This window comes from Streptomyces sp. NBC_01433 (assembly GCF_026340105.1).
GTDB lineage: Bacteria > Actinomycetota > Actinomycetes > Streptomycetales > Streptomycetaceae > Streptomyces.
This window is the reverse complement of record NZ_JAPEPM010000005.1, coordinates 282,748-323,302: the sequence shown is the minus strand read 5'-3', so window position 1 is coordinate 323,302 and position 40,555 is coordinate 282,748. Positions and strand designations below refer to the sequence as shown.

Annotated in this window: 33 protein-coding genes and 4 pseudogenes; 17 read left to right on the top strand and 20 right to left on the bottom strand. The window is 67.6% G+C overall.

The annotated features are described in order from the left end of the window. Nucleotides 1–539 precede the first annotated feature (539 nt). Both OG413_RS43480 and OG413_RS43475 read left to right on the top strand, forming a co-directional pair. Nucleotides 540–2,275: pseudogene (locus tag OG413_RS43480) on the top strand (Helicase associated domain protein); the annotation flags it as partial. Between the two features lie 251 nt (nt 2,276–2,526). Then, nucleotides 2,527–3,315, top strand: a complete 789-nt coding sequence (locus tag OG413_RS43475) for a class I SAM-dependent methyltransferase (protein WP_266815536.1) — start codon at nt 2,527–2,529, stop codon at nt 3,313–3,315. 310 nt (nt 3,316–3,625) lie between these two features. Here the strand turns inward: OG413_RS43475 and OG413_RS43465 are convergent, their stop codons facing one another. From OG413_RS43465 to OG413_RS43445, 5 genes are all read right to left on the bottom strand, one after another. Next, nucleotides 3,626–3,880 (bottom strand): hypothetical protein, encoded by a 255-nt coding sequence (locus tag OG413_RS43465; protein ID WP_266815540.1) that lies wholly within the window; start codon nt 3,878–3,880, stop codon nt 3,626–3,628. Between the two features lie 98 nt (nt 3,881–3,978). Continuing rightward, complete coding sequence (locus tag OG413_RS43460) at nt 3,979–4,950, bottom strand: cytochrome P450 (protein ID WP_266815494.1); 972 nt, start codon at nt 4,948–4,950, stop codon at nt 3,979–3,981. A gap of 403 nt (nt 4,951–5,353) precedes the next feature. Then, a complete protein-coding gene (locus OG413_RS43455) occupies nt 5,354–5,602 on the bottom strand; it encodes a hypothetical protein (protein WP_266815492.1) in 249 nt (82 codons plus the stop codon). Nucleotides 5,603–5,853: 251 nt separating this feature from the next. Then, nucleotides 5,854–6,261, bottom strand: a complete 408-nt coding sequence (locus OG413_RS43450) for a hypothetical protein (RefSeq protein WP_266815490.1) — start codon at nt 6,259–6,261, stop codon at nt 5,854–5,856. A gap of 997 nt (nt 6,262–7,258) precedes the next feature. Beyond that, the gene (locus OG413_RS43445) at nt 7,259–7,840 is read right to left on the bottom strand and encodes a hypothetical protein (RefSeq protein WP_266815488.1); all 582 of its coding nucleotides are present in this window, start codon (nt 7,838–7,840) and stop codon (nt 7,259–7,261) included. A gap of 1,186 nt (nt 7,841–9,026) precedes the next feature. On the opposite strand from OG413_RS43445, the gene OG413_RS43440 reads away from it, so the two are divergent. The 3 genes from OG413_RS43440 to OG413_RS43430 all read left to right on the top strand — a co-directional run bounded on the left by OG413_RS43440 (nt 9,027) and on the right by OG413_RS43430 (nt 12,123). After that, entirely contained in the window at nt 9,027–10,550 is a 1,524-nt protein-coding gene (locus OG413_RS43440) for a chitinase (RefSeq protein ID WP_266815486.1), read from the top strand. Nucleotides 10,551–10,574: 24 nt separating this feature from the next. After that, nucleotides 10,575–10,700, top strand: a complete 126-nt coding sequence (locus OG413_RS43435; RefSeq protein WP_266815484.1) for a hypothetical protein — start codon at nt 10,575–10,577, stop codon at nt 10,698–10,700. A 754-nt stretch (nt 10,701–11,454) separates the two neighbouring features. Continuing rightward, on the top strand, nt 11,455–12,123 hold the full coding sequence (locus OG413_RS43430; RefSeq protein ID WP_266815482.1) for a hypothetical protein: 669 nt from the start codon (nt 11,455–11,457) through the stop codon (nt 12,121–12,123). A gap of 358 nt (nt 12,124–12,481) precedes the next feature. On the opposite strand, the gene OG413_RS43425 is transcribed toward OG413_RS43430, so the two are convergent. Together OG413_RS43425 and OG413_RS43420 are read right to left on the bottom strand one after the other, a co-directional pair. Continuing rightward, nucleotides 12,482–13,156, bottom strand: coding sequence for a DUF402 domain-containing protein (locus tag OG413_RS43425; RefSeq protein WP_266815480.1), 675 nt, complete (start codon nt 13,154–13,156; stop codon nt 12,482–12,484). Nucleotides 13,157–13,604: 448 nt separating this feature from the next. Then, nucleotides 13,605–13,925: a MerR family transcriptional regulator gene (locus OG413_RS43420; protein ID WP_266814172.1), complete on the bottom strand. Its 321-nt coding sequence runs from the start codon at nt 13,923–13,925 to the stop codon at nt 13,605–13,607. Between the two features lie 899 nt (nt 13,926–14,824). On the opposite strand from OG413_RS43420, the gene OG413_RS43415 reads away from it, so the two are divergent. Further along, nucleotides 14,825–15,214, top strand: coding sequence for an ATP-binding protein (locus tag OG413_RS43415; RefSeq protein WP_266815478.1), 390 nt, complete (start codon nt 14,825–14,827; stop codon nt 15,212–15,214). Between the two features lie 220 nt (nt 15,215–15,434). On the opposite strand, the gene OG413_RS43410 is transcribed toward OG413_RS43415, so the two are convergent. The 7 genes from OG413_RS43410 to OG413_RS43380 form a co-directional block, all read right to left on the bottom strand. Beyond that, complete coding sequence (locus OG413_RS43410; protein ID WP_266815476.1) at nt 15,435–15,770, bottom strand: SCO5918 family protein; 336 nt, start codon at nt 15,768–15,770, stop codon at nt 15,435–15,437. A 48-nt stretch (nt 15,771–15,818) separates the two neighbouring features. Further along, a complete protein-coding gene (locus tag OG413_RS43405) occupies nt 15,819–16,223 on the bottom strand; it encodes a CBS domain-containing protein (protein WP_266815474.1) in 405 nt (134 codons plus the stop codon). A 46-nt stretch (nt 16,224–16,269) separates the two neighbouring features. Continuing rightward, entirely contained in the window at nt 16,270–17,790 is a 1,521-nt protein-coding gene (locus tag OG413_RS43400; protein ID WP_266815472.1) for a DEAD/DEAH box helicase, read from the bottom strand. Nucleotides 17,791–18,116: 326 nt separating this feature from the next. Then, nucleotides 18,117–18,320, bottom strand: coding sequence for a cold-shock protein (locus OG413_RS43395; RefSeq protein ID WP_073722997.1), 204 nt, complete (start codon nt 18,318–18,320; stop codon nt 18,117–18,119). Nucleotides 18,321–19,025: 705 nt separating this feature from the next. Further along, nucleotides 19,026–19,562, bottom strand: coding sequence for a hypothetical protein (locus OG413_RS43390; RefSeq protein ID WP_266815468.1), 537 nt, complete (start codon nt 19,560–19,562; stop codon nt 19,026–19,028). Between the two features lie 511 nt (nt 19,563–20,073). Then, nucleotides 20,074–20,472 (bottom strand): RidA family protein, encoded by a 399-nt coding sequence (locus tag OG413_RS43385; RefSeq protein ID WP_266815535.1) that lies wholly within the window; start codon nt 20,470–20,472, stop codon nt 20,074–20,076. Nucleotides 20,473–20,813: 341 nt separating this feature from the next. Then, nucleotides 20,814–21,449: a TetR family transcriptional regulator gene (locus OG413_RS43380; protein ID WP_266815466.1), complete on the bottom strand. Its 636-nt coding sequence runs from the start codon at nt 21,447–21,449 to the stop codon at nt 20,814–20,816. Nucleotides 21,450–21,588: 139 nt separating this feature from the next. On the opposite strand from OG413_RS43380, the gene OG413_RS43375 reads away from it, so the two are divergent. From OG413_RS43375 to OG413_RS43365, 3 genes are all read left to right on the top strand, one after another. Beyond that, nucleotides 21,589–23,328 carry a CocE/NonD family hydrolase gene (locus OG413_RS43375; protein WP_266815464.1) on the top strand — a complete coding sequence of 580 codons (1,740 nt, stop codon included), beginning with the start codon at nt 21,589–21,591 and terminating at the stop codon, nt 23,326–23,328. 156 nt (nt 23,329–23,484) lie between these two features. Then, a complete protein-coding gene (locus OG413_RS43370) occupies nt 23,485–25,710 on the top strand; it encodes a CocE/NonD family hydrolase (protein ID WP_266815462.1) in 2,226 nt (741 codons plus the stop codon). Nucleotides 25,711–26,324: 614 nt separating this feature from the next. After that, on the top strand, nt 26,325–27,470 hold the full coding sequence (locus tag OG413_RS43365; protein ID WP_266815460.1) for an RICIN domain-containing protein: 1,146 nt from the start codon (nt 26,325–26,327) through the stop codon (nt 27,468–27,470). Nucleotides 27,471–28,069: 599 nt separating this feature from the next. Here the strand turns inward: OG413_RS43365 and OG413_RS43360 are convergent. Further along, on the bottom strand, nt 28,070–28,453 hold the full coding sequence (locus OG413_RS43360; RefSeq protein ID WP_266815458.1) for a helix-turn-helix domain-containing protein: 384 nt from the start codon (nt 28,451–28,453) through the stop codon (nt 28,070–28,072). Nucleotides 28,454–28,574: 121 nt separating this feature from the next. Here OG413_RS43360 and OG413_RS43355 point away from each other — a divergent pair, with 121 nt between their 5' ends. Together OG413_RS43355 and OG413_RS43350 are read left to right on the top strand one after the other, a co-directional pair. After that, nucleotides 28,575–29,408 carry an enoyl-CoA hydratase/isomerase family protein gene (locus OG413_RS43355; RefSeq protein WP_266815456.1) on the top strand — a complete coding sequence of 278 codons (834 nt, stop codon included), beginning with the start codon at nt 28,575–28,577 and terminating at the stop codon, nt 29,406–29,408. A gap of 857 nt (nt 29,409–30,265) precedes the next feature. Beyond that, nucleotides 30,266–30,436: a hypothetical protein gene (locus OG413_RS43350; protein WP_266815454.1), complete on the top strand. Its 171-nt coding sequence runs from the start codon at nt 30,266–30,268 to the stop codon at nt 30,434–30,436. 595 nt (nt 30,437–31,031) lie between these two features. Here the strand turns inward: OG413_RS43350 and OG413_RS43345 are convergent. The 3 genes from OG413_RS43345 to OG413_RS43335 all read right to left on the bottom strand — a co-directional run bounded on the left by OG413_RS43345 (nt 31,032) and on the right by OG413_RS43335 (nt 32,988). Then, on the bottom strand, nt 31,032–31,829 hold the full coding sequence (locus tag OG413_RS43345) for an IS3 family transposase (RefSeq protein ID WP_266815534.1): 798 nt from the start codon (nt 31,827–31,829) through the stop codon (nt 31,032–31,034). Next, the gene (locus tag OG413_RS43340; RefSeq protein ID WP_266815452.1) at nt 31,808–32,251 is read right to left on the bottom strand and encodes a transposase; all 444 of its coding nucleotides are present in this window, start codon (nt 32,249–32,251) and stop codon (nt 31,808–31,810) included. Before OG413_RS43340 ends, OG413_RS43345 begins: the two co-directional genes overlap by 22 nt. A gap of 134 nt (nt 32,252–32,385) precedes the next feature. After that, on the bottom strand, nt 32,386–32,988 hold the full coding sequence (locus OG413_RS43335; protein WP_266815533.1) for a GNAT family N-acetyltransferase: 603 nt from the start codon (nt 32,986–32,988) through the stop codon (nt 32,386–32,388). A gap of 172 nt (nt 32,989–33,160) precedes the next feature. On the opposite strand from OG413_RS43335, the gene OG413_RS43330 reads away from it, so the two are divergent. From OG413_RS43330 to OG413_RS43315, 4 genes and pseudogenes are all read left to right on the top strand, one after another. Next, on the top strand, nt 33,161–33,577 hold the full coding sequence (locus OG413_RS43330) for a hypothetical protein (protein WP_266815450.1): 417 nt from the start codon (nt 33,161–33,163) through the stop codon (nt 33,575–33,577). Further along, a complete protein-coding gene (locus OG413_RS43325; protein WP_266815448.1) occupies nt 33,574–36,087 on the top strand; it encodes a tetratricopeptide repeat protein in 2,514 nt (837 codons plus the stop codon). Before OG413_RS43330 ends, OG413_RS43325 begins: the two co-directional genes overlap by 4 nt. 158 nt (nt 36,088–36,245) lie before the next feature. Beyond that, nucleotides 36,246–36,545, top strand: a pseudogene (locus tag OG413_RS43320) (DUF1524 domain-containing protein); the annotation flags it as partial. Further along, nucleotides 36,545–36,838: a hypothetical protein gene (locus tag OG413_RS43315; RefSeq protein ID WP_266815446.1), complete on the top strand. Its 294-nt coding sequence runs from the start codon at nt 36,545–36,547 to the stop codon at nt 36,836–36,838. The pseudogene OG413_RS43320 and the gene OG413_RS43315, both read left to right, overlap by 1 nt. Before the next feature lie 331 nt (nt 36,839–37,169). Here the strand turns inward: OG413_RS43315 and OG413_RS43310 are convergent, their stop codons facing one another. Next, nucleotides 37,170–38,024: a methyltransferase domain-containing protein gene (locus tag OG413_RS43310; protein WP_266815444.1), complete on the bottom strand. Its 855-nt coding sequence runs from the start codon at nt 38,022–38,024 to the stop codon at nt 37,170–37,172. A 213-nt stretch (nt 38,025–38,237) separates the two neighbouring features. Here OG413_RS43310 and OG413_RS43305 point away from each other — a divergent pair. Beyond that, nucleotides 38,238–38,755 (top strand): annotated as a pseudogene (locus OG413_RS43305) (transposase); the annotation flags it as partial. 95 nt (nt 38,756–38,850) lie between these two features. Then, the gene (locus OG413_RS43300; protein ID WP_266815442.1) at nt 38,851–39,258 is read left to right on the top strand and encodes a hypothetical protein; all 408 of its coding nucleotides are present in this window, start codon (nt 38,851–38,853) and stop codon (nt 39,256–39,258) included. 56 nt (nt 39,259–39,314) lie between these two features. Here OG413_RS43300 and OG413_RS43295 read toward each other — a convergent pair. After that, nucleotides 39,315–40,207 (bottom strand): annotated as a pseudogene (locus OG413_RS43295) (IS5 family transposase). Between the last annotated feature and the right edge of the window lie 348 nt (nt 40,208–40,555).

Genomic DNA, 40,555 nt, shown 5'->3' with positions numbered 1-40,555 from the left:
CCGCAGACACGACGCGCCGTCGCTACGCGACGGGAGGGCCAGCCGCGCTCCGCGCGGCTGGCCGGCCAACTCCGTTGGCCGCAGGCCTGATCGCTCCGCGATCTGACCTGACGGAATCCGCTCCGCGGATTCCTGAATTCGGCGGCTGGGCGGGGTGGTTGGACGGGCTGCTGTCGGGTTCTGTTTCTCGGGATGCTTACGTCATCTGGTCGGCGAAGGGGGTGTCCCCGGCCGTCGTCCACTGGAAGGCCGGGGCTTCTGCCCTGCCGGCTTCGGGTTGAACTGTGCGCCCTATGGAAGCAAAAAACTATGGAATCTCCGAGACTTGGCCGGGCTCCTCTGTGGAGAGTTCGCGGTCTGTCGTAATCCAATCGTCCTTGACGATACTCATCATCAACTGGCTCCTTTCCTCGGTCAGTTGATGCAGATTTTGCTTGGTGCGCACCTTTCGGAGCCATGGGCCGATCAGCTGTGTGGGAGGGGGTGGCGGTCGGTGGGCCGGTGACGGGGTGTATATCGATCTGAGGTCGAAGCCGTCCATGGACTGCCCGAACAACCGCTCCCCATCCCTGGCTGTGGTGGACGAGGCGCATGGTACGGCTGGTGATCTTGGCCGTCCGTGGGCGGCGATCCACGGCAACGCCCGCATCCCCGCGGACTTCCGTCTCTACCTCACGGCAACGCCCCGGATCCTGGCGGCGCCGCGGCCTCAGAAGGGCAAGGACGGGCAGGAGCTGGAGATCGCGAGCATGGCCTCCGATCCGGCAGGCCCCTACGGCGAGTGGGTCTTCGAGCTGGGGCTCTCGGAGAGCATCGAGCGGGGCGTCCTCGCGGGCTTCGAGATCGACGTGATCGAGATCCGCGACCCCGAGCCGGTTCTCGTTGTGTCCGAGGAAGCGCTGCGCGGCCGGCGCCTCGCACTGCTCCAAGCCGCGCTGCTGGAGCACGCCGCGGCACACAACCTCCGCACTGTCCTGACGTTCCACCAGCGGGTCGAGGAGGCCCGAGCCTTCGCCGAGAAGCTCCCCGAGACCGCCGCCGAGCTCTACGCCACCGAAGCATCCGACCGGTTCCTCAAACGACGCCGCCAAACTGCCGGCATCCTCGATCAAGGCAAAGCGCTACGAACCGGATCCCTACCGGCACGTCCCACCCGACCGCGTCTGGTCGAACTGGCTCTACGGCGACCACCTCGTCTCCGAGCGACGCGAAGTCCTCCGCCAGTTCGCCAACGGCATCGACGCCGATGACCGCCGGGTGCACCGGGCATTCCTCGCCTCCGTACGCATCCTGGGGGAAGGCATCGACATCATCGGCGAACGCGGCATCGAGGCCGTCTGCTTCGCCTACACTCGCGGGTCGAGATCGTCCAGAACATCGGACGTGCGTTCCGGCCCATCAGGACGGGACGACGAAGGTCGCCAGGATCATCGTGCCAGTGTTCCTGGAGCCTGGTAAGGACCCCACTGATATGGTCGCCTCCGCCTCGTTTGCACCCCTCGTAGCCCTGTTCCAGGGGCTCCGCGCTCACGACGAGCGCCTGGTCGAGCAGCTCGCCTCCCGCGCCCTGACACGGAGCAGCAGGGAACGGCCCGTACATGTGAAGCGGGACGCGGACGGGCGGATCATCCGGGCCGAGGGTGAGGGTGAGGACGTCGAGCAGGAGGACGGGACCGAGGCCGTGGTCGAGTCCGCGCTACTGCACTTCTCCACGCTGCGTGAGGCGGCGACGATCGCGGCGTTCCTGCGGATGCGGGTGTTCCGGCCGGAGAGTTTGGTATGGCTGGACGGGTATCAGGCCCTGCGACGGTGGCGGGAGGAACACGAGATCACCAGGCTGTTCGCGGTGCCGTACGACACCGAGACCGAGGTCGGGGTGGTGCGGTTCCCTCTCGGCCGGTGGATCAACCAACAACGGCGGGCGCAGCGGGCCGGTGAACTCGACACCCACCGCAAGGAACTCCTCGACGGGGACGGGATGGTGTGGGAGCCGGGCGATGAGGCGTGGGAGACGAAGCTCGCCGCGTTGCGGTCCTTCCACCGGGCCCACGGGCACCTGGCCCCCCGGCAGGACGCAGTGTGGGTCGAAGCCGACGACGACCTGGTGGCGATCGGGCAGCTCATGGCCAACCTCCGTCGGAAGGACGGTCTGGGCAAAGACCCGGACCGCGCCACGGCACGCGCCGAGCAGCTGGCCGCCATCGATGAGGACTGGAACTGCCCGTGGCCGCTGGACTGGCAACGGCACTACCGGGTCCTCGCCAACCTCGCCGACACCGAGGCCGGCGGAACCTTCCCCGACCGTGTTCTACCGCGTTCATCCCGACGACAACGAGACTCCCGCGCTCAGCGCAGAGCATGCGTGGTCCGCGCCCTGGGGCAGCACCCGCAGCACGGACGGCAGTCAGTACGAGTGCCACTCCTGTGGGGGCACTGGTGAGGGACGAGATCGACCCGTGCGACGACGCAGCGCAGCAGTTGGCCGCAGCCAGGAACCGAACTGCTGCAGCGCACGTCTCCCGCACCATGATCTCAAGCGAGCGCCAAGAGCACGGGATTTCCACCAAGTTGGTCTCGCCGTCCGCAGTGAGTGTGGATCCGTCGAAGACCAACGACTACAACAGCTTCGCCGAGGCGTACACGGCCGCAAACGAAACCAACCTGGTCAATGCCTACTACGAGCGGCCCGCGATGCTGGCCCTCGCTGGAGACGTGGCCGGCCGGCGGATCCTCGATGCCGGCTGCGGCTCGGGGGCCCTGTTTGCCGCGCTGCGCGACCGTGGCGCCATGGTGAGTGGCTTCGACACGAGCGCCGGGATGCTGGAGCTGGCTCGGCAGCGGCTCGGCGACGGTGCGGACCTCCAGGTGGCGGACCTGGGCAGCCCGCTTCCTTACGCTGATGACACGTTCGACGATGTAGCGGCGTCCCTGGTGCTGCACTACCTGGAGGACTGGGGGCCGGCGCTGGCCGAGCTGCGCCGCGTACTCAGGCCCGGCGGTCGGCTGATCGTGTCTGTCGACCATCCGTTTGCCATCAACCTCATACACCGCGAGGCCGGTCGCGAGGCCGAGTGCAACTACTTCGACACCACCAACTGGACCGTAGAGTGGACCGTGGGCGGCCAGACCGCCCTGGTGAGCAGATGGAACAGGCCGCTGTACGCGATGATCGAGGCTTTCATCGGGGCCGGTTTCCGGATCACGGTCATCAGCGAGCCGGATCCTGATCCCGCCGCTCGCGAGATGTTCCCCGAGGCCATCGCGGCCATGCCGCGCTTCCTGTGCTTCCTGTTCTTCGTCCTGCAGGCCGAGTAGCAACCAGAACGACCTGACCGCTGGGACGCGGTCAGCTGTTCTCGTCGTCGGCCGCTTTCTCGTCGGTGCTCTCGGGTCACGCAGCGGGCGCAGCCCGTCCGTCGGCGGGCGGTGAAGGCGTAGCGGCCGAGGAAGTCCAACGCGACTTCCAACGAGAGCTGACCTACGACGGGCTCCGGGCCGCCGAAGCCAAGGACAAGAAGGGCGGGCACCGCCCAGCCGTCCCCGCCGACAAGACCGACACCGTCCGCACCGCGTACCTGGAGGGCCGATCCGTCGCCGCCCTCGCCCTGCAGCACGGCAGTCCGCCTCACCGGTGTTCCGCAACCGAGTCCTCGACACCGCCGTCCTCAGCGACCAGGTTGTCCAGCCGGGACCGAGTCGCCGCCGAGAGCCGATCCACGGTGGCCGCGCAGAACCGTTCGTGGAAGGTAGTGACCGCCGAACCGACCAGGCGGGCGATGCGTCCCGGTGTCGGCGGCTCAGCGACCTGCCGGATCCTTGCCTCGGGCCGCGACTCGTACAGCGCGACCGCATCCGCCGTGAACTGCGGCGGACAGTTCATCACGACCACGAGATGTCCGTTCCCAGATCCTCAGGATCCAGTGTCTCGTGTGTCCATGATTCGAGCTCAAGGCCGTGCCCGGTTCTGCCAGCCCTGCCCTACGACCGAGTGCCCAGCAGTACAGGAACGTCGAGCCGGCCATTGAGCATGAGGGAGGGGAAGTGCTGGAGGGCGGCGGCGGGTACGGCGATACGGATGCCCGGGAATCGTTCGAACAGTGCAGGCAGCGCTGTGGTGGCTTCGAGCCGGGCCAGCGGCGCACCGATGCACACATGAGGTCCGTGACCGAAGCCGGTGTGTCCGCCTTGCGGGCGTCGGGTGATGTCGAAGGTGGACGCCTCAGGACCGTAGCGTTCAGGGTCGCGGCCCATGGCCAGATAGTTGACCAGCAGAGGGTCTCCGCGCCGCACATCCGCGTCGCCGATCCGCACAGTCTGCGTGGCGTAGCGAGCGAAGAAAGAGGCGAGGGGAGCGTCGTAGCGCAGGATTTCCTCGACAGCACCAGCCCACAGTGCCGGATCTCCCGTCGCACGGCGCAGTTGCTCGGGGTGGGCGAGCAGCGCACGAAGACCATTGACCAAGACGTGCACGGTGGTTTCGTGGCCCGCCCCGATCACCACCAGGAGGGTGCCGATCAACTCCTCGTCGGAGTAGGGCTCGTCGACGCAAGCGGCCAGCAAGCCGCTGACGAGATCATCCCCGGCCTCCATCCGGCGACGAGTAATCAACTCGGTGATGAGCTCACGGATTCCCCGGACAGCGGCACTTTTCCGCTCGGCGGTCACGGCTTCATTGAAGAAGTCCTCGAACAGCACGCGCAACGTCTCATGCCAGCCCTCTGGGATCCCCAATAATGCGCCAATGACCTTCATCGGAACCTGGAACGCGAAAAGGGTGCGGTAGTCTACGATCCCTCCGTCGCTGGCTGCGGATGCCTCGGCAAGTCGGTCCAGTTGCTCCTCGACGATGGCGCTCACCCGGCCACGCAGAGCCTCCACTCGTGTCGGCGTGAGTGTCCGGGCGAGCGGGGCCCTCAGTCGGCGATGCTCCATGCCGTCCACGGTGATCATGCTACGTGGCGTGTCCACGACGGCCCGCAAAGGCCAATCCGCCGGGACCTCTCCACGCTGCCAGGCGTGCCATACAGCGATGTCCTTCACGAAACGAGAGTCGACCAGCAGTGCCCGCCCCAACGCGTCGGACGTCACCACCCAGGCAGCCAAGCCGCCTGGGAGCTCGACAGGGACAAGCGGTCCGAAGTGCCGGAGACGAGCCGCTTGACGGTGCAGATCACCGTCGGAGGGGGCGATCCGGAGAGCGGGGCGGGACAAGGCCAGATCCACGGGCGGTACTCCGTTTACCTAGAGGGGCAGGAAGGGGTAGGCCCCTGCTGTTTCCTCGCACCAGCATGAGGGAAATCGCACTCACGACGAAAGTGTCTCGGCTGAACTGCCGAGGCCAGCCTCAAAAGGATCAGTGAACCCTCGGGCGACAGAGTTCGGCACGTCGTGCTCCGCTGAAGTTCATCTCGCTGCCGGAGAACACCGCTCTGCCGAAGTCCACCGCGCCATCGAAAAACACCGCTACGCCGAAGTCCACCGCGCCTCCGGCATACGCTGCGCCGATGAAATTCACCTCGCCGCCAGAGAACGCCGCTCCGCCGAAGTTCCCCGTGGCTCCGGAAAACGCCGCGCCGCTGAAGTCCAGGCGGTGACCGGTCATCGGTCACCCGTCAGCGATCAGAAGCTGTCCCGTTTCCAGAGTGCTGGAGCTGGAACGGAGCCGCGGAACGGTAGCTCAGATGGTGTCCCGAGATCAGGGCGTCCCGGCACCTCTGGATTTGGGCATCGTTCCGATGGGGCGTGCACGCAGACGCCCGCACTACGCCGCAGGCTGATACCCCGGCTGATGAACCGGGGCACCCAGGGCGACTCCCCCGGCCTGTCGGCTGCTCCTGCCGTCGCCAGGCCGGGTCAGGACGCGGGGGTTGGCGGCCGTTCCAGCTTCCCCGGACCGGGAGCAGCGTTGCGTGCCGCTCGGCCTTCCAGCTCGCGGAGGGCCTGTCCGGGGCGCGGGAGGTCGAGTCCTGCCCACCATCGGCGTCCGTCCGGTGTGGTCTCGACGCCGACGTCACGGGGGCCGAGGGCGGCGAGGGAGCGCATGTGCTCGGTGTCCCGGAGCACCTGGTCGTCGTCGCCCGGGGGCATGTCCTGCCGGTGGCTCAGGGCCAGGATCAGTACCTGGTTGCGTGTCTCGTCGTCCGCCAGGTGCAGTGAGATGCGTCGTCCGCCGTCCTGCGCCGCCGAGCGGAACAGGAGCTCGACCACCCTCTGGGGGTGGTCGTCCTTCGGCCGGTAGCCCCACCGGTGCAGTGCGTCCACGACCTGCCGTCCGGCACGGGTGGCAGCGGCCGGACTTGGAGCGAAGGCCCAGTTGCGCGCGCTGCGGCCCCGAATCGTGACGGGAGGAGAGGACGGTGCGGCGGTCTCCGGCGGCGGTGGTCCCAACGGCCGTTTCGGAGGTGGCGGGGTTTTCGGAGGATAGTCGGGGCGGTGTGGTGCCACAGCGGCCTCCTGGCTGGTCTACAGGGCCCCATCGTAGGGCGAAGGAAGCCGGACGGGGTATCGGTCGGACGAACCACCGGCCTGGGCCTGGCGGAGGAGCAGAACGGGGCCGGGCAGTTTGCTGGGCGGGCTCGGGGTCGACTGGGTGTGACACCGGACATGGCGCGTCGTTGAACCGGTCGAACGGCACTGCGCAGAGAGACTCCGGGCGTCATCGCCCGGGTCTCGTGCTGTCAGCGCATTGCGGCCGGGGCCGCATCAGAGCCCCCAGGTGTTCGGTGCCCGGGATCTTGTGTTCGGATCAGGCACTTCCCGGGCCGCTCCGGACGTTGCGCGAAGGAGAACACCCGCACCGACCGGAGGAACCACCCCCATGCAGAACAGGGCCGAGCCCGCAGTCGCCCGGAGCGACTGGTACGTACGGGCCCTGCCCGCCCCCGATCGGCGCTGACACACTCGATACCGCTGCGGCTGTACGCCACTGAACCAGGGCTTCTGCATTGCTGTTGGGGTTCAACCTGCCACCCTTGGCTCTGTTCACGTCGCAGAGCAGCAGCGTTTGTCGAGCAGTTCGGGAGGCGGTGGCTGCGCAGGATGTTCACGGCTTCGGGCAGCGGCTCGGTGGCGACGCACAAGACGCCGTCTGCTGCTCGTCCGGGGCTCGGGACAAAAGCCCTGGCTACGGGCGTAGGTGGCAGCAGGCGTCGCGCCGTGCCCGGGTGCCGGCGGGTGCCTCCCGCAGTCGTTGTCCGTTGACAATCAAGTCAGCCGCTCGGTCGACGAACCCAGCCGAGTGACGGATCGCTTCCCATCCTCAAGGGTGGGAAGGACCCTTCAAGCCCAGCGGATTCCCCTTCGGGTGCCAGTCCGCCTCGGACCAGTCGTACTCCACGAACTCGTCAGGAACCTGCCCGCAGGGGGCGTAGACGCTGATGAACAGCGTCGTGGTCGAGTCGTTCCACCGCACGTCGACCTGGTCGCCGCTTTCCGGGTTCTCGAGTCGGAAGCCCAGTTCGCGGAGAGTCGCGGTTGCACGGTCGCCTTTGTGGGCGAGCTTCCAGCCCTTCCGCACCAGCAGCCGGCGCACGCGCTGCTGCGCGTCGCGGGCGGTGGCTTCGGGGACCTCGGGCACGCTCCAATCAAGACCGAAGCTGCGGACGTCGCTTCGTGCTTCGTCAATGTGGGCGATGCTCCTCAGCCCACGGTAGTAACAGGCGCCGGTATCGACCCTGCCCGAGTCCGGGGCGTACTTTTCGGGCAGCGCGAAGCCGTCATACACCTGGTCGGACCGAGCCTTGAGCCGTTGCGCGACCGCGTCGGGGTCGGCTGTAGGGTACGGCGCGCCGTTCCATACGGCGTTCCCCGCCACCACGGCAGCGACGAGCAGCGCCACCATCACGGACCCTGTGACGGTATACAGGACGGAACGCCCGGAGAACCGGGCTCTACATGCAGGACTCTTGGACATGCAGGTGACGGTAGGCGTCGGCATGGTGCGACGCATGAGTAGCGATACCCAGGTGAGTTCCGGAGCAGCAGGCTTCTACGGGCTAGATGCCGCTCACGGCCAGCCTCGCATCGCGCCGGGTCATACGGCAGGCGGTCCGACACCACCCAAGCCGCAGCTGGGCCGGACGGATTGGACAGTCATTTCCAGTCCACGCAGGTCAGAGAATCGGGTCCGACTATCTTTCGTGTCAAAGGGCAGAACAACTGCTGTCGTGAGTCAGGTTCTGGCTCAACTTCTGTGATGCGGAGGAGGAGCGTCTCCTCCAGAAGCCCGCTCCACTTGCCTGACCTGAGAGAAGCCGGGCACAGCATCGTCCTGAAACCAGCGTGTCGGCTGACAGCACAGAAGTTGAGCCAGAACCTGTCTAGGGACAGCGTTTGTCCGAACGCGACGGGCCCTGCGGACGATCCGTGGTTCGACAGCGGTGGTCATGAGGTTCTCCCGATCCGGCGAGGTACGCGGGCACACATAGCCGGGCGGCCACTATCGCTTCACCATTCAACTGAACGATGAAGCACCGGTGATCGCCGGGTGGGTGTATCACAGGGACATCGTCCCTCACCATCCGAACACGCGGCTCAATCGCGGCCTTGTGACCCTGCCATCTAACGAAACGCTACAATCTCTCATGTTAGTTATAGGTTGTAACTTAGGTCACGCGACCAATGGGCAATGAGTTCCGTGACAACCTCCAACCAAACCCGGAAGGGCTATCCGCGACAGCACGAAAGGCGGGCAAGCGGCAGGCCGCCACACGAACCAACCGGGCCCACAGACCCCCGCCCGGGCGCCCGGGACATTGCGGACCGGGCGCACGACCGGGGCCCGCACCCCGCTTCGGCACCAGCGTCGAGCGGTACGACCACCCACCCGGGGACTCCCCGGCACGGCACACCCACCTGACCAGCCTCCCTGTGGAACCAGTACGACGCGCGGCGGGGCATCATTCCTCGAATTGGTCTAGTCCTCATTTGGTTCAGACCATTGACATGCCGATGACCCGGGGGCTATCCCGTAGGGCAACACCTGTGCTTCATACATCAGTTGACGCCTTCTCACCTCTTGGATGGCCATGAGACGTATGCGTTCCCTTCGCACCGCCCTCACGGCGGCGGCCTCCGCCGTGGCAGCCCTGGCCCTGACCGCGGTCTCGGGTGCCCCTGCCCAGGCCGCGGCTCCGCTTCCCGCCCATGTCTTCGCCCCCTACTTCGAGTCGTGGACCGGCGAGAGCCCCGCCGCTCTCAGCGCCCAGTCCGGTGCGAAGCATCTGACGATGGCCTTCCTCCAGACCGCGACGGCGGGCTCCTGCACCGCCTACTGGAACGGAGACACATCGCTGCCGGTCGCCGCGGCCTCCTTCGGCACCGACATCAGGACGATCCAGGGGCGCGGCGGGGATGTCATCCCGTCCTTCGGCGGCTACACGGCGGACACCACAGGAACCGAGATCGCCGACAGCTGTTCGGACGTCGACCAGATCGCCGCCGTCTACCAGAAGGTCGTCACGACCTATGACATCCCCCGCCTCGACATGGATATCGAGGTCGACGCGCTGGACAACACCGCCGGAATCGACCGGCGCAACAAGGCGATCAAGAGGGTCCAGGACTGGGCCACCGCGGCCGGACGCACGCTGGAGATCTCGTACACCCTGCCGACCACGACCCGGGGCCTGGCTCCCAGCGGTCTCGCCGTGCTCAAGAACGCCGTGGCCAACGGCGCCCGCGTGGATGTCGTCAACCTGATGACGTTCGACTACTACGACAACGCCGCCCACGACATGGCGCAGGACACCAAGACCGCCGCCCAGGGGCTGTACGACCAGCTCGCCAAGCTCTACCCGGGCAGGACCCCGGCCCAGCTGTGGGGCATGATCGGCGTCACCGAGATGCCCGGTGTCGACGACTTCGGGCCTGCCGAGACCTTCACCCTCGCCAACGCCCGGCAGGTCTACGACTGGGCGGTCTCCAAGGGGATCAACATGATCTCTTTCTGGGCCCTCCAGCGCGACAACGGCGGCTGCCCCGGCGGCGGGGCCGCCGACAACTGCTCCGGCATCGAACAGAACACCTGGGACTTCTCCCGCATCTTCGCGCCCTTCACCAGCGGCAGCACCGCGCCGAGCGACGACTTCTCCCTGGCGGCCACCCCTTCCGCCGCGACGGTCACCGCCGGCGGCTCTGCGAGCACCACGGTGCGGACCGCGGTGACCGCGGGTGCCGCCCAGACCGTGAACCTCACGGTCAGCGGTGCGCCCGCCGGAGTCACCGCCTCTCTCAGCCCCACCTCGGTGACGGCGGGAGGGACCTCGACGCTCACGCTCACGACCACTTCGGCGACCGTCAATGGCACTTACCAGATCGTGGTCGGCGGCGCGAGTCCCGCCGCCGCGCACTCGGCGACGTACAGCCTGACCGTCACCGGCGGCAACGGCAACCAGTGCACGGCGGCCCCCTGGTCCTCGGGCACGGTCTACACCGGTTCGCAACAGGTGTCGTACAAGGGCCACAACTGGAGGGCGAAGTGGTGGACGACGGGCGAGGAGCCCGGCACCACCGGCGAGTGGGGCGTATGGCAGGACCTCGGCGCCTGCTGAGCCCTGCAGCCTCACCTTCACCGAGTGCCCGGCCGCGATGACCGCGGCCGGGCACTCGGCCGGGGACGGCTCGTCGTCCTCGGCCCCACGGTCTCCCAGAACGGGTGCGTCGACACCGTGGTGGAGAGCTCCAGCAGCCTCGCCCGGTAGTCGGCGATCCGCTGCGCCTGCTCACGAAGTGGGCCCGTGCGACCTTGTCGGATCCTGACCTTCTGTGGGATCTCCCGGTCACGGCTCGGCAGCTTGACAGGAGTTGGCCGGCCCGTGGCGGGCGCGACGGGAATCGGCGCTGCGTGAACGCCACGGAGGCGACCGGCGTCGGCTGGGCGGGGCCGGACACAATTACGAACTGGTGCTGGATTCCTTGGGCTTGTTTCTTCAACCTCTGCCCGTGGTCAGACTCTTGGCTGGCCACGGGTTTTCGTGTTCGCAAGTCAGCTGGACGACGTCCGCGTGATCATGTGCTTCGGCCGCAGGGCACGATGACGACCTGAGGACGAGTGCGCAGTGCCGGCCGCGCCGGGAGGCGTTCGTCGCAAAACCGGTGGTGACGGCGATCCGGCTGGAGGTCGGGGGCCGCGGCCCCCGTGAGCCCGGGCAGGACATTTTGCAGCAGGCCCGGAGTCCGGGCACGCGTCTACGCCGACATCCGCCGCCCGGCACCGACCGGTCAACAACCGCGGAAGAGCCACCATCGTGAGCAACCAGAAGAAAACCCACCCCCGGGCACTCACCGGCGCTCACTGCGGCACCCGGGCAACGGTGAGCGCCGTGGCTGGCCGATCCGATGCCACCACCGGGCTACAGCCAGCACACGTGACCACCGTCACCAGGCGCCCGTGGCTGCGATCATGAGGGCTCATCAGCCTCCTGACCAGCGGCTGGAGGATTATCCTGAGTAAACATGACATACGAGACCGGTCTCTCCTGGCTTTCGGAGCAGTGTGGGGAAATGGCCGACCTGCTTCCCGCGGAACTTGACTGCCTCGTCGAGCGGGGGCCGGTATCCGCCATGGTCCTGATCGCCGAGCGGTCGGTGTCGGAACTGGATGGTTCGGCGGCACTGCAATTGGGACGCGACGTGCGGCGTCTGCTGGATTCCGTGCTGCCCGAGGAGACGATGCGGACGGCCTGGGTCGGCTCCACAGACCACGTGTTCGACCCGTGCAAGGAGAACGTCGCTCCTCGGGCCTGGCTGAAGAGGATCGAAGCTGCCTGGCTCTCCGCCGAGTTCCGGCGTGCTCCCGGGTTCGTTCCGCCTGCTGCCGATCCGGTGACGGACGACGCACTGCGCGCCGCCGTGCTCCGGGCGATGGGCTGGGTCGCCGCTGATCTGACCCTGGCGGACGAGGTGGGGCAGCAGTTCAACTCCTTGCCGCAGACAGGACTGGTGCCTGCGCTGGAACAGGTGGTCGTCCACGTCTGCGCCGACCTCGGCTACCGGCTGTTCCTGCGAGCCATGAAGGCGTACTACGTGGCGGTCGACGCGAGCAGCCTCGACGCGTTCGTGGCGCTCGGCAAACGGTTCGGATACCCGGACCCGCTCGTAGAGGAAGGCCTCAACCAGCGCTGAGCAGTTTTCGGGCGGGGCGGGAGAACCAGGTGCCCGCGTCGCCCGGGCCAGTGCACGTACCACCATTGCGGCGTCCCCCGCGGGGGACGCCCCAGATCTTCGTTTACCAGTTGGCAGCACGGCGAATGCGGCAGCCGTGGCCCGGTCGATGTCGTGCTCCTGGCCGGACACACCCCGCCGCCCCGGGCCCATCAGAGATCCAGAACCTCTAATTACTAACGAATTAGAGGTGTCGTTTCGCGGGGAGGGCTTGCCCACGGGGGCTGACCTGGGCAAACGATCGGCCGCCGGTTTGGGGGGTTCACATCTTCGGTCACACCCCCGGTCCCCCGCTGAAAGCAACCATCCAGGCAACCGTTCAGCCCCCTTCCGGTGCAACCCTCCCGGCCGCCGCCGCAGGCCCGGGAAGGCAGGGCGTGGGCCAGGCCGGCTCCCACCTCCAGGCGGCCCACCGCTGCGCGTGCGCGAATACGCCGGAGCGCTCGGCGAGCATCGCAAGGACCTGGGCGCGGGCGGCGTCCACGGCCTGGTGCTCGGTGTCGGAGACGATGCCGAGGCGCCGCACGTGCGCGTACTCGTCCTCGTCCTTCCACGCCCACCGGGTGAGGTCGGGGTCGATGAGCAGATCCACGGTGAGATCGAAGGTGTCGAACCCGCCCTCGGTGCGGCGGGTGGGGTGCTCGAAGTTGACGTACCAGTTCCTCAGCCCGGCCGCGGTGTAGAAGGCGTTGATGCTGAACCACGCCATCGGTGGCTTCCACAGCAGCAGCTCCGTCTCCTGCCACACCGCGGGCGCGAGCTCCCACTCCCCCGTCGCCATCGCGTCGAACGCCTCGGTGCGCACCGTGCGGTCGCCGTCGGCGCGGGCCTTGGCGTACAGGGCCGGCCACAGCGCCTGAGCACCAGGCGCGCAGGCGGTCACCAGCGCCTCGCCGGTATCGGCAATTACGCGCAGCGCCTGCTCGCTCCACACCTGCCCGGAGCGGTGCACGTCGCGCCGAACAACCGTCTCCCCTGTCTTGAAGAACTCCACCGGGTGCCTCCTTCTCAGTCCCACGTCCGGCGCAGTGCGAGCAGCCCGCCGCTGCCTTCCGGCCTCTTGCCGCGGCGGGCCGATGAGGTGACCACCTCTACCCCCTGCGCGCGTCCTCGCCCCTCTCACTCCGCGGGGACAAGAAAATGGGCAGGCTGCGTCCGGGTTTCAGTCCCTGTTTGGCGTCGGCCCGGGAGGCTCCCGGGACGAGGCCGTCATGCCGCCCGCCCGGGGAGTCCCGGCACCCGCACCCGTTCGTCGAACAGGCCGCCCCGCGCGATGCGGCACGACGCGGTTCTCTGCCCGCCGGGCGGGGCCTCCGGGCGCGATGGGAAAATCTGCCCGCAGCCCCGCCGCAAAGGCCGCCCGGGCGGAAATGCCCGGGGTACGCCCGGGTGTGCCGGTGGAGCCGGGGCCGTGGGGGCTGCGGGCGGGCCGCTGCCGGTGGCTACGGCTTCGAGGTACCGCGGCGGTATTCGGCGTTGATCCGCTGGGCTTCTTCGAGCTGGTCCTCGAGGATGACGATGCGGCAGGCGGATTCGATCGGGGTGCCCTGGTCGACGAGTTCCCGGGCGCGGGCGGCGATGCGCAGCTGGTAGCGGGAGTAGCGGCGGTGGCCGCCCGCGGAGCGGAGTGGGGTGATGAGGCGGGCTTCGCCGATGGCGCGGAGGAAGCCCTGGGTGGTGCCGAGTATTTCGGCGGCCCGGCCCATGGTGTAGGCGGGGTAGTCGTCGTCGTCGAGACGGCCGAACGAGTCGTCTGCTGTCACTTGCACCTCTCATGGAACACGCTGGAGGGGCCCGGGTGCCATGTGGCACCCGGGCCCCGAAGGAACTGCTACACCATCTGCCGGCCCTGCTGTCGCGCCGGCCTTCTTGTTCCGCACCGGCTCACGGGGGATGAGAGCGTGTGCGGGGATCGCGGTTGCTTGACCGGAGACCACCTCACTGTCGATGTCCTGCGGTACCCGGGCTCAAGACGTCCGCCCGGGCGATCCTGATGGCGGTCAACTCCTCCGTTCTTCCCTCTGGGACCAATCACTTACCTACTGCTGGTACTGCTCTGTTGCGTACTGCTGGTGATGCTGTCCTGCGTACCGCTCGGTGGCCTGTGACAGCGCCACTCTTCGGCAGCCAGCCCCGTCGCCCGTCCTGCGTCTTCTCCGGCTTGGAACCCCACTGCCGAACCTCCCGGTGCGCACGCCCGCAGCCGACGCCTTCACCGAGGAACCGCTCACTTGCTTCACTGCTGGGTACCGCGAACCGCACTTGCGGGTAATGCGCTTGCTGAACTGCGGTACTGCTCACGGCGGCCCCTGACTACTGCGGGCCACCCGGTCCGGCCGTCAGTCCCGTCACCGTCCTGCAACCACCCTGGCTCCGGAACTCCACCACCGCACCGCCCTGCACACTGCCACTACGGGTACTGCTGCCCGGCAGTTCATCTCTGCCGGGCCCTGCTCGATCTCGGCTACGAGAGAAACCATAACCACAACACCACCCAATGTCTACTCCAGCCACCATAGATTTCAGTGTGTGCAGCGGTAAGGCAATCGACCTCGAACGAAGATGGAAGGCGGGAGCAAACCGGGTTAGCGAGCCGCGGGCCGGGCACAAGCCCCGGACAGGCAGGACCGGACATCGACGATCCAGAGACCGGGGTGACCTGATGGACACGATGAGCATCAACGCCGAAACCGTCCGCTCCGCGACATCCGTCGCCCGCGCACGCGAGAACACCCGGGACTTCCTCGAGGACCTCGCACAGCCGATCGGAGCCGAGGCTGCCGACACCGTGGTCCTGGTCGTCTCGGAACTCGTCACCAACGCCCTGCGCCACGGCGGCGGCACCTGCACCCTGAACCTGACCGCACACCCCGACAGCATCGAAGTGGCCGTGCACGACTCCAGCCCACACGCCCCGCGCATGCGCACCCCCGACCGGACCGGCGGCACCGGAGGATTCGGCTGGCACATGGTCAACCACCTCGCCCGCACCACCACCGTCACCCGCCAGCCAGTCGGCGGCAAAACCGTCAGCGCCCTCCTCCCCCGCTAGCACCAGAGCACCCGGGCCGCGGGCGGTGTTCCCACATGAGGGGTATGTGCGCCGCCGACCCGACACCACCGCCCGACGCGGCAGCCAGTCGGCCCGGCCTGGCCGAGCACCCGCCCCGCCGCCGTGCGCTGAGGACCCTCTCGGTACGCGGTGAGGGTCCGACCGGCGCTGCCGGTCGGACCCTCACTGTTGCTTGGTGGCGGTTACGCCTGCCCGTCGGTCAGACGGCGGCGGGGACGGCGGCGGGGACGGGGGCGGGGGCGCCGAGCATCGCGGAAGCCTGCTGGAACGGGCTGAGGGCCCGCCCAGGTGCGGCGGTACGGAGAGTGCTGGGGCAGGTGAAGCCGAGTCGGCTCATGGCGCGGAGGATTTCGCCGGCGCTGAAATCGCGGCGGTCCTGGCGCGTGAGGACCTGCCCGACCTGCTTGGCAGGGTAGGTACGGCGGCCGATGATCACGGACTCGCCGATGACCTGTTCGGGCTTGACGCCCTTCATGGATTCCAGGACGCCGTTCCTGGTGAGGTCGAACGGGAAGCGGGCGATGACACAGCGCATGATGCCTCACAGGGAGAAGAAGAGGGGGTTCTGCCGCGGTGAGGCGGTTCAGCGAGCAAGGGCGAGGACGCCCAGGGCACTGCCCTGCTCGTCGACGACCGGCAGGACACCGAGCCGGCGGCCGCGCATCGCGTGCTGAGCATCGGCGGCCGTGGTCACGGGTGAGGTGAACGGCCCGCGATTGTCGAGCATGTCACGCAGCTGAACCCTGTCCGTGTATGCGGCGCTGTCACGGGCGGTGGTGAGCTGGGCCTGGGTGACCAGTCCAGTGCACAGACCGTCGTCGTCGCAGACGAGCAGGTGCCCGGTGCGGGCACTGGCCATGACGGACAGGGCCACCTCGATGGTCATGTCGTCGCAGACCTGCGGTCCGGCCGTGTCCATGGCGTCGGCCACCGTCCTGTACGCGAAGGTGGCGCTCTCCGAGCGGGGTTGCATCTGAACCAGCGTCAAAATGTGCCTCCTGCAGAGATGGGTCAGTTTCCTGATCACGAAGGTTCTAGGCCGCCGCGTCGAAGGAGGACTGCCGCACGATCGTGCGCCGGGCAGCGGAAGCGGGGCTGCGCCGGCCGCGGGAGGCCGCGCTGCGGCTGCGCTGACGCCGCTCGGTCACCGGCGCGGTGATCGTCACGGGAATGCCGGAGGGGGTCTGTGCGCCGGTGATCCGGCTGAGTGCCTCTTCCCCGGAGCGGACCGGGGTGGTCTGGGGAACGATGCCGGCGGCGGCCATGAGGCGGGTCATGTCGCGACGCTGGTTGGGGGTGACCAGGGTGACGACGCTGCCGGACTCGCCTGCCCGCGCGGTGCGGCCGCCGCGATGGAGGTAGTCCTTGTGGTCGGTGGGCGGGTCGACATTGACGACGAGGTCGAGGTTGTCGACGTGGATGCCGCGCGCCGCGACGTTCGTCGCGACGAGCACGGTGACGTGCCCGGTCTTGAACTGGGCCAGGGTCCGCGTGCGCTGCGGCTGCGACTTCCCGCCGTGCAGGGCGGCTGCCCGCACCCCGCTGTTCAGGAGATCCTGGGTGAGCCGGTCGACGGCGTGCTTGGTGTCCAGGAACATGATCACCCGGCCCTCGCGCGCCGCGATCTGTGTCGTCGTCCGGTGCTTGTCGGTGCCGTGGACGTGCAGGACGTGGTGCTCCATCGTGGTGACCGCCCCTGCGGACGGGTCGACGGAGTGGACCACCGGGTCGGTGAGGTAGCGGCGGACCAGGAGATCGACGTTGCGGTCGAGGGTTGCGGAGAACAGCATCCGCTGGCCCTCGGGACGTACCTGGTCCAGGAGCGCGGTGACCTGGGGCATGAAGCCCATGTCGGCCATCTGGTCGGCCTCGTCGAGCACGGTGATCGCGACCTGGTTCAGCCGGCAGTCACCCCGGTCGATGAGGTCCTTGAGGCGGCCCGGCGTCGCGACGACGACTTCGGCACCACGTCGCAGTGAACTGACCTGCCTGCCGATCGGCATTCCCCCGACGACAGTGGCCAGGCGCAGCCTCACCGAGCGGGCGTAGGGGGTGAGAGCGTCGGTCACCTGCTGGGCCAGTTCACGCGTCGGCACAAGGATGAGGGCGAGCGGCTGGCCGGGCTCGGCACGCTGCCCGGCGGTGCGGGCCAGCAGGGCCAGGCCGAAGGCGAGGGTCTTGCCGGAGCCGGTGCGCCCCCGGCCGAGGACGTCGCGGCCCGCGAGGGTGTTGGGCAGGGTCGCGCCCTGGATCGGGAACGGGACGCTCATGCCTTGCGCGGTGAGCGAGGCCAGCAGCTGCTCGGGCATGTCGAGGGCGGCGAACGCCTCGACGGCGGGCAGCGCGGGAGTGATCGTCTTCGGCAGGGCGAACTCGCCCGAGGCCGTCGCGGGCCGCCGCCCGTGGCTGCCCCGGCGGTTCGGCGCTCCGGAACGGCTCGGGGCGGGCGAGCCGAATCGGCTGCCCCGGTACGAACCGGCGCCGGAGCCGGAAGTAGGACCGCCGGTACGGCTGCGGGTGCGGGAGGAGCGGTCGTTCGTACGTGTGGGGTTCATTCAGAACCTTCCTTGATACGGCACGTATCAAGGAATTCCCGCAGCGGAAGAACAGCGCGGGGAATCACAAGAACGGGCCGAAAAGAATGCGAAAGTAAAATCTCGCCTGCGGCGAACCCTGCGGGGTACAGGCGGCGAAATAGGCGATGTCATGCGGACGTGAAATCCAGGACATCGACGGGATGCAGCTCCGAAAGAGCGAGCACCCTTGGAAAGGATTCTGCGGGCGGCGAATATCCCGCAGGTGACACCAATACGGGAAATGCCCGCAGCTGGGGCCCGCACCCCGAGGGATGCGGGCCCCAGCTACGAAGTACGCGTCAGCGTCAGGCGGGAACGATGTTCTCGGCCGTCGGGCCCTTCTGGCCCGACGCGATGTCGAAGGTGACCTTCTGGCCTTCGATCAGCTCACGGAAGCCCTGGGCGGCGATGTTCGAGAAGTGGGCGAACACGTCAGCGCCGTCACCGTCCTGCTCGATGAAGCCGAAACCCTTGGCCGCGTTGAACCACTTCACAGTGCCTGACGCCATGTCATATCTCCTTTGGGGCAGTACGCCGGAACCCGCAATCCACGGACACCGGGTCGCCGCGATGATGCCCCGCCCGGAAAATGACCGGAAATACAAAACGCTTCCCGCGGGCTGAAAACACCGGCAGGGGCGTTGAAGTTTTTTGGGAACCACAACTGCAACTGAGATCGACAGTAGCATGCGGTAGCGGCCTGTGTACGGTCAATAATTCCACTCTGCTCGTTGCCGTAAACACACTGCCAGCGCGGCACATTAAACCCTCATCCGGCGGTCATAGATATTAATCCACCCCGGGCGCAGCGTTCCAGAGGGAGCGGTCGCCGTTTTGCAGCTCGGCAGCACAACTATTTCGGTGGCGCCGTTCTGCCGGACGACGGCCCCACCAACCCATAGACCAGTCCCGACACAGATCAGGGCCGCGCAGCACTGCTTCTGCGCGGCCCTGATCACGTGTGCCCAAATCCCGCCAGACGTGTACGGCGCCCGGCGGGCACGCCAGGACGCGATGAGCATCGACGTCGCACCCGTCCGCTCCGCGACATCCGTCGCCGACGCACTGCCAGGGCGCACGGAACATCCTCGAAGGACTCGCACGGCCGATCGCAGTCAAGGCTGGCGGGTCCGCCCCGGCGACCGCTCCCCCTGAGGCATCCGAGGAGACCGCCGTAGGCGGAGGCCCGGACGCAGACGTGCTCGAACACGGACTCAGCTGGCGGACTGGCGGGTCAGTCCAGGTCGGTGATGCCGGTGGCGGCGCGGGGCCGGTTGCGGGCCCACTCCTTGAGGTCGCCGACGCGGTAGAGGAGTTCGGCGCCGCGCTTGTCGGCCGAGCCGGGGAAGGCCGGGTCGTTTGGTGCGGGCGAAGCGCAGCGCGGCCAGGGTGATGCCGGGCAGGTGGTGTTCGGCGGCCTGACACAGACCCACCGCCTGGTCGTTGGCCGGGGCCGGGACCGCCGGCGGCGGCGTCGCCGTAGAGCTGCCCGCAGGGGCGCCCGGGTCGGCGGCCGGGACCGGGGTGGGGCTCCAGGCGTCGGCGAGGAAGTCGGCGGGCAGCTTCTGCAGCTGCACCGCACCGGGCTGGCCGGCGGTTTCGGCCTGCTTCCCGGCGGTGGCCCACTGGCGGGCTTCGGCTTCGGTGAAGAAGAGGACCTGCGCCTCGCTGGTGCTGCCGCCGATGACGGCCTGGGCACGGCCGGGGTGCTTGGTGGACTTCGGCGCCGGGTGGACCTCCGGGGCGAGCATCCTCCAGGCGTTGACGCTGTAGCGGGCCAGGATGCGGGTGGCGAACTGCTCGCGGACCTCCGAGGGCGCGGGCGGTCGCGGACTGGGCGACGAGGAGGACGTGCATGCGCAGCTGGCGGCCCATGTAGAGGATCTCGTTGACCGCGTCGACAGCCGGGGAGACCTTCGGATCGCCGGACTCGCGGACCTGCTCCCAGTAGCGGGCCAGCTGCTTCATCGTCGCGTTGACCTCATCGAGGAGGATCAACAGGCGGGGGCCGAAGCCCAGGACCTGGGTCGTCCACACCGCCTATCCGGAGTAAACATGACATGCGAGACCGGTCTCTCCTGGCTTTCGGAGCAGTGTTGCGCATCTCTAGGAGGGCGCGCCCGCTCGCTCAATCTTCGTTGGCACCACTTCGCGATCATCAACCTTCGATGTCATTGATCAAGGTTCCATGTCACGGGACAACAACGTAGGGAAGGTTGAGCGCTTCTCAGCGAAGATTGAGCGTTGGCCGGCACCGCTACTTCATGAGCTAGTCGGTACTACAGCCCATGCGTCGATCTCGACCCGGAATGCAGGGTGTACCAGTCCGGCGACCTGAACAAGCGAGCAGGCCGGGGGATGCCCAGGGTTCTGGTGCTCGTCCCGTACCCGGCGGAACGCTGGAAGGTCCTGCAGATCGGTCAGGTAGACGGTCAATTTGACCACGTGTTCGAGGGCCGAACCCGCAGCCTCAAGGGCCGTGGTCAGGTTCGCGTATACCTGACGCACCTGCGCCTCCGCATCGCCTTCACCCACCAGCTGGCCTTCGCCATCCACCGGGACCTGTCCTGAGACCGCTACGACAGCTCCCGTGAACACCACCGCGTGGCTATAGCCGTTCACGGGCGGAGCTTCCTCGGGTCGAACAAAATGCTGCATCATCACGTCTCCAGTCAGCCAGTAGCAGGCCACCACGATCAAGGACCGTCCCGGGCTCGGTCAAACTTCGATGAGAGTCACTCAACCTTCACTGCGACGGGGCAGTGACGGCTGCCCAGGGCGCGTTCACCCATGTCCTCTGACACTCAGCCGAGGCGTTTGGCATCGAACCCAGTCGTTCCGGCTTCTTTGACTGGGAACCGAGTCGTGCGGGATGAGCAGCGAGGCGCTCATGTTCACGGCCAGCGTCGGCGAAGCGGCCACGGCCGCCCAGGGACACCTTGGTCATCGGCGCCCGGCCCCGCACCTTGACGGCGGGCGATCTGGAGGTAGCACCCTTGAATTCAGGCTGAGTCCGGTGTGGACCGTGGCACGAGAAGTTCCTGCAGTGCGGGCCCGACCCGCTGGACGATTGACTCCATGTCTTCGCCGGTGAGCAGGGGCACCTGTACCACCCGGCGTCCGACGAGGATGCCGATCAGCATGGACGCGGCCAGGGCGACCCGGACCGCGGTGTCATGGTCGTCGTGCGCACGCCGACGAACGTCTTCCGTCAGGCGCGACTCGATGAACTCCCGTAGCTGCAGGGCCGCTTGCTCATGCACGATCGCCCCGCGGAGCATCGCGAGCAGGGCCTCCGCGTCCTTCGACCGGTCCTCCCACACACCCAAGTGCGCTCGGGCGACCCGTTCGCCCAGCGAGTCCTCGGCACCCTCGAAGGCACCGGCGAGCCGTGCGAGCGCACCGGGTGAGAGGGACATCACCGCCGCGAAGAGTTCGTCCTTCGACCGGAAGTACTGCATCACCAGCGCGGCGTCGACGTCGGCGTCCGCGGCGACCTTGCGGATGGTCGTGGCATGGAAGCCGTCTGCGGCGAAGCGGGCGCGCGCGGCGTCCAGGACCGCCTCACGGGTGGCGTTCTGCCCCGGCCTGCGCCCACGCGGTGGGCGGGAGATCGGCGACGTGGGTTGTTCGGGCATGCGATCACCCTAGCGGCCCTCCGAAAATATCAACGACGGTTGATTTAATTCGATTGCAGTCCTACGCTCGCCGGCGGCGGATTATCCGACCCGGCCGTCCGAAGTGAGCCGACTGCGCGTTGGCGAGAGGAGCCCCGTCATGAGCGATACCGAGAAGGTCTTCGTGCCGTCGTATCCCTATGAGGCGGGGCCCGCCCGGGGCGTGCTGAGCCCCTTCGAACCCGGCACCCGCACTCTGACCGCCGGGTTCCAGGTCGCGCCGGGGTTCCTGCCGCTGCCGGTCGAGATCGTGTTCGAGAAGGACGTCGCCGTGACGCTGCGCGACGGTGTCACGATCTACACCGACGTCCTGCGCCCGGCGGTCGTCGAGCCGGTTCCGGTCCTCGTGGCGTGGAGCCCGTACGGCAAGAGCGGCGGCACCGCCCCCACGACCACCTCGCTCTTCGACATGATCGGCGTGGACAACAGCGCCCTGTCCGGTCTCGGGAAGTTCGAGGGGCCTGACCCAGCGTTCTGGTGCGCGAACGGGTACGCGATCTGCAATCCCGACCCCCGGGGCGTGGCGAACTCCGGTGGTGACAGCTACCTGTGGGACCGACAGGAGGGCCGTGACTGCCACGACCTCATCGAGTGGCTCGCCGAGCAGGAGTGGTGCAACGGCAAAGTCGGCATGAGCGGCACGTCCTACCTCGCGGTGTCCCAGTGGTTCACCGCGGCGGAGCAGCCGCCGCACCTTGCCGCGATCAACCCATGGGAAGGAATCAGCGACGTCTACCGGGATCTCGTCCTGCGCGGCGGCATGCCCGACCTCGGCTTCACGAAGCAACTGCAGCGCAACTTCGCCGGCGCCGGCCGCCGCGAGGACGTCGCCGCCGAAGCCGAGCAGCGCCCGCTCTTCGGCGCTCTGTGGCAGGAGAAGGTACCCCGCTTCGACAGGATCACCGTCCCGGCGTACATCGTCGCGAGCTACTCCAACACCCTGCACACCCAAGGCACCTTCCGGGCCTGGCGGCGCATCACGTCGCAGGACAAGTGGCTGCGCATTCACAGCACCCAGGAATGGCCGGACTACTACGACGAGGCGCACCGCGACGACCTGCGCCGGTTCTTCGACCACTACCTCAGGGGAGAGGACAACGGGTGGGAACAGACCCCCCGGGTGCGCTACGCCACGCTCGACCTCCATGGCGTGGACCGCGTCGAACAGCCTGCGGGGGCCTTCCCGCCCGCCGATGTGGAGAACACGAAGCTCTACCTGGATGCCTCCTCACGCACTCTGCGGAGGGAAGCACCGGCCTCCGAAGGCAGCGTGCGGTACGCAGCCCAGGCGCTCCCGGGCGGTGTCTCCTTCCTCGCCCGGTTCGACGAGGAAACAGAGCTCGTCGGTTACCCGAAAGCCCACCTGTGGGTGGAGGCGGAGGGCGCGGACGACATGGATCTGTTCGTCCTCGTGCAGAAGCTCGATGCAAACGGGACAGCGCTGCAGCAGTTCACCGTCCCCCACCGGAGCGCCTTCCTGCAGGACGTCACCGAGCAGAGCGCCTCGGTGCTCCGCTACAAGGGCTCCAACGGGCGGCTGCGCGTGTCCACCCGTCACCTCGACAGCGACCTCAGCACCGACGAGATCCCCGCGCATACCTTCGACCGGGTCGAGAAGCTCGCAGCAGGCGACGTGGCGGAGATCCAGATCGATCTCTCCCCCGTCGGCCTGGTGTTCCACCCCGGCGAGCAACTGCGCCTGGTGATCAGCGCGCACAACCTGCTCGGCGCGATCATGCCCGGCGTCCCGTTCCACGAGCCGCGGAACACGGGAGTCCACCTCGTGCACACCGGCGGGGCCCGCGCCTCGTACCTGCAGCTCCCGCTCAAGACCGCATGACAGCCCGCCGGTCCCGTGGCGGCATTGCTGATAGGACCGGCGGCTTCCCATCCCGCCGCGGACACCCGCGTGCAGCACCTGCCCTCCGGCGCGCTCTGCGCGACCGGCTTCGCGCATGCGGCCACCGATGGCCGAAGGCAAAGAAGACGGAAAACGATGACTCTCACAGGCGTCCTGGCCGGGCCGATCGCCGGCCTGAAGTACGAGACCCCCACCCGTCGCGGACTCACCAACGAGCGCGGCGAGTTCCACTACGAGGAAGGTGAGCGGGTCGCTTTCCTTCTCGGCAACACCGCGATCGGGAACGTCCCCGCGGCGCCCCGGCTGCATCTCGCGCTGATAGTCGCCCGTGTCGACGGCGACCTCACCAAGCTGAAGGACCCGGGCGTGACGAACATCGCCCGCCTGGTGTTCACGCTCGGCCGCGGCGGCACCCGGGACAACGGGACCGATATCGCACCCGAGGTCCACGACATCATCGGCGACCGGACGATCGACTTCCGCCACGACGCCAACTTCGCGGGCACCCGCATGGCCGACAAGATCCAGGGCTTCACCGAGGACAGCGTCGTCGCCAGGCTTCTCGCCGACCTCGACCGGACCGGCGTCTTCACCGAGGCGACGCCGCGGCAGTTGTGCACTCCTGCCAACGCGCGAAACGAGCTGCGCCGCAACGCGATGGGCATCCTCCGCTTCCGCGAGGTGAAGATCCCTCTGCAGAACGGCTCGCACGTGTTCGCCGACGTCTTCCGTCCGGCGGAGCCCGGAAACTACCCGGTCATCGTGAGCTGCGGCCCGTACGGAAAAGCCTTCCACCACCACTCCGTCTGCAGTGAGGCCGACCTGGAAAGGCACGAGCAGATGGAAGAGGACTACTTCCTCGGCAACGCGGAGGGCCAGCAGTTCGAGAACCACGAGACCGTCAATACCGCCACGTGGGTACCCGACGGGTACGCCGTCGTCCGCGTCGACATGCCCGGCGCAGGCAAGAGCCCCGGCCAACTGGCCCCGTGGGGCCTGGCCGGAGCCGAAGCGTTCCGCGACGCGATCGAGTGGGCAGGTGTCCAGCCCTGGTCGAACGGGTCTGTCGGCCTGTGGGGCATGTCGTACCTCGCCGTCAGCCAGCACGCCGCCGCGAGCCTGCAGCCCGCACACCTCAAGGCGATGATCGCCATCGGCACCGACGTCGACCTGTACGAGGAGGTCGCCTACAACGGCGGCATCTACAACGAGCACTTCTTCCCGACCTGGAAGCAGGCCGGATTCGTGCCCGCGATCTGCGGCGAACCCGACATCGCCGACTTCACCCGCATCATGAAGGAGAGCCCCTTCAAAGACTCCGACCCCGACCTCATCTTCGGGCCGCGCGCCGAAATGTTCATGAGCCCGGACATGAGCGAGGTCACCGTTCCCCTGTGGTCCGTGGCCGCCACCACGCATCTCGCCCACTTCCACCAACTCGGCAGCAGCGAGGCGTACCTCGCCACACCGACCCCGCACAAGAAGCTCGACTTCTGGGAGGACTGGTTCCAGAAGTCCTACGCGGCCGACACCGTCACCCGGCACAAGGCGTTCTTCGACCACTGGCTCAAGGGCATCGACAACGGAATCATGGACACCCCGCCGGTACGCCTGGAGATCCGCACCGGCAACGGGGCCTCCTACATCCAGGAGGAGTACGAATGGCCGATCGCCAGGACGAAATACACCAAGTGGCACTTCGACGCGAGCCCGTCCGACTGGTCCGGAGACTCCGCGCGAACCGACTTCCTGCGGCTCTCGTCGTCGGAGCCGGCCGCTGAGCGGGAGGCAGGCTACTCGGCCGACGTCGAGTCGACAGACCCCCGTACAACCGGCATCTCCTTCGTCAGCGAGCCCTTGGCCGAGGACGCGGTCATCGCCGGATACGGCAAAGCCGTGCTGTGGGTGTCCTCCACGAGCGAAGACATGGACATCTACGTCTCGGTGCGCGTCATCGACGAACAGGACCGAGAAGTCGACTTCCTCGGCATCACCACCATGAACTACCCCGCCCGCATCGCCCCGATGATCAAGGGGTGGCTCAAGGCGTCGCACCGCAAACTCGACACCGCCCGCACCACCCCGTACACGCCCAAGCACACCCACCTCAAGGGCGACCACGCACCTCTTCGCGACGGTGAGGTGGTCCCGGTCGAGATCGAGCTCATCCCCAACACCGGACTGATCCGGACGGGCCAGCGCCTGCGCATCGACATCCAGCCGTACGACGGCGTCGCCCACGGCGTGCCCCACGCCTACGGCGCCGCTTACCACGCGGGCGCGACCAACACCGTGCACACCGGGCCGGACCGCATCAGCTACGTGCAGCTCCCGATCGTGCCTCACCGCCCGACGCCGTAGCCGTCACGCAGCACCATGGCCGACCCCGGCCGCGTCCTCCGCTGCCGGGGCAGCAACACGCAAGACACGGCTTCGCCACCGTACCGGCCCGTTGCGACGCGGCCGCAAGATGCTTTGCGGCGGTCGCGCGTTGACATCCAACTCAGCCGCCGCAGATCAGCACGCCGCACACGATGTCCGTTGTCATCCAAGTGAGTCGTCATGTCATCGAACACAGCCGAGTGGCGTTCTGTGTCACGGAATTTAGTCGTCACGGGGAGCCGGACTGAGGTGGCTTCTCAGGACCCGTCACCGGTCGCCGCAGGTCAGCTCAGGACCGGCGACGGACTGGCTGAGCTGCCCATGGACAGCCACTGTCCGCCGTCCTGCAATCAGGGCGTTTGGCAGGGAACCCTTCACCCGTCCAGGGCAACTACCTTGAATGCAGCTGCCGTTATGGGCCGGGTGGCAGGACATTGGCGTGTATGCAGCAACCAGAAGACAGAGCAGATGTAGCCGTATGGCGCGTTGGCGGCCAACGGGGCCTGATCGCGCTGGTGGTGGGCGTTCTGTGTGCGGCCTTCCTGCTGGTCGGCGGGGGACCCGCGTCAGCGGCGCCGCCGGACAGTAACCGGATGGCGACCTGGAACATGCAGCGAGCCTCCGGCCGCTGGACCTACGCGCTGGGCCTCTCGGACAACGCGAGCGTCGTGGCCCTGCAGGAGGCATCGATCACGCCGCCGTCCGGGGCGGTGTCGCTGGGCCGTATCGGCCGCAACATCCGCGCCTACCGCATCCCCTCCACCCGCACCCGCGGTGAGCGCTACCTCTACATCCTCTACCAGGGCGCCAACCCGGCCCGGGGCGTGAACTCAGCCATGATCACCTCGTTCCGGCCCGACCGCGTGGAGGCGATCGCCGGCGTCTACCGGTCTGCCCTCGGCGTCGTACGGCAGGCGGACAACGTCCTGTTCGCCTCCATCCACGCCAGCGCCAGCGGCGGCACCGACGCCGCCTCCCTCGTCCGCCGGGTCGCCGCCCGCAGCAGGCAGCTCGCCCTGGGGAACTGGGTGGTCCTGGGCGACTTCAACCGCGCCCCGCGTTCCCTGCCCGTCGGCGGACCCACCGGCATCCCCGCCAACTCGCACATCTACGAGAGCGGCGGCCCCACCCAGCTCAGCGGCGGCCGCCTGGACTACGCCGTCTCCAACGTCCTGACCCAGAACTGGCAGGCTGCCCGCGGCAACCCCCGCGGCAGCGACCACTGGCCCATCACCTTCTCCTCCTTGCGCGCCGGAGCTGGCCCCGCCCGCTTCACCCTCGGCGACAACGGAGGCAACGGCAGCGTCCTCGACGTCTACCAGGCCCGCAAGACCAACGGGACGCACCTCATCCTCTACCACCCCGACAACGGCACCAACCAGCAGTGGACTTTGCGCCCCGACGGCTTCCAGAACAGGTCGGACCGAATTGTCAGCGTGAACAGCGGCAAGTGCATGGACGTCGACAACGGCACCGCCAGTAGGGAGGGCTCCCAGATGAACATCTGGGACTGCCACCGGCACGGCCCCACCACTGACACCCAGAACTTCATCCTGGAGAACCCCCTCCCGCTGTTCCCGAACCTGACGACCATCACCAACGAGAGAACCGAGTACCTGCTGAACGTTGCGGGCAACGGCACCGCGGACGGCACCCCCGTCATCCAGTACGAGCAGCAGTACGGCCCCCTGCCCTTCCCTGCCGACAACGAAGCCTTCTATCTGCACCCCACCAGCTGACAACACCTACAGGCTCCGTGCCCGGCTGACAGAGCCGAGCACGGAGACCCGGGCCATTGCCCGTCACCGGCGGTGTTGTCGACTGTCCGAACGGGGCTGACATGCGACGACTAAGAGGTCGTGTTGGTGGCAGCGGCTGCGCGTCAGCCGCGTTCTGTTGTCGGTTCCCTGGTAATGCGTGTGGTGGCCGCTCCCAGACCTCGGCGCGGCGGTCGGTACGGATCCGCGCGAGGAGCTGGGCCCCGCGCCGGGGGCGGTGCGGCGGCGTACTCGGGCTGGGCGCTCATGGGCTTGTCCAGATGGCCCTGTTCTCGTATAGCTACGGCCAGGTGGCGTGTAGCGCTGAGTGAGGGCGGCGTCCTGTACCGGGTGTTGAAGAGGACCAGCGCGTTGAGGACCAGGCCGAGCACGGAGTCCTGAACACGAAAAGATGGAACTGCCGATTCGGCCGGACGCATTGGACCCGCACCTGAACGTCGAGTTCGAGGGGGAGCGCCCAACGCATGTGACATGCCGGCACAAGGTCGGGGGGATCCGGTACGCCCAAGCGGTGCCGGAGCGAGTCGGCTCAGGATGATGGGGTTCTCGGGCACGCCTTCTCAACTCTGAACGCGTTGGTCGTAGTCAGTTTGGTGCGCCCGGATCTCGTCCGTGTTGTCGACCGTCCAGGCGTACAACCGGCCGAACGGCTCCCGGAGGGATTCGCCGAGCGGGGTGAGGGAGTACTCGACCCCCACCGGCGAGGTAGGCAGCACCCGGCGCGTGATCATCCCGTTGCGCTCCAGGCGGCGCAGAGTCTGGGTCAAGACCCGCTGGGTCACGCCTTCGAGGCGGCGCTTGATCTCGTTGAACCGAGTGGGCTTGTCAAGGACTGCCATCACCATCATCGACCACTTGTCAGCGATCTGGTCGAGGATCGGGCGGCTGGGGCAGTCGGCCCGGTAGACGACGCCGGCGTCAGCGCCGGCTTCAGAAGTGGCCATGTCGGTATCCTTCGCAATCCTTGCGATGCCAAAAGTGCGTTATTGACGCCGGTCGCTCACCATCGCACCGTAAGTATGCATCAGGAACTAGATGCATATCAGGTACCGATCGGAGATCTCCATGAACCACGACGCCTACCCGACCCTGCGGGTGAGTCGCGAGGACGGCATCGCCCGCGTCACCCTCGACAACCCGCCCGTTAACGTCTTGAACGTCCCCCTGATGGCCGACCTCCGGCACCTGCTGACCGCGCTGAAGAGCGACGACTCGCTCCGGGTGATCGTGTTCGACAGCGCCAATCCGGAGTTCTTCATAGCCCACGTCGACATGTCCCTCGTCGACACTCCGGACGCCTTCGACAAGCTCGCGGCCGACCTTCCGGACGGCGTCAACGTCTTCCAGGCTCTGGGGGAACTGCTTCGGCACCAGCCCCAGGTGACGATCGTCAAGCTTGCCGGGATGGCGCGCGGCGGAGGGGCGGAGTTCGTCACAGCCGCGGACATGACGTTCGCGGCGATCGGTCGCGCCGGGATCGGCCAGATCGAAGCTCTCATGGGCATCGTCCCTGGCGGAGGGGGCACGCAATATCTCGCCGGCCGGGTCGGTCGCAATCGCGCCCTGGAGGCGGTGCTGGGTGCCGATCTGTACGATGCCGAAACCGCAGAGCGTTACGGCTGGGTCAACCGGGCCGTCCCTGCCGGCGAGCTCGACGACGTCGTCGACCGCCTCGCCCGCAACATCGCCGCCTTGCCCGAAGGTGTGATCGCAGCGGTCAAGCGCGCCATCGTCCCCGAGGACCTGGCCGAGGGTCTCCTGCGGGAGCACGATGCGTGGGCGGGCCAGTTCGCTCGCCCCGAGGCCGAGCGTCTCATCCGCGGCGGATTGGCCCATGGTGCCCAGACCCGCGACGGCGAGCGCGATCTGGAGGGCCTGCTCCGGGGTCTGCCCGGATAGGCCCCGGACGAGGACCCCGTGTACCCAACGAAGGGCTTCGGGCGATCCCTGGATCTGCCGCACGGTGAGCAGCCGGCGCACCGCAGGGCCGCGCAGCGCGGTCCGCGACGCCGCCGGAAGCCCGGCCCCCGCTATCATCGACCGCCCCGATGCCACCGCTGCCGTCGTCCACACCCACCCTCCCTCCCCGCCGGGCCTCACCAACCCCGTCCGCGCCGACCGCTCGCGCTCCCGATGCAGCCACCCTTCCGGGAAAAGATCCACAGAACAATCAGGAGCACCGATTCCGTGACAGTGAGCGAGCCAGTGGTGTACCGCCCCACGACAGCACCACCGGCCCCGTATACCGGCTCGTGACAGTGAAACCCACCCGAGCAGACACCCCGCCAGCACAAACACCGAAAACTGACACCACGACACTGACACCAGGCCGGCCTACCGATGGGAACTCTCGGACCTGAGACAGCGTCACCCACCATGAGATAGGGCCTCATGACAGCGAAACCAGACGAACAACACCACTCTGACCAGCAACAATAATCCCACCACTGACACCAACCCCAGAGATCGCACGCGGGCCTACGCGATGCACTCCACGGCCGGTGCGCACGCCCTGAATGCCCCTTCGCCAACATGAAACGGGCTTTGACGCGCTTCACAGCCGCCCTCAACGAGCGACCTTGAAGCACTTTAACCACCGCCCTATCAAACATCCCAGGCGGGACAACATGCTCTTCAAGGATCCGTCGGGAACTGAAACGAGGGCGGCCCCCAAGGAATGACCCTCGGCGGACCGCCCGCGACTTGTACTACTGCATGAAACGTGGCGAAATAATGTCGAGGCTCCACACGTCAAGGTGACCTCCGGCGACTACAACGGCGACAAGAAGACCGACATCGGCGTCCTCTACGACGCCGGCAAAACCCCCGACGGCCGCCAGACCGACTCCCTCTTCACCTTCACCTTCACCAGCACCGGAACCAACATCAACCCACCAGTCAAAACCTGGACCGGCAGCGTCATCTGACTCAACGGGTCCGTTGAGAAGCACATCGGGCTGAGGCCCCCTACTTCACGCCGTGCCCCGCATCCGTGCGGAAGCACGGCGTGAAGGCCGTACCTGACGGGAATACACCAACACCACGCGCTAAAACACACAACGCTCCTACCCTCACCCGGCGCCCAGGAGCAGCGTGGTGAGCGCCCAGCGGTGCAGCCTGGAGGGAAGTACGGGCCGTGATGAGGGTGCCGGGTGGTGGCCGCACAGTTGGGGCAGGGATCCCTGCGAGGCAGGGACTATTCATGCCGGGCGACGGCCGGAGAAGCATCGGCGCGCTGTTGGTACGCCGACGCCGTATTTGCGCGTTCCGATCGCGCTTTGACCGGGCGCCGCAACATCGTGCGTCCTCTCGGGACGGCCTTCAGGGCCAGAGCGGCAAGGTCCACACCTGCAGCAACCCTGCCTCCGTGCGATCCGCTCGACAGAATCATCATGCCGATCACCTGGGCCGGTCGTCTCAAGAAAAGGCAGCACCAGCCGGGCGATCCACTTCTGACCAGTCCCCGCCCCCCGCGCGGTCCGCCGGGCACTTGAGGTTCTCCCGTCGTTGGGGAGGTGCTGATTAGCTGGTCAGGGTGGGTTGACGGGTGTTCAGATGCGCTTGTTCGGCCGTCGCCTGGTCGGCGTGGTGCTTCTCCTCGAACTCGATGGGGCTGAGGTGGCCGAGGCGTTTCTGGATGCGCCGGCTGTTGTAGAAGCCGTCGATGTACTCGAAGAGCGCGAGGTTCGCCTCGGCCCGGGTGGCGAAGACCCTGCCGCAGACGCATTCGGTCTTGATGATCATCCAGAGGTTCTTCGCGAGGGCGTTATCGTAACTGTCCCCGACCGACCCCATGGATGCCTCAATTCCCGCCCGCACCAGCCGCGTGGTGAGCTTCACGGAGGTGTACTGGCAGCCGTGGTCGGCATGATGGATCAGCTGGCCGGGCTTCACCTCGCGGCTGACCAGGGCGTACTCCAGCGAGGACAGCACCAGATCGGCGTCAGCGCGGGCAGAGGTCTCCCAGGCCACCACCCGGCGGGAGAACGCGTCGCGGATCGCGGACAGCCACAGCGGCCCCTCACCGGTGGGAATCATGGTGAGGTCGGTGACCCACAGCCGGTTCGGCGCGGGCGCGGTGAAGTCCCGAATGACCAGGTCCGGGGCCAGGATGGCCTTCGGGTCCTGGCGGGTGAAACCTGTGCGACGCGGGCTGATGCCCGCGAGATCGGCCTCGCGCATCAGGCGCTCGACCCGCTTGCGGCCCACCCGGGTGCCCTCGCGTCTGAGGACGGCGTGCACGCGCGGCGAGCCGTAGATCCCGCCGGAATCGGCGTGGACCTTTCGGATCTGCCCGGTCAACTCCGCGTCGTGGCGGATGCGTTCGCACGGTTGCTTCTCGGCGCGGCGCCAGCGGTAGAAGGTAGGAGGCGATGTTCAGTTCCCGGAGGGTGGGCTCGACCTCCAGGTGCGGGCGCTCGGTGAAGAGCACCGTCACCTGGGCCGGGTCGGGTCGAGCTGGGCGGCGAAAAAACCGAGGCCGTCCGCAGGATCTCATTCGCCCGCTTGAGCTGGGCGTTCTCCTTGCGCAGCGCGGCGAGTTCCTCGCGTTCGGCGGTGGTAGGCCGGTCGTCACGCTCGCCGGCGTCCGCCTCGGCCTGCCGCAGCCAGGTCCGCAGAGCCTCGGGATGCACCCCGAGATCAACGGCCAGCTTCTTGACCTGCGGCTTCGGATCCGAGGTGCGGTACATCCGTACCGCACGCTCACGCAACTCCTGCGAATATATTCTCGGTGCGGCCATAGTCAGAGTTCCTCTCATGGGACCCATCTGACCCGCTGTCACCATTCTCCGCATCCCGGGGGAACCTCAGTCGCGCCAGCTTTGCTCTCCTGCGGAAGCGGGTCCTCCTTGCTCGGTGACGGGCCGCTACCCGGTCAGACAGCGGCCTTGGCCGCCACCCGAGTGACAAGCTTGTCGCGCACGGATGGCCATTCATCCACGAGGACGCTGTAGTACAAGGAATCACGACGCATACCGTCCTGGCGCACCATGTGGCTGCGCAACGTCCCTTCATAGACAAGCCCCAGCCGCGTCATCACCTGCTGGGACCGTACGTTCAGGTTGTCGGTACGCAAGGCACTTCGAGCAAGGCCCAGATCGTCGAAGGCGTGTGACAACAGCAGGAGCTTGAACTCGGCATTGCAGGGACCGCCCCAACAGGCGCGATCGAACCAGGTCGCGCCAATCTCAGCGCGGCCCCCAGCGAGGTCAAGCTCATACAGGCTGGTCGAGCCGATCACCGTCTCGTCCGTGAGGCGTTGGACGGAGAAGCATCTCCTCGCCTGATCCGCCAACATCTGGCTGATCATCTCCCGCGTCTCTATCAAGGAGCCTGGGCGAGGCCGCGGCATCCAACTCCAGACCTCAGGATCCGACGCCGAGGGGAACAACGCCTCTGCATGATTGACGGAGGAACGAGACGGACAGCGCGGCCGAGGAGGGAGTCGTTGCTCATCGCCGCACCATAGCTTCGGGATTCGTGCCCCATCGTCGAGACGCAGATCATGTCGCCTTCATCACGCACAGCCACCGCTGCACGGAACCTGAGCCAGAACCGTGAGACGTCGATAGGGCCAGCTGGAGGAAACCACTCCTTACGCCCTTCCGGACTCGTAGGGTTACTGTTCCGGGTTTTTACAAGGGGGTGGCATGGACCCGATTGTGTTGGCGGCCGGGACGGCGCTGGTGAGTGCGATGGCAGTGGACTCCTGGCAGCAGGTCAGAACAGCTACGACAGCCCTGTGGCACCGGCTTCATCCCGAGCAGGCGGACGAGATCGCCGCCGAGCTGGAATCGCTGCACGCCAGTGTTCTCAACGCCCGTGAACAGCAAGACCACGACACCGAGGAGGCGCTCACCGGCGTGTGGCGTCTGCGGTTCCAGCAGCTGCTCGTGGGTGAACCTTCGGCGGTCAGCGAACTGCGCCGCCTGCTGGAAGAGCACCTCGCGCCGGCGCTGCCCCCGGACGAACAGCGCGGCGTTCACTCGATCGTCATGAAGGCGGAGGCCCGGGACCATGCGCATGTGTACATGGCCGGCCGCGACCAACACATTGCCGGCTCATGACCACCCACACAGACGGGGACGACGATACGGCGCTGACGCGTATCGATGTGCGCGTTGAGGGCAGTGCGCAGGGTTACGTGGCCGGGCGGGATCAGTACATCACCCAGCAGGCGCTCGCGCCGTTGACCGCGGTGCGGACATTGCCGCGGGATGTGGCTGCCTTCACCGGCCGCCAGGCTGAGATGGACCAGATTTTGGCCGTCGCCCAGCCGTCCCGGGTGGTGGCCATCCATACTATCGACGGCATGCCGGGGATCGGCAAGACTGCTCTGGCCGTCCACGCCGCCCGCCGACTCGCCGACCGCTATCCCGACGGGCAGATGTTCCTTCGTCTCAACGCCCACACCCCCGGCCAGAACCCCGCCGACCCTGCCGACGCCCTTGCCGCTCTCCTGCTCAGCCTAGGCATCGACCCCCGCAGCATCCCCGACGGCTTGGAGGCCCGTGCCGGACTCTGGCGCGACCGGCTCACCGGGCGGCGCATGCTCCTCGTCTTAGACGACGCCGCCGAACACGCCCAAGTCGAGCCGCTCCTGCCCGGCGCGGAGGGCTGCCTGGTGCTGGTCACCAGCCGCCACCGCCTGACCGCGCTGGACGGCGCTGTCCCCCTGCCCCTGGACATCCTCCCGTCGACGGATGCGGCCCTGCTATTCACCCGCCTTGCCCATCGCACCCCCACCACAGCAGCAGATACCGACGCCGTTGCCCAGATCGTGGAGTTGTCCGGCTACCTGCCGCTGGCTATTGCGCTGCTCGCTGGCCGCTTCGCCGATCACCCCCGCTGGAACCTCGCAGAGTACGCCGAAGAGTTCGCCTCCACCCAGGACCGACTCGACGAACTCGCCGCCGGCGGCCGCGCGGTGGCCGCCGCCTTCGACATGTCCTACCGCGCCCTGCCGGCACAGCGGCAGTGCCTCTTCCGCCGCCTGGGCCTGCACCCTGGTTCCGACATCGAGGCCTACGCCACCGCCGCCCTCGCGGGCATCCCCCTGCCCGAGGCTCGCCGCGAGCTGGAGACCCTCTACATCAATCACCTCATCGACTCCCCCGCCCCTGGCCGCTACCGCCTGCACGACCTCCTGCGCGCCTACGCCCGCAGCCTCGCCGAGCACGACCCGGCGGACGACTGCGACGCTTCCACCAGGCGCCTGCTGGACTATTACCAGCACACCACCGAAGCTGCCGACCGTCACCTTGCCGAGGCCCCTCGCACCGCCACCTCAGTTGCCAGCCCTTCTCCCGCTGCCGCACCCGGTATGGCCAACCATGAGCAGGCCGTGGCATGGATGAGGACCGAACGCGCCAACCTCATCGCCTGCATCCACCAAGCCATCGCCACCGCACGGCACCCCTACGCCATTTACCTCACCGCCGCCTTGGCCGCCTTCCTGCGCCAACAAGGCCACTGGGAGGATGCCGTCTCCCTCCACCGAGCCGCCGCTACCAGTGCCCGCCTTACCGGCGATCGTCTCGGCGAGGCCGGCACCCTGGCGGAGCTGGGCTGGGTGCGGTATCTGACTGGGGACTTTCTGGCGTCGGCCCGTCTAACCTGGCAGGCGCTGGAACTCTACCGGGCTCTCGATAACCGTCTCGGCGAGGCCAACACTCTGCGGGAGCTGGGCTGGGTGCGGTACTTGACCGCGGACTACCCGGAGGCGGCCCGTCTAACCTGGCAGGCGCTGGAACTCTACCGGGCTCTCGATAACCGTCTCGGCGAGGCATACACCCTGCGGGGGCTGGGCTGGGTGCGGTACTCGACCGGCGACTACCTGGCAGCGGCCGACCTAACCCGGCAGGCGCTGGATATTAGCCGTTCTCTCGGCAACCGTCTCAGCGAGGCCCACGCCTTGCGGGAGTTGGGACGGGTGCGGTACGCGACCGGCGACTACACGGCGTCGGCCGACCTGGCCCGGCGGGCGCTGGAGCTCTACCGCGCTCTCGGCAGCCGTCTCAGCGAGGCATACAGTCTGTGGGATTTGGGCCGGGTACAGGCCGTGACCGGGAACTTTCCGGCCGCGGCTGGCCTGACCCTGCAGGCGCTGGACATCTTTCGCGCCCTCAGTAACCGTCACGGTGAGGCTTATGCCTTGAGAGAGTTGGGACGGGTACGGTACGCGACCGGCGACTACACGGCGTCGGCCAACCTGCTGCAAAAGTCTCTGATTCTGTTTCAGGAGCTGCGTGACATTCAGGGGCAGGTCGAGGTGCTCAATAGCACCGGTGCCCTCCTGACCGCCTCGGTGGGCCCGGGGGAAGCGCTTTCCGCATACCAGCAGGCCCTGCACCTCGCCCGCCGGATCCACAGTCCTCTGGATGAAGCCCGCGCCCTCGAAGGTACCGCCCGCTGCCACGCACGCACCGGCGACCACCCTGCCGCCTTGGCCGACCTGCGCCAGGCGGTTGGCATCTATCAGCGCATCAGTGCTGCCGAGGCACCCGCCGTCTCCGAGTACCTGACGCACCTTCAATCCCAGCAAGGAGCTGATGTTCAGGATTCGACCGATAGATGAGCAAGATCAAGAGCGCGGGGTTCGGTGGCCCCCGCGCCGCATCATCGTCCGGTCAGAAGATCGGGCCACGGCAGCGCACCCGCGTCGCCGTGATGGGCGAACATCCGCTCGGTGGAATCGGTACTGGAGCTGACCGCCGAGCTGGGGCGGATGAACTGATCGATATTGATCACCTTGTCCCGCTGGCTGCCGCGTGGAGGGCGGGTGCCGACCTCTGGGACACCAGCAGGCGCAAGGCGTTCGCCAACGACCTGGTCCACAGCCAGCTCATCGCGGTCTCCGCCGCGTCCAACCGGTCCAAGGGCGACCAGACGCCGGACCTGTGGAAGCCCTCGCTGAAGTCGTACTGGTGCACCTATTCCCGGGCGTGGGTGGATGTGAAGCACGTCTACGAGCTGGCCGTCACCGAGCCGGAGACGGCGGCGCTGGGCGAGATGCCCGACACCTGCGAGAGCTGATGCCCGAAGCGGCTGTGTGCCAGGGCCAGGTCACCGCTGGGCCCGGCGGTGCGATGACGGACGAGGTGGGCGTCATCACCGGCGACCCCACCGTGCGTACCGCCCGTCTCGCCGACCGCCGCCTCGGCGTCACAGTCCAGTACACCGGCGCCGAGGAGTGGTACACCCTCACCGGAAGCCCCGTCACCATCTCCGACCAGGACCTGGAGGACTTCCACGCAGCCGTACTGACCGCCATCGTCCTCGGCGGCGAAACCACAGTCCCCCCAATAGCCGGGCTGAGCGTTTCGTAACCGCCGCCCTCATCCTCGCTCAAGGCCCCCGCGCGACGTTCGAACCTCTCGCTCTGACAGCCCTCCTGGACCGCGTCCGTGCCACGCGCCGGGCCGAACGCGGCCACGCCGGGCACAGTCATGTTCCCGACGCGAACACCGCCCGCCACCGCAGCCTCCTCCATGCCGGAGCTGATCCCCACCTCCTGACGCCTTTAGCAGAGCGTCTCCGCGTCGGTTCGGCGGGCGGGCCGCGGTCGCGGCTGCTGCGGAGGGACGACGGACTGTCGCTGCGCAGACCCCCTACACGGTGCGCGGCTGTCAGGTCGGCGTCCGGCTCAGGTCTCCTCTGTCAGCGCGCGGTGACTGAATACGCCGCGAGCGCGTGGTTGTCGTGCGGCTTGGCGATGGCCCGGAGAACGTCGACCTGGCTCAGGACAAGCTGTCGTACCGCCTCGGGCAGTGTCGCCAGAGGCTCCTCTGTTCCGGCCAGGTCGAGGCAGGCAGCGATTTCCCAGTCACCGTCCTGAAGCTCTGCGGTATCGACCGACCCGCTGCCGTCGGCCGTCCAGCCGACCTCAGGCAGGAGCCGCAGCAGCCCTTCACGCGAGAAAGGCGTGCGGACGTTGCCCTGACCATGCAACCCTGCGGCCTCGATCTGCCCCTGGATCAGCACGGCGAGAAGGTGCGCCAACTGGTCGCCGGACGCCGGCGTCAAGTCCCACTCGGTGAACCACAGCCGCCGCGCCCACGGCCGTACCCGGGCCAGTGTGTCCCGCAGTTGTCCAAGCGATGCGAAATACCAGGAACAATGTGCGAACACCACGTGGTCAAAGGCACTTTCGGGGAAGTCCACCGATGGGGCGAGGACGTCGGTGCCGAAGCGGAAGTCGATGCGCGGCCCGAGGGGGCCCGCCGCGAGCCGGGCTGCCGATTCCCCGAGCGTCACCGGCGCCCCGTAGGAGGGCTCGGCCACGTCGACGGCCACCACGCGCCCTTTGGGCCCGACCGCCTCTGCCAGGACGGCGGTCATGTCGCCCTGGCCGCAGCCCAGTTCGAGGACAGTTGTACCTGGCCCGATCTGCCAGCCCGCCACGAGCGCGGCGCGGTGGCGAGTCTGGGACAGCTGGCTGTCCGGGCTGTGATCGGCGGCGGCCATGCCGGCCGCGAGCGAGGGGGCCTTGGCGCGAAGACCGGAGAGATTCACAAAGTCCTTGGTGCTACTCGACGGGTCGGTGGTGGCCGATGGTAGAAGACGCGGGGGCAGCACGCCTCATATTTCCTGGGCATCCTGTGATCCCGCAGCATGACCAGCTCAGACCCACGCTTGGAGGGTAGGACAAGCTGAGCTTGTCCTACCCTCCAAGCGGGCCGGATCTGATCATTCGTAGGATCGGGGAAGCCCAGGGGTTCCGGGTATGGCTGTGAGCTTGTCGCCGCCATGGTTGCTCGTCTTGCGAAGGGGGGGTCATAGCCCTCGACGAGGAGATAGCCGAGCTCGACGCACTCATCGAGGCACGGTTCCGCGAACATCCCCACGCCAAGGTGATCCGCAGCCTGCCCGGGATGGGCGCTCTGTTTGGAGCCGAGTTCATCGCCGCAATCGGCGGCGCCATGGACGCGTTCGGCACACCGGACCGTCTGGCCGGCTTCGCGGGCCTCGCCCCCGTGCCCAGAGATTCCGGGCGCGTCAGCGGTAATATGCGCCGACCCCGCCGCTACCATCGAAATCTTCTGCGGGCCTTCTACCTCTCCTCCATGGCGAGCATCGGGACGTGCCCCGCATCGCGGGCGTACTACCAGCGCAAGCGCGACGTGGGGACGGGCCACAAGCAAGCAGTCCTCGCTCTCGCACGCCGCCGTGCCAACGTTCTCCGGGCGATGCTCCGCGACGGAGCGTGCTACCGACCCGCACCATCAGTCACGCTGGCGGCTTGACATCCCTATTGGGAAGTTCTTTAACCTCATGACCTTCTTGTCAGTGCCTGGTTCTATCCTCCGCTGAACGTCACTGATGGACTGGGAGTCAGGCTGTGCAGATCGCAGGGGTAGACCTGTATGTGAATCACCCGGTGATGGCGCTCGGTTCAACCGAGTGGATCCCCACGACGCTGGCTCTCGGCGGCGCTCCTGCCGCTGCGTGCGACACGCACGTCATCGTTCGGGTGCAGCCCCAGGTTGTGCTGGTCAAGGTTCGAGTATTCAAGGACCATGGTGACGCGGATGACCACGGAAGTGACAGAGAGCCTCTGGCTACCGTGTTCGACGGACATCTTCTGCTGAGTGACGGTCGGCTTGTAGTCGGGGATGTGGTCGGCGAGAGCCGATTCACCACTTCCCTGTTCGGGAAGCCGGGTAGGCGGCGGGTTCGGGTCTCGGTTGACGATCCGCAGGGATGGGCTCGCACCGTCGACGTCGTCATCAGCGCCGAGACGGTGTGACTGAGCCGCATGCCAGCTCGAACGATCTTCGAACTAGGGCGCGTATTGAGTTGTGATCAATTGGTTCGTGTGAGGTCCTTGATCCAGATCATGGAGGCACGGAGATGGAGGTTGGCGAGGTAGCTTTCGGGTGTCCTGTCGTAGCGGGTGGCGATGCCCCGCCAGGCTTTCAGTCTGTTGATCAGGCGTTCGACGGTGTTCCTCTCTTTGCAGAGGTCGGTGTCGTGGCTGACGGGCCGGCCGCCCCGGCTGCCTTTCCTCTTCCGGTTGGCAGCCTGGTCCTTCTTCTCCGGGATGACGGCCTTGATCTGGCGTTTGCGCAGGCAGGCGCGGTTGCCGCGGGAGGAGTACACCTTGTCCCCGGCGACCGCGTCCGGCCGGGTCCGGGGGCGGCCGGCCGGGCCACGGACCCGGATCTTCTTGAGCACGGGGATGAACTGGGGGCTGTCGGCGGCCTGTCCCGCGGTCAGGACGATCGCGAGCGGGCGGCACTTGCGGTCGGCTGCGAGGTGGACCTTGCTGGTCTGCCCGCCCCGCGAGCGCCCGAGCAGGGCGGCCTTCATCCGGAGTCTGTGTGGGCGTCGGATACGTCGTCGCTCTTCGTGGGCGGGACCACGGCCGGCGGATCGCCCGGCTTGTCCTTCCGCCTCGCCCCCTTTTGCCGGGCCTTCTCCTCCTCGGCGGCGGCTCTTTCCAGGGCGGTCAGGACACTCTCGTCCAGGTGCATCCCGGCGGCATCGTGGTGGGCCCGGGCGGTGGTGGAGTCCACGCTGACCAGGGACACGTCCGCCTCGCCCCGCCTCGCGGCTTCGGCGATCAGGCCCTCCAGCAGGGCCTCGAAGACCCCGGCATCACGCCACTGCCGGAAGCGGTTGTGGACGGTCGGCCAGGGGCCGAACTCAGCCGGCGTCGCCACGACAGCGAATCCCGCAGATTGATCACAACTCAATACGGGCCCTAGTCCCGTATTTCGCGGGTCGTTGATTCGGTTGGAGAGCGGGGCCGGGCAGTGTCCGGCACGGGCCTGTCGGCGTTCGATCGGGTGTGTCGATGACTTCCCGGTCCCCGCGGCCACGAACGGAACGCCCCCGTATGGAGTGCGTGATCGAGTCCGTGGTGACCAAGCGTTTGGGCGCTCTGCCCGTCGCTGCCGAGTTTCTGCGCCGACTGGATGTCAAGGGCCGGAAGCCCCCGCTTCCGCTGGACGCTCGCCCGGTGCGGGGTACGCGGCCGCGCCGGGGGATGACCACGGGGAGCCGTCGCCCTGCGCGCGGCTGCGGGAGCTCGATGAGAACTG

Excerpts from the sequence above, each read along its gene's own strand:
- OG413_RS43475 (WP_266815536.1), top strand. The coding sequence starts at position 2,527 with ATGATCTCAAGCGAGCGCCAAGAGCACGGGATTTCCACCAAGTTGGTC.
- OG413_RS43410 (WP_266815476.1), bottom strand. The coding sequence starts at position 15,770 with ATGCGCTGTGTCATCGCCCGCTTCCCGTTCGACCTCACCAGGAACGGC.
- OG413_RS43370 (WP_266815462.1), top strand. The coding sequence starts at position 23,485 with ATGACTCTCACAGGCGTCCTGGCCGGGCCGATCGCCGGCCTGAAGTAC.
- OG413_RS43455 (WP_266815492.1), bottom strand. The coding sequence starts at position 5,602 with ATGACCGGTCACCGCCTGGACTTCAGCGGCGCGGCGTTTTCCGGAGCC.
- OG413_RS43355 (WP_266815456.1), top strand. The coding sequence starts at position 28,575 with ATGAACCACGACGCCTACCCGACCCTGCGGGTGAGTCGCGAGGACGGC.
- OG413_RS43315 (WP_266815446.1), top strand. The coding sequence starts at position 36,545 with ATGCCCGAAGCGGCTGTGTGCCAGGGCCAGGTCACCGCTGGGCCCGGC.
- OG413_RS43430 (WP_266815482.1), top strand. The coding sequence starts at position 11,455 with ATGACATACGAGACCGGTCTCTCCTGGCTTTCGGAGCAGTGTGGGGAA.
- OG413_RS43330 (WP_266815450.1), top strand. The coding sequence starts at position 33,161 with ATGGACCCGATTGTGTTGGCGGCCGGGACGGCGCTGGTGAGTGCGATG.
- OG413_RS43375 (WP_266815464.1), top strand. The coding sequence starts at position 21,589 with ATGAGCGATACCGAGAAGGTCTTCGTGCCGTCGTATCCCTATGAGGCG.
- OG413_RS43460 (WP_266815494.1), bottom strand. The coding sequence starts at position 4,950 with ATGATCACCGTGGACGGCATGGAGCATCGCCGACTGAGGGCCCCGCTC.
- OG413_RS43385 (WP_266815535.1), bottom strand. The coding sequence starts at position 20,472 with ATGATGCAGCATTTTGTTCGACCCGAGGAAGCTCCGCCCGTGAACGGC.
- OG413_RS43380 (WP_266815466.1), bottom strand. The coding sequence starts at position 21,449 with ATGCCCGAACAACCCACGTCGCCGATCTCCCGCCCACCGCGTGGGCGC.
- OG413_RS43390 (WP_266815468.1), bottom strand. The coding sequence starts at position 19,562 with ATGCTCGCCCCGGAGGTCCACCCGGCGCCGAAGTCCACCAAGCACCCC.
- OG413_RS43415 (WP_266815478.1), top strand. The coding sequence starts at position 14,825 with ATGGACACGATGAGCATCAACGCCGAAACCGTCCGCTCCGCGACATCC.
- OG413_RS43400 (WP_266815472.1), bottom strand. The coding sequence starts at position 17,790 with ATGAACCCCACACGTACGAACGACCGCTCCTCCCGCACCCGCAGCCGT.
- OG413_RS43440 (WP_266815486.1), top strand. The coding sequence starts at position 9,027 with ATGAGACGTATGCGTTCCCTTCGCACCGCCCTCACGGCGGCGGCCTCC.
- OG413_RS43360 (WP_266815458.1), bottom strand. The coding sequence starts at position 28,453 with ATGGCCACTTCTGAAGCCGGCGCTGACGCCGGCGTCGTCTACCGGGCC.
- OG413_RS43395 (WP_073722997.1), bottom strand. The coding sequence starts at position 18,320 with ATGGCGTCAGGCACTGTGAAGTGGTTCAACGCGGCCAAGGGTTTCGGC.
- OG413_RS43465 (WP_266815540.1), bottom strand. The coding sequence starts at position 3,880 with ATGAACTGTCCGCCGCAGTTCACGGCGGATGCGGTCGCGCTGTACGAG.
- OG413_RS43445 (WP_266815488.1), bottom strand. The coding sequence starts at position 7,840 with ATGGTGGCGCTGCTCGTCGCTGCCGTGGTGGCGGGGAACGCCGTATGG.
- OG413_RS43340 (WP_266815452.1), bottom strand. The coding sequence starts at position 32,251 with ATGGCCGCACCGAGAATATATTCGCAGGAGTTGCGTGAGCGTGCGGTA.
- OG413_RS43325 (WP_266815448.1), top strand. The coding sequence starts at position 33,574 with ATGACCACCCACACAGACGGGGACGACGATACGGCGCTGACGCGTATC.
- OG413_RS43365 (WP_266815460.1), top strand. The coding sequence starts at position 26,325 with ATGGCGACCTGGAACATGCAGCGAGCCTCCGGCCGCTGGACCTACGCG.